At 71.5% G+C, this 57,671-nt stretch carries 50 protein-coding genes and 1 riboswitch (1 of these 51 running past the window's edge); of the genes, 31 read left to right on the top strand and 19 right to left on the bottom strand.

Going from position 1 to position 57,671, the window contains the following annotated elements:
* Positions 1–1,425, bottom strand: the 5' portion of a protein-coding gene (locus PUR53_RS09645; RefSeq protein WP_329907997.1) for a leucyl aminopeptidase. The gene continues 114 nt to the left of window position 1, outside the view; the window shows 1,425 of its 1,539 coding nt (coding positions 1–1,425); it begins with the start codon at positions 1,423–1,425; its stop codon lies off the left edge, out of view.
* Between the two features lie 486 nt (positions 1,426–1,911).
* Here PUR53_RS09645 and PUR53_RS09640 point away from each other — a divergent pair, with 486 nt between their 5' ends.
* The 5 genes from PUR53_RS09640 to PUR53_RS09620 all read left to right on the top strand — a co-directional run bounded on the left by PUR53_RS09640 (position 1,912) and on the right by PUR53_RS09620 (position 8,633).
* Positions 1,912–3,945 (top strand): hypothetical protein, encoded by a 2,034-nt coding sequence (locus tag PUR53_RS09640; protein WP_329907995.1) that lies wholly within the window; start codon positions 1,912–1,914, stop codon positions 3,943–3,945.
* 128 nt (positions 3,946–4,073) lie between these two features.
* Positions 4,074–5,597, top strand: a complete 1,524-nt coding sequence (gene pelF, locus PUR53_RS09635) for a GT4 family glycosyltransferase PelF (protein WP_329907994.1) — start codon at positions 4,074–4,076, stop codon at positions 5,595–5,597.
* Entirely contained in the window at positions 5,594–7,099 is a 1,506-nt protein-coding gene (locus tag PUR53_RS09630; protein WP_329907993.1) for a hypothetical protein, read from the top strand. Before pelF ends, PUR53_RS09630 begins: the two co-directional genes overlap by 4 nt.
* Positions 7,096–7,827 carry a spherulation-specific family 4 protein gene (locus PUR53_RS09625; protein WP_329901232.1) on the top strand — a complete coding sequence of 244 codons (732 nt, stop codon included), beginning with the start codon at positions 7,096–7,098 and terminating at the stop codon, positions 7,825–7,827. The genes PUR53_RS09630 and PUR53_RS09625 overlap by 4 nt, the downstream gene beginning before the upstream one ends.
* Entirely contained in the window at positions 7,824–8,633 is an 810-nt protein-coding gene (locus PUR53_RS09620; protein ID WP_329901233.1) for an endo alpha-1,4 polygalactosaminidase, read from the top strand. The genes PUR53_RS09625 and PUR53_RS09620 overlap by 4 nt, the downstream gene beginning before the upstream one ends.
* Before the next feature lie 15 nt (positions 8,634–8,648).
* Here the strand turns inward: PUR53_RS09620 and PUR53_RS09615 are convergent, their stop codons facing one another.
* Positions 8,649–9,458, bottom strand: coding sequence for an adenosylcobinamide-GDP ribazoletransferase (locus PUR53_RS09615; protein ID WP_329901234.1), 810 nt, complete (start codon positions 9,456–9,458; stop codon positions 8,649–8,651).
* A 70-nt stretch (positions 9,459–9,528) separates the two neighbouring features.
* On the opposite strand from PUR53_RS09615, the gene PUR53_RS09610 reads away from it, so the two are divergent.
* A complete protein-coding gene (locus PUR53_RS09610; RefSeq protein WP_329901235.1) occupies positions 9,529–10,296 on the top strand; it encodes a hypothetical protein in 768 nt (255 codons plus the stop codon).
* Here the strand turns inward: PUR53_RS09610 and PUR53_RS09605 are convergent.
* Together PUR53_RS09605 and cobT are read right to left on the bottom strand one after the other, a co-directional pair.
* Positions 10,194–10,952 carry a hypothetical protein gene (locus PUR53_RS09605; protein ID WP_329901236.1) on the bottom strand — a complete coding sequence of 253 codons (759 nt, stop codon included), beginning with the start codon at positions 10,950–10,952 and terminating at the stop codon, positions 10,194–10,196. The two genes, PUR53_RS09610 and PUR53_RS09605, sit on opposite strands and share 103 nt — an antisense overlap.
* Before the next feature lie 249 nt (positions 10,953–11,201).
* Complete coding sequence (gene cobT, locus PUR53_RS09600) at positions 11,202–12,314, bottom strand: nicotinate-nucleotide--dimethylbenzimidazole phosphoribosyltransferase (RefSeq protein ID WP_329901238.1); 1,113 nt, start codon at positions 12,312–12,314, stop codon at positions 11,202–11,204.
* A gap of 163 nt (positions 12,315–12,477) precedes the next feature.
* Here cobT and PUR53_RS09595 point away from each other — a divergent pair, with 163 nt between their 5' ends.
* Positions 12,478–13,407, top strand: coding sequence for a class I SAM-dependent methyltransferase (locus tag PUR53_RS09595; protein ID WP_329907992.1), 930 nt, complete (start codon positions 12,478–12,480; stop codon positions 13,405–13,407).
* Here the strand turns inward: PUR53_RS09595 and PUR53_RS09590 are convergent.
* On the bottom strand, positions 13,396–14,598 hold the full coding sequence (locus PUR53_RS09590) for a bifunctional adenosylcobinamide kinase/adenosylcobinamide-phosphate guanylyltransferase (RefSeq protein ID WP_329901240.1): 1,203 nt from the start codon (positions 14,596–14,598) through the stop codon (positions 13,396–13,398). The genes PUR53_RS09595 and PUR53_RS09590 overlap by 12 nt on opposite strands.
* Before the next feature lie 123 nt (positions 14,599–14,721).
* Between PUR53_RS09590 and PUR53_RS09585 the strand changes: the two genes are divergently transcribed.
* Positions 14,722–14,934, top strand: a complete 213-nt coding sequence (locus tag PUR53_RS09585) for a hypothetical protein (RefSeq protein WP_319248135.1) — start codon at positions 14,722–14,724, stop codon at positions 14,932–14,934.
* Positions 14,935–15,207: 273 nt separating this feature from the next.
* Here PUR53_RS09585 and PUR53_RS09580 read toward each other — a convergent pair whose 3' ends face one another.
* Both PUR53_RS09580 and PUR53_RS09575 read right to left on the bottom strand, forming a co-directional pair.
* Positions 15,208–15,843 (bottom strand): class I SAM-dependent methyltransferase, encoded by a 636-nt coding sequence (locus PUR53_RS09580; protein WP_443078305.1) that lies wholly within the window; start codon positions 15,841–15,843, stop codon positions 15,208–15,210.
* 158 nt (positions 15,844–16,001) lie between these two features.
* Positions 16,002–16,631: a DUF3043 domain-containing protein gene (locus tag PUR53_RS09575; RefSeq protein ID WP_179202528.1), complete on the bottom strand. Its 630-nt coding sequence runs from the start codon at positions 16,629–16,631 to the stop codon at positions 16,002–16,004.
* A gap of 309 nt (positions 16,632–16,940) precedes the next feature.
* On the opposite strand from PUR53_RS09575, the gene PUR53_RS09570 reads away from it, so the two are divergent.
* The 6 genes from PUR53_RS09570 to PUR53_RS09545 all read left to right on the top strand — a co-directional run bounded on the left by PUR53_RS09570 (position 16,941) and on the right by PUR53_RS09545 (position 25,964).
* Positions 16,941–17,741, top strand: a complete 801-nt coding sequence (locus tag PUR53_RS09570; protein WP_060884980.1) for a PspA/IM30 family protein — start codon at positions 16,941–16,943, stop codon at positions 17,739–17,741.
* 34 nt (positions 17,742–17,775) lie between these two features.
* On the top strand, positions 17,776–18,054 hold the full coding sequence (gene pspAA / locus PUR53_RS09565; protein ID WP_329901241.1) for a PspA-associated protein PspAA: 279 nt from the start codon (positions 17,776–17,778) through the stop codon (positions 18,052–18,054).
* 122 nt (positions 18,055–18,176) lie between these two features.
* Entirely contained in the window at positions 18,177–19,409 is a 1,233-nt protein-coding gene (locus PUR53_RS09560) for a sensor histidine kinase (protein ID WP_329907991.1), read from the top strand.
* A 57-nt stretch (positions 19,410–19,466) separates the two neighbouring features.
* A complete protein-coding gene (locus PUR53_RS09555; protein ID WP_329901243.1) occupies positions 19,467–20,156 on the top strand; it encodes a response regulator transcription factor in 690 nt (229 codons plus the stop codon).
* 214 nt (positions 20,157–20,370) lie between these two features.
* Positions 20,371–23,490 (top strand): efflux RND transporter permease subunit, encoded by a 3,120-nt coding sequence (locus tag PUR53_RS09550; RefSeq protein WP_329907990.1) that lies wholly within the window; start codon positions 20,371–20,373, stop codon positions 23,488–23,490.
* Positions 23,491–23,621: 131 nt separating this feature from the next.
* The gene (locus PUR53_RS09545; protein WP_329907989.1) at positions 23,622–25,964 is read left to right on the top strand and encodes a serine/threonine-protein kinase; all 2,343 of its coding nucleotides are present in this window, start codon (positions 23,622–23,624) and stop codon (positions 25,962–25,964) included.
* Between the two features lie 22 nt (positions 25,965–25,986).
* Here the strand turns inward: PUR53_RS09545 and nadA are convergent, their stop codons facing one another.
* Positions 25,987–27,171 (bottom strand): quinolinate synthase NadA, encoded by a 1,185-nt coding sequence (nadA, locus tag PUR53_RS09540; RefSeq protein WP_239753544.1) that lies wholly within the window; start codon positions 27,169–27,171, stop codon positions 25,987–25,989.
* A gap of 296 nt (positions 27,172–27,467) precedes the next feature.
* Here nadA and PUR53_RS09535 point away from each other — a divergent pair, with 296 nt between their 5' ends.
* A complete protein-coding gene (locus PUR53_RS09535) occupies positions 27,468–27,824 on the top strand; it encodes a HesB/IscA family protein (protein WP_319236288.1) in 357 nt (118 codons plus the stop codon).
* Positions 27,825–27,935: 111 nt separating this feature from the next.
* On the opposite strand, the gene PUR53_RS09530 is transcribed toward PUR53_RS09535, so the two are convergent.
* Positions 27,936–29,768, bottom strand: coding sequence for a hypothetical protein (locus PUR53_RS09530; RefSeq protein ID WP_329907988.1), 1,833 nt, complete (start codon positions 29,766–29,768; stop codon positions 27,936–27,938).
* A gap of 84 nt (positions 29,769–29,852) precedes the next feature.
* Complete coding sequence (locus tag PUR53_RS09525) at positions 29,853–30,062, bottom strand: hypothetical protein (protein WP_329901248.1); 210 nt, start codon at positions 30,060–30,062, stop codon at positions 29,853–29,855.
* Positions 30,063–30,196: 134 nt separating this feature from the next.
* Between PUR53_RS09525 and PUR53_RS09520 the strand changes: the two genes are divergently transcribed.
* On the top strand, positions 30,197–31,174 hold the full coding sequence (locus PUR53_RS09520; protein ID WP_329901249.1) for a carbohydrate kinase family protein: 978 nt from the start codon (positions 30,197–30,199) through the stop codon (positions 31,172–31,174).
* A gap of 125 nt (positions 31,175–31,299) precedes the next feature.
* On the opposite strand, the gene PUR53_RS09515 is transcribed toward PUR53_RS09520, so the two are convergent.
* Positions 31,300–32,682 (bottom strand): cysteine desulfurase/sulfurtransferase TusA family protein, encoded by a 1,383-nt coding sequence (locus tag PUR53_RS09515; RefSeq protein ID WP_329901250.1) that lies wholly within the window; start codon positions 32,680–32,682, stop codon positions 31,300–31,302.
* 314 nt (positions 32,683–32,996) lie between these two features.
* On the opposite strand from PUR53_RS09515, the gene ctaC reads away from it, so the two are divergent.
* The 4 genes from ctaC (at position 32,997) to PUR53_RS09495 (ending at position 37,522) form a co-directional block, all read left to right on the top strand.
* Positions 32,997–33,989 carry an aa3-type cytochrome oxidase subunit II gene (gene ctaC / locus PUR53_RS09510; protein WP_443078303.1) on the top strand — a complete coding sequence of 331 codons (993 nt, stop codon included), beginning with the start codon at positions 32,997–32,999 and terminating at the stop codon, positions 33,987–33,989.
* Positions 33,986–35,725 (top strand): aa3-type cytochrome oxidase subunit I, encoded by a 1,740-nt coding sequence (ctaD, locus tag PUR53_RS09505; protein ID WP_329901252.1) that lies wholly within the window; start codon positions 33,986–33,988, stop codon positions 35,723–35,725. The genes ctaC and ctaD overlap by 4 nt, the downstream gene beginning before the upstream one ends.
* Positions 35,722–36,120, top strand: a complete 399-nt coding sequence (locus tag PUR53_RS09500) for a cytochrome c oxidase subunit 4 (protein WP_033528182.1) — start codon at positions 35,722–35,724, stop codon at positions 36,118–36,120. The genes ctaD and PUR53_RS09500 overlap by 4 nt, the downstream gene beginning before the upstream one ends.
* A gap of 142 nt (positions 36,121–36,262) precedes the next feature.
* The gene (locus tag PUR53_RS09495) at positions 36,263–37,522 is read left to right on the top strand and encodes a L,D-transpeptidase (RefSeq protein WP_329907987.1); all 1,260 of its coding nucleotides are present in this window, start codon (positions 36,263–36,265) and stop codon (positions 37,520–37,522) included.
* On the opposite strand, the gene PUR53_RS09490 is transcribed toward PUR53_RS09495, so the two are convergent.
* Entirely contained in the window at positions 37,519–37,920 is a 402-nt protein-coding gene (locus PUR53_RS09490; protein WP_239753536.1) for a hypothetical protein, read from the bottom strand. The genes PUR53_RS09495 and PUR53_RS09490 overlap by 4 nt on opposite strands.
* A 144-nt stretch (positions 37,921–38,064) precedes the next feature.
* Between PUR53_RS09490 and ctaE the strand changes: the two genes are divergently transcribed.
* The 6 genes from ctaE to PUR53_RS09460 all read left to right on the top strand — a co-directional run bounded on the left by ctaE (position 38,065) and on the right by PUR53_RS09460 (position 45,393).
* Entirely contained in the window at positions 38,065–38,685 is a 621-nt protein-coding gene (gene ctaE / locus PUR53_RS09485) for an aa3-type cytochrome oxidase subunit III (protein WP_033528179.1), read from the top strand.
* A gap of 98 nt (positions 38,686–38,783) precedes the next feature.
* On the top strand, positions 38,784–39,593 hold the full coding sequence (gene qcrC, locus PUR53_RS09480; protein ID WP_329901254.1) for a cytochrome bc1 complex diheme cytochrome c subunit: 810 nt from the start codon (positions 38,784–38,786) through the stop codon (positions 39,591–39,593).
* Positions 39,590–40,645, top strand: a complete 1,056-nt coding sequence (gene qcrA, locus PUR53_RS09475) for a cytochrome bc1 complex Rieske iron-sulfur subunit (protein ID WP_329901255.1) — start codon at positions 39,590–39,592, stop codon at positions 40,643–40,645. The genes qcrC and qcrA overlap by 4 nt, the downstream gene beginning before the upstream one ends.
* Positions 40,642–42,282 (top strand): cytochrome bc1 complex cytochrome b subunit, encoded by a 1,641-nt coding sequence (gene qcrB / locus PUR53_RS09470; protein ID WP_329901256.1) that lies wholly within the window; start codon positions 40,642–40,644, stop codon positions 42,280–42,282. Before qcrA ends, qcrB begins: the two co-directional genes overlap by 4 nt.
* Before the next feature lie 127 nt (positions 42,283–42,409).
* Positions 42,410–43,474: an anthranilate phosphoribosyltransferase gene (gene trpD, locus PUR53_RS09465; protein ID WP_329901257.1), complete on the top strand. Its 1,065-nt coding sequence runs from the start codon at positions 42,410–42,412 to the stop codon at positions 43,472–43,474.
* Between the two features lie 316 nt (positions 43,475–43,790).
* A riboswitch (SAM riboswitch) is annotated at positions 43,791–43,906 on the top strand.
* Positions 43,907–44,031: 125 nt separating this feature from the next.
* Entirely contained in the window at positions 44,032–45,393 is a 1,362-nt protein-coding gene (locus PUR53_RS09460; RefSeq protein WP_329907986.1) for an aminotransferase class V-fold PLP-dependent enzyme, read from the top strand.
* Here the strand turns inward: PUR53_RS09460 and PUR53_RS09455 are convergent.
* The 7 genes from PUR53_RS09455 to PUR53_RS09425 form a co-directional block, all read right to left on the bottom strand.
* Entirely contained in the window at positions 45,354–46,613 is a 1,260-nt protein-coding gene (locus tag PUR53_RS09455; RefSeq protein ID WP_329907985.1) for a glycerate kinase family protein, read from the bottom strand. The two genes, PUR53_RS09460 and PUR53_RS09455, sit on opposite strands and share 40 nt — an antisense overlap.
* 24 nt (positions 46,614–46,637) lie before the next feature.
* Positions 46,638–48,053 carry an SLC13 family permease gene (locus PUR53_RS09450; RefSeq protein ID WP_329907984.1) on the bottom strand — a complete coding sequence of 472 codons (1,416 nt, stop codon included), beginning with the start codon at positions 48,051–48,053 and terminating at the stop codon, positions 46,638–46,640.
* A 146-nt stretch (positions 48,054–48,199) separates the two neighbouring features.
* On the bottom strand, positions 48,200–48,874 hold the full coding sequence (locus PUR53_RS09445) for a response regulator transcription factor (RefSeq protein WP_329907983.1): 675 nt from the start codon (positions 48,872–48,874) through the stop codon (positions 48,200–48,202).
* A 28-nt stretch (positions 48,875–48,902) separates the two neighbouring features.
* On the bottom strand, positions 48,903–50,339 hold the full coding sequence (locus tag PUR53_RS09440) for a sensor histidine kinase (protein WP_329901262.1): 1,437 nt from the start codon (positions 50,337–50,339) through the stop codon (positions 48,903–48,905).
* Complete coding sequence (locus tag PUR53_RS09435; RefSeq protein WP_329907982.1) at positions 50,326–50,619, bottom strand: small secreted hydrophilic protein; 294 nt, start codon at positions 50,617–50,619, stop codon at positions 50,326–50,328. The genes PUR53_RS09440 and PUR53_RS09435 overlap by 14 nt, the downstream gene beginning before the upstream one ends.
* An 83-nt stretch (positions 50,620–50,702) precedes the next feature.
* Positions 50,703–50,984 carry an Lrp/AsnC family transcriptional regulator gene (locus PUR53_RS09430; protein WP_033528170.1) on the bottom strand — a complete coding sequence of 94 codons (282 nt, stop codon included), beginning with the start codon at positions 50,982–50,984 and terminating at the stop codon, positions 50,703–50,705.
* On the bottom strand, positions 50,981–51,736 hold the full coding sequence (locus tag PUR53_RS09425; RefSeq protein ID WP_329901264.1) for a rhomboid family intramembrane serine protease: 756 nt from the start codon (positions 51,734–51,736) through the stop codon (positions 50,981–50,983). The genes PUR53_RS09430 and PUR53_RS09425 overlap by 4 nt, the downstream gene beginning before the upstream one ends.
* A gap of 198 nt (positions 51,737–51,934) precedes the next feature.
* On the opposite strand from PUR53_RS09425, the gene PUR53_RS09420 reads away from it, so the two are divergent.
* The 5 genes from PUR53_RS09420 (at position 51,935) to PUR53_RS09400 (ending at position 57,521) form a co-directional block, all read left to right on the top strand.
* The gene (locus PUR53_RS09420; protein WP_033528168.1) at positions 51,935–52,174 is read left to right on the top strand and encodes a hypothetical protein; all 240 of its coding nucleotides are present in this window, start codon (positions 51,935–51,937) and stop codon (positions 52,172–52,174) included.
* 34 nt (positions 52,175–52,208) lie between these two features.
* Entirely contained in the window at positions 52,209–53,552 is a 1,344-nt protein-coding gene (locus PUR53_RS09415) for an NYN domain-containing protein (RefSeq protein WP_329901265.1), read from the top strand.
* Positions 53,553–53,811: 259 nt separating this feature from the next.
* Positions 53,812–54,849 (top strand): C40 family peptidase, encoded by a 1,038-nt coding sequence (locus PUR53_RS09410; protein ID WP_329901266.1) that lies wholly within the window; start codon positions 53,812–53,814, stop codon positions 54,847–54,849.
* A gap of 311 nt (positions 54,850–55,160) precedes the next feature.
* On the top strand, positions 55,161–56,195 hold the full coding sequence (locus PUR53_RS09405) for a C40 family peptidase (protein ID WP_329907981.1): 1,035 nt from the start codon (positions 55,161–55,163) through the stop codon (positions 56,193–56,195).
* A 153-nt stretch (positions 56,196–56,348) separates the two neighbouring features.
* A complete protein-coding gene (locus PUR53_RS09400) occupies positions 56,349–57,521 on the top strand; it encodes a hypothetical protein (protein ID WP_329908000.1) in 1,173 nt (390 codons plus the stop codon).
* Positions 57,522–57,671: the final 150 nt, after the last annotated feature.

Below are 57,671 nucleotides of genomic sequence, written 5' to 3'. Positions count from 1 at the left end.
CCCCGCGATGTCCAGGTGCGCCCAGGTGATCCCCTCGCCCACGAACTCCTTCAGGAACAGCCCGGCGACCAGGCCACCGCCGTACCGCTCGCCCATGTTCGCGATGTCGGCGGTCGGCGAGTCCATCCCCTTGCGCAGGTGGTCCGGCAGCGGCATCGGCCACGCCGGCTCGCCCGACTCCTCCGCCGCCTCGTGCACCGCGGAGCGGAACGCGTCGTCGTTGGCCATGATCCCGAACGTCCGGTTGCCCAGCGCCAGCATCATCGCCCCGGTCAGCGTCGCCACGTCGACGATCGCGTCCGGCTTGTCCTCGGACGCCTTGGCGAGCGCGTCGGCCAGCACGAGCCGGCCCTCGGCGTCGGTGTTCAGCACCTCCACCGTCTTGCCGCTGTACATGCGCAGCACATCACCCGGGCGGGTGGCGGAGCCGGACGGCATGTTCTCGGCGAGGGCGAGCCAGCCCGTGACGTTGACCTCCAGCTTGAGCCGGGCGGCGGCGACGACCGCGGCGAACACGGCGGCCGCGCCGCTCATGTCGCACTTCATCGTCTCGTTGTGCCCGGCGGGCTTGAGCGAGATGCCGCCCGAGTCGTAGGTGATGCCCTTGCCGACGAACGCCAGGTGCTTCTTCGCCTTGGAGCTGGTGTACGTCAGCTGCACCAGCCGGGGCGTGGCCGCGGAGCCCGCGCCGACGCCGAGGATGCCGCCGTAGCCGCCCTTGGCGAGCGCCTTCTCGTCGAGGACGGTCACCTTGATGCCGTGCTCCTTGGCCGCGGTCTGCGCGACGGCGGCGAAGGCCTCCGGGTCGAGGTCGTTCGGCGGGGTGTTGATGAGGTCGCGGGCGCGGTTCAGCTCCTCGGTCACCGCGACCGCGCGCTCGACGGCCGCCTTGTGGGCCTTGTCGCGGGGCTTCGCGCCGAGCAGGACGACCTCGGCGAGCGGCGCCTTGCCGTTCTTCGCCTTGCTGTCCTTGCCCTGCTCCTTGTAGGCGTCGAAGGAGTACGCGCCGAGCAGCGCGCCCTCGGCGACGGCCGCCACGGCGTCGGCGTCGACGACGGGCAGCGTGAACGCGGCCTTCTTCGTGCCGGTCAGGGCGCGGGCCGCGGCACCGGTCGCGCGGCGCAACGTCTCCGCGGTGAACGTGCCGTCCTTCTCGGGCACCGAGCCCAGGCCCACCGCCACCACGAGCGGCGCCTTGAAGCCGGCCGGCGCGGGCAGCTTCGTCACCTCTCCCTCGGCGCCCGCGGCGCCGAGGGTCTCCAGGAGACCGGCCAGCTTGCCGTCGTACGCCTGGTCCACGGCCTCGGCACCCGGCGCTACGACCAGGTCCCCGGACCGGGATGCAGGGCCCTTCGCGACACCGACCACGATCGCGTCGGCCCGGAGGCCCGACACGGCGGCGGTGCTGAGAGTGAGAGCAGTCACGGTGGTGAAATCTCGCTTCCGATTGAGTTTCGGTGGCCGAACGGATGGGTCGACGTGCCGAGAACGAGCCTAGGCCCTTGTTCGGCCCATCGGACCTGGGGCGTCGGCCGGTTGCGCCGCGCCGTCCGCATGGCGTCCGCTGCGACCAGCCTCCCCGACTTTCCGTCGCCGACGTGCAGGGAGATCCCCATGGATGAGGCATAGGGGGATCCCTTATCGCGGCTTCGGGGGCGCGCGTCCATCGTCTTCGCGCGTAGCGCCGACGGTCTCCGCGCGTAGCGTCCCGCCGTCGATTTCGATCACCCCTGCGGGCATTCACCCCTATGTGGCTTCATGGTCATTTTCCTGCCCACATGTGCCCTGACCTGGGTGACACTCGTCCCGCCGGTGAGTGATCAGCTCATCGGCTTGCATCATTTCCACAGATTCCCCTCGGTGCGGCCGTTCAGTCGGCGCCGGGGGATCTTCTCGGGGGAAGGGGCGAACATGGCGTACAGCGTGCCCGGATGGAGGAGCGCCGCCGCGGTCGTGGCGACGACGAGTCTGCTGGTGGCGGGCCTGGGTATACCGGCAGCGTCGGCCGCCGTCGCACCACGCGTCGATCTGCGGGTGCTGGTGGTGGACAACGGCGACAGCCCCGTCCAGGCCATCGTCGCGGAGCTGGAGAGCACCGGCATCCCGTACACCCGCGTGAACCTGGGCGACGCGAGCCGCCCGACCATCGACGCGGCCTTCCTGAGCGACACGGTCGGCGGCACCCCGCGTGCCAGGTACCAGGGCGTGGTCCTGCCCAACGAGGCCCCCTTCGGGCCGGGTTCGGCCGAGCAGAACGCGCTGGAGACGTACGAGCGGACGTACGGGATCCCGCAGGTCGACGCCTACACCTGGGCGCACCCCGGGGTCGGTCTCGACTACACCAGCGAGGGCGGCTGGGCCGGCTCCCTCGACGGCCGGGAGGCCACGGTGACCGACGCCGGCCGGGCGGGCCGCTTCGGCTATCTCGACGGGCAGTTCACCTTCGAGGACAACTCCGCCTCCACACAGGAGAGTTACGGCTTCGTAGCCCGGCCCCGTCCCGGCTACACCAGTTATGTCGACCTCCCGGTGCCCGGCGGTAGCGGCCGGGGCAGCCTGGTCGGGGAGTACGCCCACGACGGGCGCCGCGAACTGGTCGTCACCTTCGCCCACAACCAGCACCAGCGGCAGTTCCGGGTGCTGGCCCGGGGCATCGTCGAGTGGCTGACGGACGGCGTGCACCTCGGCCGGAACCGGAACTACTTCGGCATCCACATCGACGACGTCTTCGCACCCGACAGCCGCTGGGACACCGAGAACAACTGCACGCCCGGCAGCTTCAACTGCGGCGGCGGGCAGGGCACGGAGACCGAGCCGATCCGGATGACCGCCGCCGACGCCGAGTACGCCGAGCAGTGGCAGCGGTCCAGCGGCCTCACCCTCGACCTGGTCTACAACGGCGGCAGCGGCGAGGAGTGGAAGGAGGCGAACGGCGGCACGGACGCCCTCGCCGACCGACTGGTCGCCGACCGGAACGCGTTCCGCTGGATCAACCACACCTACACCCACCAGTACCTCGGCTGCCTCCAGGACACCTCGACCGTCCCGTGGAGCTGCGCGAAGAACGCGGACGGCACCACCCGCTATCTGAGCCGCGCCGACATCGCCGCGCAGATCCGCGACAACCACGCCTGGGCCGTCGCGCGCGGACTGCCCGTGCGGCGCGACGAACTGGTGACGGGCGAGCACTCGGGCCTGAGGACACTGCCGCAGCAGCCGGACGACAACCCGAACCTCGCGGGCGCCCTCGCCGACAACGCTGTCAAGTGGATCGCCTCCGACAACTCCCGCGAACCGGCCCAGCGTCCGGTGGGCGCCGCGCTGACCGTGCCGCGCCACCCGATGAACGTCTACTACAACGTGGGCACCGCCGCGGAGATGGTCGACGAGTACAACTGGGTCTACACCTCGGCGGCCGACGGCGGCAGCGGCGTCTGCGAGAACAACGCGACCTCCACCTGCCTGGCCGCCCCCCTCGACCCGGGCACCGGGTACACGACGCACATCGTCCCGCAGGAGGTCCGTACGGCCCTGCTGCACGCCGTCGGCAACGACCCGCGACCGCACTACGCGCACCAGTCCAACCTGGCCGAGGAACGGCTGCTCTACCCGGTCCTGGACGGGTTGCTCGTCGAATACCGGGCGCTCTTCGCCTCCGACACCCCGCTGGAGAACCCCCGGCACGGCGCGGTCGGCACCGAGCTGAAGCGCCGGGCCGCCTGGCAGACCGCCGTCGCCAACGGCACGGTCACGGCGTACCGGATCGGTACGGCGGTGACGGTGACGGCGCCCAAGTGGCTGGAGATCCCGGTCACGGCGCCGAAGGGCACCGTCCAGCAACTCCCGCTGGGCACCACCACATTCGGCACTCCGTACGCGGGAGCCCGCTCGGCCTGGACGACGCCCGCGCCACTGCAGTCCGCCGTCAAGCTCAAGCTGCCTTAGAGCGCGCCGGCGCCCCGAAGGGGCACGGGGAACTGCGCGAGAAGCCCCACCGACCCGCACCCGGGGTCCGGACCCGCAGTTCCCCGTACATCATCCGCGTAACAGCAACAGGGGGGAGCGGCGCAGCCATGCGCACCGGCAGTCATGTCACCATGCTCACCGAAGGCACCTACCCGCATGTCCACGGCGGGGTCAGCACCTGGTGCGACCAGCTCGTCAACGGCATGCCCGACGTCGAGTTCCATCTCGTGTCGCTCACCGGAACCGGCCGCGAACCCGTGACCTGGGACCTGCCGCCGAACGTGTACCGGCACACCTCCGTACCGACCTGGGGCCCGCGCCCCGGCCGCGCCCGCGCCCCGTACGGCGCGGCCCGCCGCCGCTTCACCGACGCCTACGAGCGACTGCTGCTCTCCGTCCTCGACCCCGACGCGCCCCGGGGTTTCGAGGAGGCCCTGTACGAGCTGGCCGGACTCGCCCGCGACGGGCGCCTGTCGGCGGCCCTGCGCACCGAGTCCGCGCTCCGTTCGCTGATGTGGATCTGGACGATGCCGCACCTCCCGACGGCCGCCGCGCGCCCCACGGTCCACGACGCGCTCACCGCGACCGATCTGCTGGAACACTCCCTGCGCCCGCTCGGCGCCCGGATCCCCGAGGACTGTGTGGCCCACGCGGTCAGCGGCGGCCTCGCCACCCTGCCCGCGCTCGCCGCCCGCGAGCTGGACGGCGTACCGTTCCTCCTCACCGAGCACGGCATCTATCTGCGCGAGCGCTACCTCGGCCACCGCACCGCCGACCAGCGCTGGCCCGTGAAGGCCTTCATGCTCGGCTTCCACCGCGAGCTGACCAGGCTCGGTTACCGCGCCGCCGACCTCATCACCCCCTGCAACCGGTACAACCGCCGCTGGGAGGAGCGCGGCGGCGCCGACGCCGACAGGATCCGCACGGTCTACAACGGCGTCGACCCGGCCGCCTTCCCGCACGCCGGCCCCGAACCCGAGGTACCCACCCTCACCTGGTGCGGACGCGTCGACCCCATCAAGGACCTGGAGACGCTGCTGCATGCCTACGCCATGGTCCGCGCCGAAATCCCCGGGACGAGGCTCCGGCTGTTCGGGCCCGTGCCACCGGGCGGCGAGGAGTACCGCACCGAGCTGGAGAAGCTCGCGTCCGAACTGGGCGTCACCGACGGGCTCACCTTCGAGGGCCGCATCAGCGAGGTGTGGCGGGCCTACGCCGCCGGGCACGTCGTGATGCTCTCCTCGATCTCGGAGGGCTTCCCGTACTCCCTCATCGAGGCCATGTCCTGCGGCCGTACGACCGTGTCGACCGATGTCGGAGGGGTCCGCGAGGCGGTCGGCGACACCGGGATCGTCGTGCCGCCCCGCGAGCCGGAGGCGATGGCCGACGCCGCGCTCGGCCTCCTGCGCGACGACGAACGCCGCCGCGGCCTAGGGGAGTCGGCACGGCGGCGGGTGATCGACCGGTTCACCCTGCGCCGGTCCGTGGACGCCTTCCGCATGATCTACCAGGAACTCGCGGGCCGGGACGACATCGTGTACGAGCCCGCGCCGGCCACGGTCGCCGACTGGACCGCCGAACTGCGCGACCCCTGGTACCGGACCGGCACGACGGACGGAACCGACCGGTGAGCGGCCACCCGACCCCGCCCCCGGGCGCACGGCCCGCCCCGCTCCCCGCCGTGCCCCGCCCGCGCAGGCCGCGCCGGGCCGACCCCGATCCCATCGACCGACTGGCCGAACAGCACCGGGAGTTCATCGCCGCCGCCGTCCACCCGGACGAGATCGCCGCCCTGCTGGAGTCCGACGGCATCTCCGACGACCGGACCCGCGCACGCTATGGCTGCCGCAACTCCTTCGCCCTCGCCGAGGAGTTGTACGAACGCGTCGAGCGCACCCACCCCGAACCGGCCGGACCCGCGCCCGACCCCTGGCGGATCGGCCTGCTCGGCTGCCTCCTCAGAGGCGTCGTCTTCGCCCTCCCCGGCCTCGCCTACGTCCTCGGCGCACCCCTGCTGGCAGGCCCCCGCGACGGCTCCGGCCTGCCCGCCGGCACGGTCCCGCTGCTGGCCGGCGCCCTGTGCGGCTGGATGTGGAACCAGGGACTCGCCCACCGGGCCTACTCCTGGCTCGCGTTGGGCGACCGCGACGCGTGCCGCCGCTCCCTGGCCCGCGGAGCGCCGGTGGGCGCCCTGCTGTGCACGACGGTCGCCTGTCTGGCGGCCGGTGACGGCGACCCGGGCGCCGTGGCCTTCGCCACCGGCGAGGCCTGCTACCTGGGTGCCGCGACCGTCCTGCTCGTCCTCGGCCGCGAACGGGCCCTGCTGCACTGTCTGACGCCCATGACCGCGGGAGCGCTGTTCGCCCTGGTCCGGCCGGTGCCCGACTGGTCCGGGCTCACCCTGCTGGCCGCCTCCCTGGTGGCGGTCGTGCTCCTCGCCGTCCACGAAGTGGCGCCCGCCCTGCGGGAGTCGGGCGCCCGGGGCCGCCGGCCCGGATCCGTCACCCTCCTCGGCGTGCCCGGCGGCGCCCCGGAGCGGGGCCCAGCTGCGCCCCGGCTCGCCGCCTCCCTCCCGTACGCCGTCTTCGGCCTCGGCACCGGGGTGCTCGTGCTGTACGCGACGCTCGGGGAGGTCATCGCCCACGGGGGCGGCACGGCCGCGGCACCCGCCGCCGTCGCCCTCACCCTCAGCATGGGCCCCGCCGAATGGCTGCTGTACCGCTTCCGCAGCGGAGGCCTCGCCGGACTGCGCTCCACCAGCACGCCGGCCGCCTTCTGGCGGGCCACCTCCGTGACCCTGGTCCAGTGCCTGGCGGGCTACCTCGCCACCCTGCTGGTCCTGGCCCACGCCACCGCCGCGCTGTGGCCCGAGGCCCCGGACCTCGACGGCGTCCATCTCGCCGGCCTGCTCCTGCTGGGCGCGGTGCTCTGGACCGGCCTGCTGCTCCAGTCCTTCGGCGCGGTCCTGGGCGCCGCCGTGGTCTGCTGCGCCACGGCCGCCGCCCAGACCCTGGCCCTGGCGACCCACCCGGGCGACCCGCACGGGATCGGCCTGCTCGTGTACGGCGTCGCCGCCGCCCTCCAAGCGGGCCTGGTCTGCGGCCTGTTGGGGAGGGCGACGGCACACCGATGACCCCACATGGAACAGCGCGCCCGAGGACGGGCCGACCCACCGAGCCCTGCCCTCCCTCTCCTGCCTCGCCTCGGTCCCTCCTGGTTCCCTACTACGAGCACCCCTGCGACCGCCCCGCCGAATGGGACGCCCTCGTCGAGGCCGCGCCCCGCCTCTACGGCGTCGTCCTCAACCCGGCGAACGGGCCGGGCGACGCCCCCGACCCGGCGTTCATCCGGGTCGCGGGCCGACTGCGGACGGCCGGCGTACGGCTTCTCGGGTACGCCGACACCGACTACGGCCGCAGACCCGTCACCGACGTCGTACGAGAGCTGACCCGCCACCACGCCTGGTACGGCACCGACGGCGCCTTCCTCGACCAAGTGGCCGCGGAACCCGGCGCGTTCGACCACTACCGACGGCTCGCCGCGGCCGTCTGGGGCGCCGGCCCCGCCACCCTCGCCCTCAACCCCGGCACCCCGCCGCACCCCGCGTACGCCCGGATCGCCGACCTCGTCGTCACGTTCGAGGGCGCCTGGGAGACGTACCGGGACCAGCCGCCCGAGCCCTGGCCCGGCGGCAGCGGCGGCCTCGGGGCGCGGGTGTGCCATCTGGTGCACGGAGTGCCGCCGGGCACCGACGTCGAAGGTGTCGCCCGTGCCCGGGGCGCCTCCGTGCACTGCGCGGTGCCCGGAGTGGGGGATCATCCCTGGGGTACGTTGCCGCACGCCTTGGAGCCCCGACGATGAGCCGCGTCCTCGCCCGCAGCGCCCTGCTGCCCCTGCTCCTGCTGATGGCCGGGTGCACGGGCGCCCCCGACGACGAGCCGGGCACCGGACGCGGGACGGCCGAGGCCGCCCGCTGGCGACCGGAGCCGGGCACCGAATGGCAGTGGCAGCTCAGCGGGCGCCTGGACACCTCCGTCGACGTCCCCGTCTACGACATCGACGGCTTCGACCAGTCGGCCGACACGGTCGCCGGGCTGCACGACGACGGCCGCAAGGTCATCTGCTATCTCTCCACCGGCGCCTGGGAGGACTGGCGCCCGGACGCCGACGACTTCCCGAAGGCGGTGATAGGCAGGAGCAACGGCTGGGAGGGCGAGTACTGGCTCGACATCCGTGCGACCGACGTCCTCGAACCGCTGATGGCCGCCCGCATCGACATGTGCGCGGAGAAGGGCTTCGACGCGGTCGAGCCCGACAACATGGACGGCTACCGCAACAAGACGGGCTTCGCCCTCACGGCCGCCGACCAGCTCCGCTACAACCGCCTCGTCGCCCGCCTCGCCCACGAACGAGGCCTGGCGGTCGGTCTGAAGAACGACCTCGACCAGATACCCGAACTCGTCGACGACTTCGACTTCGCGGTCAACGAACAGTGCGCCCAGTACGAGGAGTGCGAGGACCTCACGCCGTTCATCGAGGCCGGCAAGGCCGTCTTCCACGTCGAGTACGAGATGCAGACGGGCGACTTCTGCCCCGAGGCCCGCCGTCTGGAGCTCAGCTCCCTGCTGAAGAAGTGGGAGCTGGGGGTGTGGCGAAAGGCCTGCTGACCCCGGGGGAGGGGCTCAGCCGAAGGTGAACACCACCAGCGCCGCCGTCGCCGCCGTCTCCGCGAGACCACCGAACACATCCCCGGTGACGCCCCCGAACCGCCGTACACAGTGACGCAGGAGCAACTCGGCGGCCCCACAGGCGAGGACGACCGCGAGGACCGTACGGCCGATGTCGTACGGCCCGAACAACGCCCCGGCACCCGCCGCCGCGCACCCGGTCAGGGCGGCCACCAGCAGCGCGCCGCGCACGGGCACGACCCCGGCCACCGCCGCCCCCAGTCCCTCCGGCCGGGCGGCGGGCACACCGGCCCGCGCGGCCAGGGTCAGGGCCAGCCGGGCGGCGGTCGCGCCGACGGCCGCCGCCAGCGCGCCCACCGCCCAGGACTCGCCGTACGCCTCGGTGAGCGCGGCGACCTGGGCCAGCAGGACGAGGACGAGGGTGACGACCCCGAACGGCCCGATGTCCGACTGCTTCATGATCCGCAGGGCGTCCTCGGCGGGCCTGCCGCTGCCCAGGCCGTCGGCGGTGTCGGCGAGCCCGTCCAGGTGGAGACCCCGGGTGAGGGCGGCCGGTACGGCGACGGAGGCCACGGCGGCGAGCAGCGGCCCGGCGCCCAGGAGCAGCAGGAGACCGCCGAGCAGGGCCGCGCCCAGGCCGACGACCAGCCCGGCGACGGGCGCGCAGAGCATCCCGACGCGCGCCGCCTCACGGTCCCAGCGGCGCACGGTCACCGGCAGCACGGTCAGGGTGCCGAAGGCGAAACGCAGGCCGTCGGCGAGCGTCGGGCCGGACGGGACGGGGGGCTCGGGGGTCGTGGACACCGGCGCAGGCTATCCGCCGGGGCGGACCGGCTCGGCGGCGGCCGGGAGCAGTCATGGATAAAGTTCGCATATGGGTCACTGGTGGGAGCGGAACGTCATCGAGCCGGGCAAACTGCCGCTGCTGCTCGCCCTCGCCGCGTTCGTCCTTACGTTCCTGATCACCCGCGTCGTCACCCGTCTCATCCGCGCGGGCAAGGGTCCGTTCCGCAACATCAGCGGCAGCGGCGGCGTCCACATCCACCACGTCGTCCCTGGTGTCGTGCTCACCGTCGCTGGGGGCTTCGGCGCCGTGGCCAGTGACGGGCACGGCTTCGGCGCGCTGATCTCCGCCGTGCTGTTCGGCATGGGCGCGGGTCTGGTGCTGGACGAGTTCGCGCTGATCCTGCACCTCGATGACGTGTACTGGAGCGAGGCCGGCCGCAAGAGCGTCGAGATGGTCGTGCTGACGGCCGCCCTGGTGGGGCTGATGCTGGTCGGCTTCCTGCCCTTCGGCGTCAACGACCTCGACGAGGAGGAACTCCAGGACAGGGGAGCTGTCCTGGCCACCATGGGGACGAACTTCCTCATCGCCCTGGTCGCCCTCGCCAAGGGCAAGGCCCGCACCGCGATCTTCGGCGTGATCATCCCGGTCGTCGCCGTCGTGGGCGCCATCCGGCTGGCCCGGCCCACCTCCGCCTGGGCGCGCCGCTTCTACCGCCGCAGACCGCGCGCCCGCGCCCGGGCCTGGAAGCGTTCCTACCGCCACGACCGCCGCTGGGCGGGCCCCAGCCGACGCCTCCAGGACTGGATCGGCGGCACGCCCGACCCGACCCCGGACGCGACCCCGGAGCGCCACTGACGTACGGCCGTCGCCGCGCACACCACCAGCACCGCCGTGATGGCCGCCAGATGCTCCTTGCCCGCGAGGTTCTCCTTCACCAGCACCTCGACGACCATCGCCACGACCACCGCGCCCGCCGTGACGTAGGCCCGGAACCGCCATCCGACGTACACGGCGAGCCCGACCACAGCCGCCGACGGTCCGGTGTCCACGACCCGCGCGTCCGACGCGGGCAGCCCCAGGAGGGGGACGTCCGGGCCGAGAGCGACACCCACGCGCGCGTACAGCGTGCCGGTCAGCGTGGCCAGGTACGCGATCGCCAGGGTCCGCCGCCGGCCCAGGCAGATCTCCGCGACGCCGAACACGATCAGGATCTGCGCCAGCGCGCCCCACACCGGCAGGTCCAGAGCCGGCACGAAGAGGGAGAGCGGCGTGCGCGCCAACGCCGTCCAGAGCGGGTCCTCCGCCCGTACGGCACCGGCGTGCTCGACGAACCGGTAGCCCCAGGACTGGTGGTGCACGACGTGGACGACGGCCGCGAGGCAGACGGCGGCGACGGTCATCGGCACCGCCCTCAGCCGACGGCGGACGAGGGGTGGGCGCACGGTGGCGTACAGCAGCCCCCACTCGGCGCGGGCCCATCCGAGGGCCCGGCCCGTCTGCGTCTGGTTCATCCCCACGCCGTGCTCCGTGCGACTCCGGTACGCGCGGTGAGGCCACCGCCACGTCCGAAGACCGCCCGAGCAGTAAAGAAGTTGAGCGCCGCCCGAGTGATCCCGATTACTCCGGGTTCGGCGTCGGGTGAGGGTGGGTGGGGGCGACGAGAAGCACGGGGCGCAGCCCCTGCTTTTCAGGGGCGCGGGGAACTGCGCGAGCAACCCCCACCCACCGGCACCCGACAACGCACCTTCCGGCCCCCGAACCTAGGTCGCGTCGTACTCCTCCCCGAGGTTCTTCTCCTCGGCGCCCGACTGCGCCGTTTCCCCCGCGCCTTCCCCCTCGGGGAGCTCCGCCGCCAACGCCGCCGCGGCCCGCACCAGCGGCAGCGCCAGCAGCGCGCCCGCCCCTTCGCCCACCTTCACCCCATGGTCGAGCAGCGGCTCGATCGCCATCCGGTCCAGCGCCTTGGCCTGCGCCGGCTCCCCGCTGCCCTGCCCGGCCAGCCACCAGTCCGGCGCCCGGAACGCGACCCGCTGGGCGACCAGCGCACACGCCGCCGACACCACACCGTCCAGGATCACCGGCGTCTTCCGCACCGCGCTCTGCAGCAGGAACCCGGTCATGGCGGCGAGGTCCGCCCCACCCACGGTCGCCAGCAACTGCAACTGGTCCCCGAGCACCGGCCGGGCCCGCCGCAGGGAGTCCCGTACGGCCGCGCACTTGCGCATCCACGCCAGGTCGTCGATCGCCCGCCCGCCCCGCCCGGTCACCACGGACGCGTCGGTCCCGCACAGGGCGGCGACCAGCACCGCCGCCGCGGTGGTCCCCCCGACACTCACATCACCGAGGACGACGAGGTCGGTCCCGGAGTCCGCCTCCTCGTCCGCGAGGGCGACGCCCACCCGGAACGCCTCCTCCGCCTCCTCCGCCGTCAACGCGTCCTCGACGTCGATACGGCCCGACCCGCGCCGCACCCGATGCCGTACGACCTCGGCGGGCAACGCCTCCGGGTCGCAGTCGAGCGCGAGGTCCACCACGCGGACGGGGACACCGAGCTGCCGGGCCAGCACCGCCACCGGGCTGCTGCCGTCCAGAACGCCCCGCACCAGCTGGTCCGCGGTGCCCGCGGCCCGTGCGGAGACACCGAGTTCGGCGATCCCGTGGTCACCAGCGAACAGCAGCGCCCGGGGCCGTTCGATCGGCCGCACCGGCACGGCCGACTGCGCCGCCGCCAGCCACTCACCCAGTTCGTCGAGGCGGCCCAGCGCCCCGGGCGGCACGATCTGCCTCTCCCGCCGCGCCTCGGCGTCGCGGCGCACCCCGCCGTCGGGGCGCTCGATCAGATCGGTGAAGTCGTCGAGATTAAGCGAGCTCATTCGCCGAACAGTACCGGCAGGGATCGAACACGACCGCGCCACACCATGACCCCGCGACGCACGTACGTCCCACCGCGCCACCGGCACGTCATTGCACCGAGGACCAGGCTCACGTACGTACCTTTTTGGGGCGAATGTCCCTACGTCGCCCCCAGGAGCCGCCATGTCCCCCACCCCGCGGCCGGAGCCCGGCCCACTCGCGCCGGGAGTCGACCCCTTCCACGAACCGCGCCGGGACGACTGTCCGTGGTGCGGCTCGCGGCAGTTGCGTACGCGGGTGCGCGCGCCGGAGGGGCGGCGGCGCATGCCGGGCACGTTCGTGGTGGACGAATGCCGGGACTGCGCGCACGCCTTCCAGAACCCCCGGCCCACGGCGGACGGGCTGCTCCTCCGGTACCACCGGCACGCCGTCGAGGACGACCTCGGCGCGGACCCCGTCGGGAGACGGCGCCGTCGGCATCTGCGAGGCGCCGCCCGAGCGCTGCTGCCGTACCCCGAACCGGAGAGCTGGCTCGACGTCGGCACCGGACACGGCCACTTCCCGGAGGCCGCGCGCGCGATCCACCCGTACACCTCCTTCGACGGCCTCGACCCGACCCCGCGCGTCGACCGGGCCTGGGAGGCCGGGCGCGTGGAGGAGGCGTACCGGGGCCTGCTCACCGACCCCGGGATCACCGCGCGGCTGCGCGCCCGCTACGACGTGGTGAGCATGCTCCACCACCTCGAACACACCGCCGACCCGCGCGAGGAACTGCGTGCCGTCCGCGCGGTGCTGCGCCCCGGCGGCCATCTCCTCCTCGAAGTCCCGGACCCGGCACGCCCGTTCGGCGCGCTGCCCGGCAGGAACCGACGTCTGTGGAAGCCGCACGACCGCCCCCGCCCCCTGCACCTCGTGCCCCTGCGCAACCTGCTCGCCGAACTGCGCTCGCTGGGCTTCGAGATCCTCACGGCCCGCCCGTGCACCCCTCTCCCGCCCCGCGCGCACCGCATCCTCGCGCGCCGCACCACGCCACCGACCGCCCCCGCGACACCCCGAGCGCCGAAGGCGGAACGGGCCGAACGGGCCGAGCCGGCCGACCCCTCAACCCCGTAGCGCCAGGGCCTGCCCCGCCACCACCAACAGCACGTGCTCGCACTCGTTCGCGAAGGCCGCGTTCAGGCGCCCGAGTTCATCGCGGTAGCGGCGCCCGGACGCGGTGGCGGGGACGATGCCGGAGCCGACCTCGTTGGAGACGGCGACCAGGGTGCGGCGCGTGTGCCGTACGGCGTCGGTGAGTTCGGTGACCCGCGCCCGGAGCGCGCGCTCCCCGCCCCCGGCCCACTCCGCGTCGTCCCACGCCCCCACCGCGTCCATGGCGTCCGTCAGCCACAGCGAGAGACAGTCGATGAGGAGCGGTGCCCCGTCGTCCTCCTTCAGCAGCGGGACGAGGTCGCAGGTCTCGACGGTGCGCCACGACCCGGGCCGCCGCTCACGGTGGGCGGCGACCCGCTCGGCCCACTCCCCGTCGCCGCCCCGCAGCCCGCCGGTCGCCACGTACAGGACGTCCGGGAACGCCTCCAGCCGCCGCTCGGCCTCCACCGACTTCCCGGACCGCGCCCCGCCGAGCACCAGCGTGCGGCGCGGCACATCGGGTACGTCCTCGTAGGCGCCGACCGCCAGCGTCGTCCCGTCCGGCACGGTGCGCGCGCCCGCCGCCGCGAGCCGCCGCGGCAACTCGCCGTCCGGCGGCACGTCGTGGTCGATGTGCACCGCCAGGACATCGGTCGTCGGGCCGACGGCCCCCGCCGCGCGCAGCCGCGCCAGCGCGTCGGGCCGCCCCAGCACATCGAGGAGGACCATGTCGTACGGCTCCGACCGCTCCTCCAGACCGGCGGGCGCGCCCCCCGGCGGCAGGTACAGCAACCGCCGGCCGCCCGGACCGGTCACCGCGTACCCGGTGCCGGGCGCGTCCAGGGCCTGCGCCCGCACCCGGTGCCCGGTCAGCAGCGACAGCTCCCGCCCGTCCGGCACCCGCGCCGGCTGCGGCAGCCCCGTCGGCACCTCCACGGCGGGTCCGTCGTGCGGGTGCGACAGCATCACCTGCCGCACCCCGGTGAGCGTGCGCCCGGCGCGCGCGGCGGCGAAGGCGGCGCCCGGAGTGAGGTCGAGCAGCAGTGCGCCGTCCACGAGCAGCGCGGTCGCCCCGCGCGCGGCCTCACCGAGCGCGGTCGCGCACACCGCGCACGGACAGTCGGGGCGGGGGAGTCCCGCGGGGGCGCCGGTGCCGAGCAATGTCAGTTCCACAGCGACCATTTTCCCGCGTCCGGATGAACACCCGCAGATCTTGCGCGTCCGACTAGGCTCAGGGGGAACCGGATCTTGCTCGGTGCCGTGTGCGGTGCCGGGCCGGTACTTACGGAGGCTCACATGGCGGCATGGACGTGGCGTTTCGAGAAGGCCGACGGGACGGAGGTCCAGCCCGCGGTCCAGCCCGAGGAGTTCACGACCCAGGGGGATGCCGAGTCGTGGATCGGCGAACACTGGAAAGCGCTTCTCGAGGGCGGCGCCGATCAGGTTCGCCTCTTCGAGGACGCGACGGAGATCTACGGCCCGATGAGCCTGCACGCGCAGGACGCGTAGCGCTCCGCGACGGGGCGGGGCCTCTACTCGGGACTCCGCCCCGACCCCGCGGAAGAGCTCGGGGGTTCGGGGTTCGTCGGCGGGTGCGGGTCCGGTGGGGCTTCTCGCGCAGTTCCCCGCGCCCCTAAAAGCAAAAAGCACGGGGCGCAGCCCCTGCTTTTTGTGGGGCGGGGGTAACTGCGCGACCAGCCCCCACCGGACGGACGTCTGGGGGTCGAAGGGGCGCAGCCCCTTCAGGATGGGACGGGTAGGGGCGGCGGGGGCGAGAAAGACTCAGCCGCGCACACCACACAGGTGCAACAACGCCGCCACCTGCCGATAGGGATCCGTCCGCCCAGCCCGCTCCTCCGCCGCGAGCAACACATCAAGATCCCCCACCCCCTCCGGCACCCCCGCGTCATCCGCCGCCAGATCCGTGAACACCCGCACCCCGTACCACGCGTGCAACGGCGCCCCGATCCCCGCCAGCGCATCCGTCAGGACGTCCAGCCGATCCGCCCGCACATCCAACCCGAGCCGATTCCGGTACGCGGTGGTGTCGAACGCGGCCAGCGCCCCGGCCCAGTCCCCGGCGAGCCCCGCCCGCATCGCGAGCGCGTCACCGTTGCGCACGAGCAGGGACAACAACCCGCCCGGCGCCAGCATCCGCGCCAGCCCGGCCAGCAGGGCGTCGGGCTCCTCGACGTACATCAGGACCCCATGACAGAGCACCACGTCGAAACTTCCCGGCAGGAAGTGCACCCCGGTGTCCCGGCCGTCGCCCTCGACGATCCGCATCCGCCCGCGAATGCCCTCGGGCTCGGCGGCGACTGCCTCCCGGGCCACGGCGATCAGCTTCGACTCGCGCTCGATCCCGGTCACCGCGTGCCCGGCCCGGGCCAGCCGCAGCGCCTGCGTGCCCTGCCCCATGCCCACGTCGAGCACCCGGAGCCGCTGCCCCACGGGGAAGCGCCCGGCTATCTGCTCGTCGACCTGGCGGGAGACCAGCTCCTGTCGTACGACCTCACGCAGGGTGCCCAGTCGGTCCAGCCATGCCTGCGCGGCACCTTCGGAGAAAGGGGTCGTGCTCAGGGCCGCTCTCCGCGCTTGACCTGCGGCTTCGGCAGCCGGAGGCGACGCATCTGGAGCGTGCGCATCAGGGCGTAGGCCACGGCGCCCTTCTTGTTCGCGTCAGGGAAGCGCTCGTTCAGCTGCTTCTTCAGACGGAACCCGAGGCTGATCGAGTCGACCACGATCAATACGATCACGAAGAGCCACAGCAGGAGCGCGACGTTCTGCAGGGAGGCCACCTGCACCATGCTCAGCACGAGGATGATCACGGCCAGCGGCAGGAAGAACTCCGCGATGTGGAAGCGCGAGTCCACGTAGTCACGGGCGAACCTGCGGACCGGACCCTTGTCCCGCGCCGGCAGATACCGCTCGTCACCGGTGGCCAGCGCCTGGCGCTGCTTCTCCATCGCGGAACGGCGCTCGTCGCGGGAGCGCTTGGCGGCCTCCTTGCGCGTCGTCGGCGTATTGGCGACGCTTCGGCGCTGCCCCTGGGCCACACTCCGCTTCGGAGTGGGGCGACCCTTGGGGGCCTGCGGGTGACGGGTCTGCTGGGAGTCGGTCACCGGCGCCTTGTCGGCGGCCGATTCCTTCTCGTTCTTGGCGCGGCTACGGAACACAAAACCCAAGGGTACGGGGTGCCGGGGCATGGACCCCAGCCAAGTGGGGAACGATCCGGCAACACCCGGCGTCCGTACTGGAGACAGAGCTGGGGCGACATGGGAAAGGGGGGCGCGGTGACGTCTCGACCGTAGCGGTGCTGAGGTATTCCGGGGAGCGGCCCGTACATAACCCCGGGAGACACCTACTCCCTACGCCGGAGCGGCGCCGTACACAGTCGTCCTTGGGGATGACCGCATCCGTCCCCGAACAGTGCGGTAATGGATGCAGGGCCCGTACTGTGGGTTCTGTTGCAGACCTGTGAGCTGGAGTCCGTCAGAAGGGGGCGCGCGAAGCCCATGAGCGGTGTCATGAAGCGTATGGGGATGATCTTCCGCGCGAAGGCGAACAAGGCCCTTGACCGGGCCGAGGACCCTCGCGAAACCCTCGATTACTCGTATCAGAAGCAGCTGGAGCTGCTCCAGAAGGTGCGACGGGGTGTGGCCGACGTCGCCACGTCCCGCAAGCGCCTGGAGCTTCAGCTCAACCAGCTCCAGTCCCAGTCCTCGAAGCTGGAGGACCAGGGCCGCAAGGCGCTCGCGCTCGGCCGCGAGGACCTGGCCCGCGAGGCCCTCTCGCGCCGTGCCGCGCTCCAGCAGCAGGTGACGGACCTGGAGACGCAGCACTCCACCCTCCAGGGCGAGGAGGAGAAGCTCACCCTCGCCGCGCAGCGCCTGCAGGCCAAGGTCGACGCCTTCCGTACGAAGAAGGAGACGATCAAGGCCACGTACACCGCCGCCCAGGCCCAGACCAGGATCGGCGAGGCGTTCTCCGGCATCTCCGAGGAGATGGGCGACGTCGGTCTCGCCATCCAGCGCGCCGAGGACAAGACCGCCCAGCTCCAGGCCCGCGCCGGCGCCATCGACGAGTTGCTCGCCTCCGGTGCCCTCGACGACCCGTCCGGGATGCACAAGGACGACATCCAGGCCGAGCTTGACCGCCTCTCCGGCGGTACGGACGTCGAGCTGGAGCTCCAGCGCATGAAGGCGGAGCTGGCGGGCGGCCCGTCCGCGCAGCAGCAGGCCATCGAGGGCGGCACCGGCCAGTCGGCGCCGCAGCAGCAGTCCCAGCGCCAGGACACCCCGCGCTTCGACAAGTAGCCGAGAGGCGTCTCTCGTCCCCGAGGAGGGCGACATGATCGTACGGATCATGGGGGAGGGGCAGGTGAGGCTGGACGACGTCCACTTCGCCGAACTGAACAAGCTGGACGACGTCCTCCTGGCGGAAATGGAGGTCGGCGACGGCCCTGGCTTCCGCCACACCCTCCACGCCCTCCTGGACAAGGTCCGCGAACTGGGCACCCCCCTGCCCGACGACTCCCTGGAACCCTCCGAACTCATCCTCCCGTCGCCGGACGCGACACTGCAGGAGGTCAAACAGATGCTGAGTGACGACGGCCTGATCCCGGGGTGACCATGCGTGTTGGGGGCGAGAAGCACGGGGCGCAGCCCCTGCTTCTCAGGGGCGCGGGGAACTGCGCGACCAGCCCCCACCGGCCCGCACCCGACCGACGACCCCTCACCCGGTAGACCATCGTGAGCACCTTCCAGAGGGCCAGGACCTGGCTGACCGCGCACCCCCTCGCGCTGGACGCCGCCCTCGCCGCCGGCGTCCTCCTCGCGATGGTCGCCGGTTCCTTCGTCGATCCCCACGCCGACCACGGTGACAAATGGGGCGCCCGCACCCCCGGCGCCCTCAGCATCGCGCTGATGGTGCCGGCCGCCGCCGTCCTCGTCGCCCGCCGCCGTGCCCCCATGGCCGTGCTGGCCGCGACCTGCGCCCTCACCGTCGCCGAACTGGTCACCGGCGACCCGCGCGCGCCCGTCGCGATGTCCGCCGTCATCGCCCTCTACACCGTCGCGTCCACCACCGACCGCCCCACCACCTGGCGTGTCGGCCTGCTCACGATGACCGTGCTGACGGGCACGGCCATGCTCGCCGGTCCGCTCCCCTGGTACGCCCAGGAGAACATCGGCATCTTCGCCTGGACCGGCATGGCTGCCACGGCGGGGGACGCGGTCCGCAGCCGCCGCGCCTTCGTGCACGCCATCAGGGAGCGCGCCGAACGGGCCGAGCGGACGCGTGAGGAGGAGGCCCGCCGCCGGGTCGCCGAGGAACGCCTGCGCATCGCCCGTGACCTGCACGACGTCGTCGCCCACCACATCGCCCTCGTCAATGTGCAGGCCGGGGTCGCCGCGCACGTCATGGACAAGCGGCCCGACCAGGCCAAGGAGGCCCTCGCCCACGTCCGCGAGGCCAGCCGCTCCGCGCTGGGCGAACTCCGCGCCACGGTCGGTCTGCTGCGCCAGTCCGGCGACCCCGAGGCGCCCACCGAACCGGCCCCGGGCCTGGTCCGGCTCGACGAACTCGTCGGCACCTTCCACAGCGCGGGCCTCGCCGTCGAGGTGGTCCGCGCCGACGAGGGCGTGAGCCTCCCCGCCGCCGTCGACCTCGTCGCGTACCGCGTCATCCAGGAAGCCCTCACCAATGTGCACAAGCACGCGGGCGAGGCGGCGAAGGCCGAGGTCAGCGTCGTACGCGTCGGCCCGAACGTGGAGATCACCGTCCTCGACAACGGCACCGGACAGCCGGCGACGCACGACGAGAACGAGGCGGGCGGCGGGCACGGTCTCCTCGGTATGCGCGAACGCGTCGCCGCGCTCGGCGGCACCCTCACCACCGGCCCCCGCTACGGCGGCGGCTTCCGGGTCCATGCGATCCTGCCGCTCAAGACCCGAACCGACGCCGCGGAAACCGTACGACCGTGAGCCGCACGGTCGCCGCGGCGGCCGTACGACCATGACCAGTGCCCCGGGGGAGCCCGTATGACGATCCGTGTCCTGCTCGCCGACGACCAGGCGCTGCTGCGCAGCGCGTTCCGGGTGCTCGTCGACTCGGAGGCGGACATGGAGGTGGTGGGGGAGGCCTCGGACGGGGCGGAGGCGGTGCGGCTCGCGAAGGAGGAGCGGGCGGACGTCGTGCTGATGGACATCCGGATGCCCGGCACGGACGGACTGGCCGCCACCCGCATGATCAGCGCCGACCCGACGCTGGCCCAGGTCCGCGTCGTCATCCTCACCACCTTCGAGGTCGACGACTACGTCGTGCAGTCGCTGCGGGCCGGTGCCTCCGGCTTCCTCGGCAAGGGCTCCGAGCCGGACGAACTGCTGAACGCGATCCGGGTCGCCGCAGGCGGGGAGGCACTGCTGTCGCCCACCGCCACCAAGGGCCTGATCGCCCGCTTCCTCGCCCAGCCGGACGGCTCGGCCGACGGCGAGGGCGGAGCCGCCGCCCGCTCGGAGCGGCTCGCCACCCTGACCGGTCGCGAGCGGGAGGTGCTCGTCCAGGTCGCCGGCGGGCTCTCCAACGACGAGATCGCCGAGCGGCTGGAGGTGAGCCCGCTGACCGTGAAGACCCACGTCAACCGGGCCATGGCGAAGCTCGGCGCCCGCGACCGGGCCCAGCTGGTCGTCTTCGCGTACGAGTCGGGCCTGGTACGACCGAGGGTGGACTGAGAGCCGTCGGGGACTACTCCACTCGGAGTATGCGCGGCATAAGGAAATGGCCCTGGGGAGCGAGGGAACAGGGGCCCCTGATGGCCCAGGGTATGAGGTGAGCGCTCACATCCGCTTCACACGGGCGACATGGGGGATCCACGCCGACAGCGGCGGCCCCATGTGGCATGGGCGTTCGTCACCCGCTCACGCCACAGAAGAGAGACCCTGACCCATGTCCTGGCTGTCCCGGTTCAGCCTCGCACAACGGGCCCTTGTCGGTCTGATGTCGATCATCGCGCTCGTCTTCGGGGCGATCGCGATACCCCAGCTCAAACAGCAGCTGCTGCCCACCATCGAACTGCCCATGGTGTCCGTGCTCGCCCCCTACCAGGGCGCGTCCCCGGACGTGGTCGAGAAGCAGGTCGTCGAGCCCATCGAGGACAGCCTCGAAGGCGTCGACGGCATCACGGGCGTCACCTCCACCGCCAGCGAGGGCAACGCCCTGATCATGGCGTCCTTCGACTACGGCCCCGGCACCGACCAGCTCGTCGCCGACGTCCAGCAGGCCGTCAACCGGGTCCGGGCGCAGCTGCCGGACGACGTGGACCCGCAGGTGATCGCCGGCTCGACGGACGACATGCCGACCGTCGTCCTCGCCGTCTCCGCGGACCGGGACCAGCAGGCCCTCGCGGACCAGCTCGACCGGACCGTCGTGCCCACACTGGAGGGCATCGACGGCGTCGGCCAGGTCACCGTCGACGGCGTTCGGGACCTCCAGGTCACCGTCACCCCCGACGACGCGAAGCTCGCGAAGGCGGGCCTGACCACGATGGCCCTCTCGCAGGCGCTCCAGGCCGGCGGCGTCACCGTCCCCGCGGGCTCCTTCGACGAGGACGGCGCCAACCGCACCGTCCAGGTCGGCGGCGGCTACACCTCGCTGGAGCAGATCGAGAACCTGATGGTGCGCGGCGAGGGCGCCAAGAAGCCCGTACGGCTCGCCGATGTCGCCGCCGTCGAGGAGGAGCAGGCCAAGGCCGACTCCATCACCCGCACCAATGGCGAGCCGAGCCTCGCGGTCATGGTCACCATGGACCGCAACGGCAGCGCGGTCGCCATCTCCGACGCCGTCGAGGACAAGCTCGCGGACATGCGCCGCGACCTGGGCGCCGGCGCCACCGTCACCGTGGTCAGCGACCAGGGCCCGGCGGTCGCCAAGTCCATCGACGGGCTGACCACCGAGGGCGCCCTCGGCCTGGTCTTCGCGGTCCTGGTCATCCTGGTCTTCCTGGCGTCGATCCGCTCCACCCTCGTCACCGCGGTCTCCATCCCGCTGTCGGTGGTCCTGGCGCTGATCGTGCTGTGGACCCGTGACCTCTCCCTCAACATGCTCACCCTCGGCGCGCTGACCATCGCCATCGGCCGGGTCGTCGACGACTCGATCGTGGTGCTGGAGAACATCAAGCGCCACCTCGGCTACGGCGAGGAGCGCGAGGAGGCCATCCTCAAGGCGGTCCGCGAGGTCGCCGGCGCGGTCACCTCCTCCACCCTGACGACGGTCGCCGTGTTCCTCCCGATCGGCCTCACCGGCGGCATGGTCGGCGAGCTGTTCGGCAGCTTCTCGCTGACCGTGACGGCGGCCCTGCTGGCCTCCCTCCTGGTCTCGCTGACCGTGGTCCCGGTGCTGTCGTACTGGTTCCTGCGCGCCCCGAAGGGCACCCCCGAGGACGCCGACGAGGCGCGCCGCAAGGCCGAGGAGAAGGAGGCGAAGAGCCGTCTCCAGCGCTTCTACGTCCCGGTCCTGCGCTTCGCCACCCGCCGCCGGCTGACCAGCCTGGCCATCGCCGCCGTCGTTCTGATCGGCACGTTCGGCATGGCTCCGCTGCTGAAGACCAACTTCTTCGACCCCGGCGACCAGGAAGTCCTCAGCCTCAAGCAGGAGTTGAAGCCCGGCACCAGCCTCGCGGCGACCGACGAGCAGACGAAGAAGGTCGAGAAGCTGCTCGCCGGCACGAAGGGCGTCAAGGACTACCAGGTCACTGTCGGCTCCTCCGGTTTCATGGCCGCGTTCGGCGGGGGCACCGACACCAACCAGGCCTCGTACAGCGTGATGCTGGACGACTCGGCCGACGCCGCCGGTGTGCAGGAGACGATCGAGAAGGGCCTCACCGGGCTCTCCGGGATCGGTACGACGACGGTCGCGGTCGGCGACGCCTTCGGCAGCCAGGACCTCAGCGTGGTCGTGAAGGCCGCCGACGCCGACGTTCTGCGCAAGGCCGCCGAGCAGGTCCGTGACGCGGTCTCCACGATGGACAACGTCACCGACGTCACCAGCGACCTCTCCCAGAGCGTGCCCCGCATCTCGGTGCGGGCCACCGACAAGGCGGCCGCGGCCGGCTTCGACGACCAGACCCTCGGCGCGGCCGTCACCCAGGCCGTGCGCGGTACGACCAGCGGACGGGCGATCCTCGACGACACCGAGCGGGACGTCGTCATCAAGTCGGCGAAGCCCGCCGAGACCATCGAGGAACTGCGGAAACTGCCGCTGGGCGCGGTGAAGCTGGGCGACATCGCGGACGTCGAGCTGGTGGACGGCCCGGTCTCCATGACCCGGATCGACGGCCAGCGGGCCGCGACGATCACGGCGAAGCCCAAGGGCGACAACACCGGCGCGGTCAGCACCGACCTCACCGCCAAGCTGGACGCCCTGAAGCTTCCCGAGGGCGCCACCGCCTCCATCGGCGGTGTCTCCGAGGACCAGGACGAGGCCTTCGCCTCCCTCGGCCTCGCGATGCTCGCGGCGATCGCGATCGTCTTCATGTTGCTGGTCGCGACCTTCCGGTCCCTGGTCCAGCCGCTGATCCTGCTGGTCTCCATCCCGTTCGCGGCCACCGGCGCGATCGGTCTGCTGATCATCACCGGTACGCCCATGGGTGTCCCCGCGATGATCGGCATGCTGATGCTGATCGGCATCGTGGTGACCAACGCGATCGTGCTGATCGACCTGATCAACCAGTACCGCCGCCAGGGCTACGGCACCGTCGAGGCGGTCATCGAGGGTGGCCGGCACCGGCTCCGCCCGATCCTGATGACGGCACTGGCGACGATCTTCGCGCTGCTGCCCATGGCCCTCGGCATCACCGGCGAGGGCGGCTTCATCGCCCAGCCGCTGGCCGTGGTCGTCATCGGCGGCCTGATCACGTCGACGCTGCTGACGCTCCTGCTGGTCCCGACCCTCTACACGATGATCGAGATCCGCAAGGAGCGCCGGGCGAAGAAGAAGGCCCTGAAGCGCGACGGCGCGGCACCCGCCCCCACCGAGCAGTCGGAGGAGCCGGAGCCCGCCGGGGTCTGACACCACAGAAGGTCCAGGGCGGCCGGGTCGCGGAACCGAGAGGTTCCGCGACCCGGCCGCCCTGCGTCGCCTTACGTATCCTGTGCCTCGAACTGCTTGTCGGGCTGCTTGTCGGGGGGAGGGACCAGGGCGTGCCGCTGCGCAGCGACGACCCGAGATCGGTCGGCGGGTACAAGGTGGTCGACCGGCTCGGCAACGGCGGCATGGGCGTCGTCTACCGGGCGAGATCCCGCTCCGGCCGCGAGGTCGCCGTGAAGGTGGTGCACGCCCAGTACGCCCAGGACGCCGTGTTCCGCAGCCGGTTCCGCCAGGAGATCGACGCCGTCCGCAAGGTCAGCGGCGCCTTCACCGCGGCGGTGGTGGACGCCGACCCGGAGGCGGAGCGCCCCTGGATGGCGACCCAGTACGTGCCCGGCCGCTCGCTCGCCCAGCGGATCCGCGACCAGGGCCCCCTCCTCCTCACCGAGTTGCGCCCCCTGGCCCTCGGGCTGGTGGAGGCGCTGCGGGAGATCCACCGGGCCGGTGTGGTGCACCGGGACCTCAAGCCGGCCAACGTCCTGATCGCGGACGACGGCCCCCGCGTCATCGACTTCGGCATCTCCCGCGCGGCGGAGAACCTCGCCCTGACCGAGACCGGCCAGATGATCGGCACCCCGCCGTTCATGTCCCCGGAACAGCTCACCGACGCCCGCACGGCGGGCCCCGCCTCGGACGTGTTCTCGCTGGGGACCCTGCTGGTGTTCGCCCTCACCGGGCGTGGCCCCTTCGACGCGGACAGCCCCTATCTGACGGCCTACCGGGTGATCCACGACGAACCCGTACTGGACGGGGTGGACGCGCCGCTGCGCACCGTACTGGGGCGCTGCCTGGCCAAGGAGGCCACCGACCGCCCCGGACTCGACGAACTGGCACAGGAGTTCGAGGCCGCCCTGCCGGAACCGGAGCCCGGAGGCCTGCCGCCGGCGCCCCGGCGCGAGGAAGCCGCGGCCGCCGCCACGGAGGTTCACCTGGACACCGGGCCGGGCGAGGAGATCCGCCTGGGCGCCGAGCCGGGCGAGGAGATCCGCCTGGGGACGAAGCCGGGCGGTGAGGTCCGGCTGGGGACGGGGCCGGACGCGGATCCGAGTCCGCGGCCCGCCCGCCGACGCCGTCTGAGGCCCCTGCTCGCAGCGACCGGCACCGTCGGCGCGCTGGTCCTCGGCCTGACCGCCTATCTGCTGGGGCCGGGCGGCGCGGACACGACCGACACGGCGGCCCCCGCGCCGACCCCGACCTCCCGCTGGACGGCACCGCCCACCGGCTGGAAGCCCTGGCAGACGACGCTGTTCGCGACGGCGGCGGCGGGCACACGCCGGGCACTGCCCGCGAAGGACGGCCACAACGGCGGCGCCCCCTCCTGTCAGGTGCACGGGAAGGACGTCTACTGCGGGGGCTCGGGAGTCCTCCCGGTCCGCGTCGACGGCCGTACCGGCAGGACGGTCTGGCGCGCGGGCATCGCGCCGACGACCACCGAGCGGGACCGGTACTACGCCGGTGTCCTCGGTGTCCGGGACGGCACCGTCCTCGTGCAGCAGACCGTCTTCAGCGGCGAACCCGTGGTGGACCCCGTCGATCTCATCGCCCTCGACGCGGACACCGGTGAGCGGCTGTGGACCCGTCGGGTGGGCAGCACCGACATCGCCCCGGCCGTGACCGGCGACCTCGTCCTCACCGCCGAACCCGACGGCGTGACGGTCACGGCCCGTTCGCCGCGCACGGGCGCCGAGCGCTGGTCCCTGCCGATGCCCGCCGGCCACCACTGCGTGTTCACCACGGCCGGAGCGGGCACCTACGCGCACTGCCGGCCGGTGACCCGGGACGCCAAGGCGGCGAACGCGGAGTCCCGGGTCCTGGTCGTGGACCGCGCCGACGGTTCGGCCAGGACCGTCGAGGTGCCGCTGGACAGCGTCCTCGTCGGTGTGAAGCAGGGAGCCCTCGTCCTGGTCGTGGACAACACCGAGTACACCGACGCGACCCGCGGCAGCGACCCGACGTACGACACGGTCCTGCTCCTGGACCCGGAGGCCGGCACCCGGGTGACGACGAAGCCGGGCGAGAACGGGCGGGGCCGGGCGGCCCTGATGGGCAGTGTGCTGGTGTTCACCCGGTCCAACGGCCAGGTGACCGCCGTGTCACCGCACACGGGCGAGTTGCTGTGGCGGAGCAGGACCAGTCTGGAACGGCCGGGCGAGCCCGGGTACGACGCCGCGACGGACACGTTCTACCTGGCCAGCGCCACCGGCAGGGTCGCGGCGCTCGACCGGCTCAAGGGCACCCTGCTGTGGGAGACGCTCCCGCGGACCACGCCGACCTGGTCCGTGCAGGGTGCTTCCTGGGTGGCACCCCACGAGGGAGCGTTGGTCGCGGCCGCCCCCGACGGCACCCTCTTCTCCCTCGACCCCGCCCACCCCGACCGGGAGCCCGTGTCGGGGTGAGCGGGACGAAGCGGTACGGGGGTTACGGCAGCGCCAGCATCCGCTCCAGTGCCAGCTTCGCGAACGCCTCGGTCTCCTTGTCGACCTCGATGCGGTTGACGAGGGTGCCCTCCGCGAGGGACTCCAGGGTCCACACCAGGTGGGGCAGGTCGATGCGGTTCATCGTCGAGCAGAAGCAGACCGTGCGGTCGAGGAACACGATCTCCTTGCCCTCGGGAGCGAAACGGTTCGCCAGTCGCCGCACGAGGTTCAGCTCGGTGCCGATGGCCCACTTCGAACCGGCGGGCGCGGCCTCCAGTGCCTTGATGATGTACTCGGTCGACCCGACGTAGTCCGCCGCCGCCACGACCTCGTGCTTGCACTCGGGGTGGACCAGCACGTTGACGCCGGGGATGCGCTCCCGTACGTCGTTCACGGACTGCAGGCTGAAGCGGCCGTGGACCGAGCAGTGGCCCCGCCACAGGATCATCTTCGCCGCCCGCAGCTGTTCGACGGTCAGGCCGCCGTTCGGCTTGTGCGGGTTGTAGAGGACACAGTCGTCGAGCGACATGCCCATGTCCCGCACGGCGGTGTTGCGCCCCAGGTGCTGGTCCGGCAGGAACAGGACCTTCTCGCCCTGCTCGAAGGCCCAGTCCAGGGCCCGCTTCGCGTTCGAGGAGGTGCAGATCGTGCCGCCGTGCTTGCCGGTGAAGGCCTTGATGTCGGCGGAGGAGTTCATGTACGAGACGGGCACGACCTGCTCGGCTATGCCGGCCTCGGTCAGCACGTCCCAGCACTCGGCGACCTGCTCGGCGGTGGCCATGTCGGCCATGGAGCACCCGGCGGCCAGGTCGGGCAGGACGACCTTCTGGTCGTCGCCGGTGAGGATGTCGGCCGACTCGGCCATGAAGTGCACACCGCAGAACACGATGTACTCGGCCTCGGGGCGGGCCGCCGCGTCGCGGGCCAGCTTGAAGGAGTCGCCTGTGACGTCCGCGAACTGGATGACCTCGTCGCGCTGGTAGTGGTGGCCGAGCACGAAGACCTTGTCCCCGAGCTTCTCCTTGGCCGCGCGGGCGCGCTCCACGAGATCGGGGTCGGACGGGGAGGGGAGGTCACCCGGGCACTCGACACCCCGCTCGCTCCTCGGGTCGGCCTCGCGGCCGAGCAGCAGCAGGGCGAGGGGCGTCGGCTGTACGTCGAGCTCCTGGGTCTGGGCGGTGGTCACGACACGCACCCTTTCTGTTCTGCGGCTCGCCGCCCGGGGGAGGGTCGGCGGGACATTCGGGCTATCCTTTTCGTCGAATTGACGTTATCTATCATAACCGCTTCACGTCACGTTGACGATGCCCATAGCGTCGATGTGACATGAATCCCGGCGCGGAGTTCGGGGCGGGTTCCACCGGCCATGTGCGAGCATGAAGAGAGACGCGCACGAAATTCCGCGCGGCCCGGAATGAATCCGGGGCCCCGGCGGTTGCAATCGTCGGCAAGCAGTCTCCGTACAACCCGGGAGAGATGTAGATGTCCGTATCGGACGAGACCGGCACCGTCACCGACGGCATCATCGTGACCGACGCCGCCGCGGCCAAGGTCAAGGCCCTGCTCGACCAGGAAGGCCGTGACGATCTGGCGCTGCGCGTCGCCGTTCAGCCCGGCGGCTGCTCCGGCCTGCGCTACCAGCTCTTCTTCGACGAGCGCTCGCTCGACGGCGACGTCCAGAAGGACTTCGACGGTGTGAAGGTCGTCACCGACCGCATGAGCGCTCCGTACCTCGGCGGCGCCACCATCGACTTCGTCGACACCATCGAGAAGCAGGGCTTCACCATCGACAACCCGAACGCGACGGGTTCCTGCGCCTGCGGCGACTCCTTCAGCTGAGCCCCGCCCGCGCGGTGGCGCCACGCGCGCCAGTGGTACGACGAAGGCGGCGACCCCCTCCGAGGGGGTCGCCGCCTTCGTCGTACCACTGGCGTCCTCGTACCGGGGCGGCTACCGGGGCTCCATCTCCCCGATCCCACCCTCCGGGATCGTCGCGCCGTCCGAGCCGACCACCTTCCGGTCGCCCAGCGGCTCGTCCAGCGACACCGTCCGCTCCACCACCTTGGCGATCATGATGCAGACCTTGCCCTCCCTCGGGGTCTCGGTCACGGTGACCTTCACCTCGCCCGGCTCCTCGCTCACCGAGGCCGCGTAGTCGCTGCACACGCCGCCCCAGAAGGACACGGTCAGCTCGTCGCCGTCGACGGTGTAGCCCTGCACCTTCACCTTGTGCGAGGACGAGTCGGTCGGCGGTGTGTCACCCGGCTCGCCGGGCCGCTCGGTCGGCTCCGAACGGGACTCGGGAGCGGCCAGGTACGCGGGGTCGACCGCCGGATGCGTCACCGTGTAGCTGTCCCCGGCCCCCGCCGGCCGCACCTCGAACATCCACGACGGCACCAGCGCCGGGCGACCGTCCACCGCGTGCGACGCGAGCCCGAACACCGCGTTCTCGACGGTGACCGGCTCCGGCTTCGGCAGCGCGGTCGTCCGCTCGCACGGCGTCTCGTCCGCCACGACGGTCCCGCTCTCCCCGGCCGCCCCGTTCTCGCCCGCCAGCGGTACGGGACCGGTGCAGCCGCCGATGCCGCCGCGCTCGGTGTCGACGCCCTGGCCCGAGCCGTTCAGCAGCTCCAGTGCCCGTTCCGCGTCGACGACGGGGTACGTGTCGCTCTTCACCGGCGACTTCAGGTTGCCGCTGCCGCCGACCACCTGGCCGTCGGCGCCGACCTGGACTCCGGTCGACCAGCCGTACGTGGGCAGTCCACCCACCTCGGGATCGGCGTTCACCACGCGTACGGCGCCCATGAGCTGACCGGCGTCGAGCTTGGCGTCGTCCTGGCCGACGGCCTTGAGGACGGGGGCCGCCGCCTTCCTGGCGACCGCCTCGCTCACCGGGTCCCCGCCCTCGGCGGTGCCCGACGTGCAGACGTCGACCTTCTGGCAGTTGTCGGTGCCGGGCGTGTACCGGTTGAACGTCCAGGTCCCGGGCGCCTGCTTGTTCACCCGCAGCACCGGCCCCGAACCGTCCCCGGCCGCACCCACCCGCCAGGCCTCGCCCTCGGCCGTCGGTTTGCCCTCCACCCCGAGGGCCTTCGCCAGCCGCGCGACCTCCGCGGCCGTCACCTCGCCCTTGACCAGGTGCACCGCGGCGGAGCCGGGCCCGTCGGGCAGATCGCCGGCCGCGCGGTAGGTCACCCCGTTGGGGTCCGGTTCACCGGGCGCGATGCCGTTCGAACCACCACCGGCGTACCCGTCGAGCGCGAGCGGCGGGGGAGTGCCGTCACCCCCGGGCGAGCCGGACCCACCACCGGACCCACCGGACGAGGTCGACGCGAGGAGCGCCCCGCCCCCGCCGACCACCAACACGGCGGCGACCACGGACGCCACGACCAGCCGCGACCGCGAACGCTGCGAACGCCCCGGGCGCGCGGCGGGGTCGCTCTGTGGGGAGGGGGAGGGAGCGGAAGCCGAATCGGAAGCGGTAGCCGGAGCCGGAGCCGCATCGGCAGCCGGAGCCGGAGCCGGAGCCGCATCGGCAGGTTCCTCCGCCTTCTCCGGCTTCTCCACCTCTTCGGCCTTTTCGGCGCCCTCAGCCTCCGCTGCGGCGTCGGCCTTCCCGGCGCCCTCAGTCTCCCCTGCGGCCTCGGCCTTACCGGCACCCTCGGCCGCCCCAGTCGCCTCGGCCTCGGGGGCCTCGTCCCCGGCAGCCCCGAGTCCCTCCGTGGCGTCGGGCTCCGGGCCCTCGGCCGGGTTCTCGGGGGTGTCGGGTCGTTCGGAGTTCACCGCATCGCTCCTTCGGCAGGTCGTACGCCGCCTCCCCTATACGGGGGACAGCGATGGGACGCGGCGGAGGAGCCGACGGTTCCCTCAGTCGCCGTACTCCGGCATCGCGTCCACCAGCCGCGCGGACGTCACCGGCACCGTCACCCCGTGAATGAGCGAAGGAGACACCGGAGCCGTAATGACCTTCGCGGGGGCCGCCCAGTGCGGAACCATCCGGGCGCAGTCGCCACGCAGCGCCGCGAGGCCGCCGTCCGGGTCGAACGGGACGGTGCCGTGGATCTTGGGGTTCGTCATAACGGCACCGTACGCACCGGAAACCCCACGAAGAAAGACCTACTATCGGGTAGTTTCGCCTGCTTCAGCGCACGCGGACGACCCGGTAGCGTGAACTGTCAATCCCCCTCCCTTCGCAGGAGTGTGTCCTCGCCGTGCGTATCGCAGTCTCCGGCTCCATCGCCACCGACCATCTGATGACCTTCCCGGGCCGCTTCGCCGACCAACTCGTCGCGGACCAGCTGCACACGGTCTCCCTCTCCTTCCTCGTCGACCAGCTCGACGTACGCCGAGGCGGTGTCGGCGCCAACATCGCGTTCGGCATGGGACAGCTCGGCACACGGCCGATCCTGGTCGGCGCGGCGGGCGCCGACTTCGACGAGTACCGCGCGTGGCTCGACCGGCACGGGGTGGACACCTCCTCCGTGCGCATCTCCGAGACGCTGCACACGGCCCGCTTCGTGTGCACCACGGACGCCGACCACAACCAGATCGGCTCCTTCTACACCGGCGCGATGAGCGAGGCCCGCCTCATCGAGCTGAAGACCGTCGCCGACCGGGTCGGCGGCCTCGACCTCGTCCTCATCGGCGCGGACGACCCGGAGGCGATGCTCCGCCACACCGAGGAGTGCCGCTCCCGGAACATCCCGTTCGCGGCGGACTTCTCCCAGCAGATCGCCCGCATGGACGGCGACGAGATCCGGATACTGCTGGACGGCGCCACGTACCTCTTCTCCAACGAGTACGAGAAGGGCCTCATCGAGTCCAAGACCGGCTGGTCGGACGCGGAGATCCTCGCGAAGGTCGGCCACCGGGTGACCACGCTCGGCGCGCGCGGTGTCCGTGTCGAGCGGGCCGGTGAGGACCCCATCGAGGTCGGCTGCCCCGAGGAGGAGCGCAAGGCCGAGCCCACGGGGGTCGGAGACGCGTTCCGCGCGGGCTTCCTCTCCGGGCTGGCCTGGGGTGTCTCGCTGGAGCGGGCGGCGCAGGTCGGCTGCATGCTCGCCACGCTCGTGATCGAGACGGTGGGGACGCAGGAGTACGCATTGCGCCGGGCGCACTTCATGGACCGGTTCGAGAAGGCGTACGGGGACGAGGCGGCGGCGGAAGTGAAGAAGCACCTCGGCAGTTGACGGGCCGCGACCACTCGTCTGCCGGGTTCGGTGCGTTGTCGGATGCGGGTTCGATGTGGCTGGTCGCGCAGTTCCCCGCGCCCCTGAGAGAGGCCTTCGGCCTCACCTCAGGGGCGCGTCGTCCCCTAGCTCACCCTGCGCACCACATACGCCGAACCCCGCTCCGCCGGCTCTTCCCCCACGTACTCCTGGCCCCGCATCTCGCACCACGCCGGGATGTCCAGGCGGGCCGCCTCGTCGTCGGAGAGGACGCGGACGGTGCCGCCGACCGGGACGTCCCCGATCACCTTGGCCAGCTCGATGACAGGGATCGGGCACCGCTTGCCGAGGGCGTCCACGACGAGGGCGTCCTGTTGTACGGCCGTCACAGCGGCGGTCACCGGCGCCCCCAGCTTCTCCCGTACCGCCGCGACCGCCCCCGGCAGCACGGACAGGAACCGCTCGACGTCCTCGGCCGCCGCCCCCGGCGGCAACGACACCCGGACGTTCCCCTCGCTCAGCACCCCCATGGCCCGCAGCACATGGCTGGGCGTCAGCGTGCTGCTCGTACAGGAGGACCCGGAGGAGACGGAGAAACCCTCGCGGTCCAGCTCGTGCAGCAAGGTCTCCCCGTCGACATAGAGACAGGAGAAGGTGACCACTCCGGGCAGCCGCCGCTCCGGGTCGCCCACCACCTCCACGTCCGGCACCAGCGCCGGCACCCGCGCCCGGATCCGCTCCGTCAACTCCCGCAGCCGTACGGCTTCCTCGGCGGCCTCCGCCCGTACGGCCCGCAGCGAGGCGGCGGCCGCCACGATCGCCGGGATGTTCTCGAAGCCGGCCGCCCGCCCCGACTCCCGCTCGTCGGCGGGCCCTTGCGCCGCGAACCGCACCCCCTTGCGGACGACGAGCAGTCCGACCCCGGACGGCCCGCCCCATTTGTGGGCGCTGCCGGTCAACACCGACCAGTCCCCGTTCACCCGCCCCCAGCCGAGCGACTGCGCCGCGTCCACCAGCAGTGGTACGCCCGCCGCCCGGCACACCTCGGCGACCTCGGCCACCGGCTGCTCGGTGCCCACCTCGTGGTTGGCGGACTGGAGGCAGGCGAGCGCGGTGTCCGGCCGCAGCGCCTCGGCGTAGGAGGACACGGCGACCGACCCCGCACGGTCCACCGCCACCCGGGTGACCGGCCCGCCATCGGCCTCGTGCACCTCCGCCGCGTGCAGCACCGAAGAGTGTTCGACGGACGACACGATCAGGTGGCGCCCCACCCGCCGCCGCCCGGCCAGCACCCCCGCGACCCCGGAGTGCACGGCCCGCGTCCCCGACGAGGTGAAGACCAGTTCGTCCACCCGGCACCCGACCGCCTCGGCGGCGGCCTCCCGGGCCGCGTCGAGCAACAGCCGGGCCCGCCGCCCCTCCCGGTACAACCGCGCGGGATCGGCCCACCCTTCGTCCAGCGAAGCCATCAGCGCCTGCCGCGCGACGGGATGAAGGGGAGCGGAGGAAGCGGAGTCGAAGTAGGCCACAACCCCACGCTATAAGCAGGGGCTGAGGGGAGCCCCCCCCGTCAGGGGCACGGGGAACTGCGCGAGCAACCACAAACAACCCGCACCCGCCAAACCGCCAGAACTCCCGAGCTATTAGGCGCACCCGACACCCCGAGTAGCCGCTACAAGTGACCCCCGGCGAGTTGGCCCCCCCTCCCCGCGCACCCCCAAAACGCGTCCAGTAGGGTTTGGTCCGCATAAACATCCAAACCCCTGCCCGACGCAGGGCGGCGACCGACCAGCGAGAAGGCCGCAGCCATACCGCGCGGGCGAGACTCTCGGGAAGGCGCTACGTGAGTCCCAACGGCTCCGACCTCCCCCACCGCCTTAAGGGCGTGGGCGGTACCCCCATGCCGCGGCGCCCGATGCGGCGGAAGCTGCTGCAGGCAATGACCGCAGGCCTGGTCCTGGCGACCGCCACCGGTTGCACATGGGAGGACTTCCCCCGCCTGGGTATGCCCACCCCGACCACGGAAGAGGCTCCGCGGATCCTCTCCCTGTGGCAGGGGTCGTGGGCGGCCGCGCTCGCCACGGGCGTGCTGGTGTGGGGCCTGATCCTGTGGAGTGCCTTTTTCCACCGGCGCAGCCGCACCAAGGTCGAGGTTCCCCCACAGACCCGGTACAACATGCCCATCGAGGCGCTGTACACGGTCGTCCCGCTGATCATCGTCTCGGTGCTCTTCTACTTCACCGCCCGCGACGAGTCGAAGCTGCTCGACACGTCGAAGAAGCCCGACCTCACGGTCAACGTGGTCGGCTTCCAGTGGAGCTGGTGCTTCAACTACATCGAGAACGTCGACGGCTCCACGGGCGACGCGAAGACCGACGAGAACCTGGCCGCCATCCCGGACCGGTTCAAGAAGGACTTCCCGGCGAACGCCGGCGGTGCCTACACCTGCGGCATCCCTGGCGACAAGAACCCGCAGACCGGCAACCCCGGCCCGACCCTCTGGCTCCCCGAGGGCAAGACGGTCCGCTTCGTCCTCACCTCGCGTGACGTCATCCACTCCTTCTGGGTGGTGCCGTTCCTGATGAAGCAGGACGTCATCCCGGGCCACACCAATGCCTTCCAGGTGACCCCCAACCAGGAGGGCACCTTCCTGGGCAAGTGCGCCGAACTCTGCGGCGTGGACCACTCGCGGATGCTCTTCAACGTGAAGGTCGTCTCCCAGGAGCGTTACGAGGAGCACCTCAAGTCGCTCGTGGAGAAGGGACAGACCGGTTACGTCCCGGCCGGTATCGAGCAGACGCAGCACGAGAAGAACCGGGAGTCGAACGTACTGTGAGCATCCTCAACGAACCTCAGGGTGCCGAGGCAGCTGGGTCCCACTACCAGGACGAGCTGCCCGTCCGGCGCCAGCGGCGTGGTGAGGTGATCGTCAAGTGGCTGACGACCACCGACCACAAGACGATCGGCACGCTGTACCTGGTCACGTCGTTCGCGTTCTTCTGCATCGGCGGCGTCATGGCGCTCTTCATGCGCGCCGAGCTCGCCCGCCCGGGTACGCAGATCATGTCGAACGAGCAGTTCAACCAGGCGTTCACGATGCACGGCACGATCATGCTGCTGATGTTCGCGACGCCGCTGTTCGCCGGATTCGCCAACTGGATCATGCCGCTGCAGATCGGCGCGCCCGACGTGGCGTTCCCGCGGCTGAACATGTTCGCGTACTGGCTGTACCTCTTCGGCTCGCTCATCGCGGTCGGTGGCTTCCTCACCCCGCAGGGCGCGGCCGACTTCGGCTGGTTCGCCTACAGCCCGCTGTCGGACGCGGTCCGCAGCCCGGGCATCGGCGCCGACATGTGGATCATGGGTCTGGCCTTCTCCGGCTTCGGCACGATCCTCGGCTCGGTCAACTTCATCACCACGATCATCTGCATGCGCGCCCCCGGCATGACGATGTTCCGCATGCCGATCTTCACCTGGAACGTGCTGCTGACCGGTGTCCTGGTCCTGCTCGCCTTCCCGGTCCTCGCGGCCGCGCTGTTCGCCCTGGAGGCGGACCGCAAGTTCGGTGCCCATGTCTTCGACGCGGCCAACGGCGGCGCGTTGCTCTGGCAACACCTCTTCTGGTTCTTCGGCCATCCAGAGGTGTACATCATCGCCCTGCCGTTCTTCGGCATCATCTCCGAGGTCATCCCGGTCTTCTCCCGCAAGCCGATGTTCGGCTACATGGGCCTGATCGGCGCGACCATCGCGATCGCCGGCCTCTCGGTCACGGTGTGGGCGCACCACATGTACGTCACCGGCGGCGTGCTCCTGCCGTTCTTCTCCTTCATGACGTTCCTCATCGCCGTACCGACGGGCGTGAAGTTCTTCAACTGGATCGGAACGATGTGGAAGGGCTCGCTGTCCTTCGAGACACCGATGCTCTGGGCCACCGGCTTCCTGATCACCTTCACCTTCGGTGGTCTGACCGGCGTCATCCTGGCCTCGCCCCCGATGGACTTCCACGTCTCCGACTCGTACTTCGTGGTGGCGCACTTCCACTACGTCGTCTTCGGCACCGTGGTGTTCGCGATGTTCTCCGGCTTCCACTTCTGGTGGCCGAAGATGACGGGCAAGATGCTCGACGAGCGCCTCGGCAAGATCACCTTCTGGACGCTGTTCATCGGCTTCCACGGCACCTTCCTCGTCCAGCACTGGCTGGGCGCCGAGGGCATGCCGCGCCGGTACGCGGACTACCTCGCGGCCGACGGGTTCACCGCGCTGAACACGATCTCCACGATCGCCTCGTTCGTGCTCGGCCTGTCGATCCTGCCGTTCCTCTACAACGTGTGGAAGACCGCCAAGTACGGCAAGCCCGTCGGCGTCGACGACCCGTGGGGCTACGGCCGCTCCCTGGAGTGGGCGACCTCCTGCCCGCCGCCGCGGCACAACTTCCTCACCCTGCCGCGGATCCGCAGTGAATCCCCGGCGTTCGACCTGCACCACCCGGAGATCGCCGCGCTCGAACAGCTCGCGCACGGTGGCCCGGCGGCCAACGAGCTCGCGACCAGCGGCAAGGAGGCCGGCAAGTGAAGGTCCAAGGCAAGATGTTCATCTGGCTGAGCGTCTTCGTCCTCGCCATGGCGATCGTCTACGGCGTGTGGTCGAAGGAGCCGGCCGGCACCACGGCGCTCTTCCTGGCCTTCGGCCTGTGCATCATGGTCGGCTACTACCTGGCCTTCACGGCCCGGCGGGTCGACGTGGGCGCGCAGGACGACAAGGAGGCCGACGTCGCGGACGACGCCGGTGAGCTGGGCTTCTTCAGCCCGCACAGCTGGCAGCCCCTCGCCCTTGGCGTGGGTGGCGCGCTCGCCTTCATGGGCGTCGTCTTCGGCTGGTGGCTGCTGTACTTCTCCACCCCGATCATCCTGATCGGCCTGTGGGGCTGGGTCTTCGAGTACTACCGCGGCGAGAACCAGAACCAGTAGCGGCGCCCCTAGCACGCACCGCGCGCACGGAAGCCCGGACACTCCGACAGGAGGTCCGGGCTTCCCCCTTTCGCCACGCGGTGCGTAGCCCACACGGCTCACCCGACGCGCCGCACCCGACGGCCGTTCCTACGTTGAACCCATGAGCACTCCAGAACTTCGCAAGGGCGCCAACCGAACGGTCATAGGCTGCGCCCTGCTGGTGGTCTCCCTGGGAGTGGGCGTCGCCGCCTGCGGTTCCGGTGGCCACCCCCTCTCCGGCACGCCCTACGACGCGGCCGACCACGTCTCCTTCAACACCCCCACCGGCGACGGCAAGAAGGCCGACCCGGACAAGCCGCTGGAAGTCACCGCCGAGGACGACGGACGCATCACCGACGTCACCGCCGTGGACGCCGCAGGACGCTATGTGGCGGGCGAACTCTCCGCCGACGGGCATCGCTGGCACTCCACCTCACCGCTCGCCGCCAACGCCCGCTACACGGTCCATGTGAGCACCGAGGACGAGGACGGAGCGCCCGGCCGCGAGACCGTCGCCTTCGACACCGGCCGCCCGCTCACCAAGAAGCGCCTGAACGTCACCTTCGGACCGAAGGAGGGCAGGTACGGCGTCGGCCAGCCCGTCACCGCCGAGCTCAGCCGACCGGTCAAGGACAAGGCCGCCCGGTCCGTCGTCGAACGGGCGCTCAAGGTGGACTCCACCCCCGCCGCGGAGGGCGCCTGGCACTGGGTGGACGACAAGAAGCTGCACTACCGGCCCAAGGAGTACTGGCCCGCCGAGGCCACCATCCGGGTGCACAGCAACCTGGAGGGCCTGAAGATAGGCGACCGGCTCTGGGGCGGGAAGGCCGAGCCCCTCGAGCTGACCACCGGCGCGAAGATAGTCGCCGTCACGGACGCGGCCTCGCACCAGATGACCGTCTACAAGAACGACGAGGTCATCAAGCAGATACCGGTGACCACCGGCATGCCCGGCTACGACACCCGCAACGGGGTCAAAGTGGTGCTGGCCAAGGAAGGTACCGTTCGTATGACCAGCGCCAGCATAGGTGCGTCGGACTTCTACGACCTGACCGTGCACCACTCCGTCAGGGTCACCAACAGCGGCGAGTACGTCCACGCCGCCCCCTGGTCCACCGGCTCCCAGGGGTACGCCAACGTCAGCCACGGCTGCACCGGCATGAGCATGGCCAACGCCCAGTGGTTCTACGACACCATCAACGAGGGCGACATCGTCGAGGTCGTCAACTCCGCCGGCGACACCATGGCCCCCTTCGGCAACGGCTACGGCGACTGGAACCTCGACTGGAAGAACTGGCGCGAGGGCAGCGCCCTGGTGGGCGGCACGAAGGAAGTCCCCGGGCCCCAGGTACAGGCTCGCCTGAGGCCGGAGTCCGTCTAGGCGCTCAGCGCCTGCCTGCTGCGGAGCAGGGAGGCCAGGGCCGCCGCGAACTCCACCGGCTCCACCGGCAGGGTCACCGCCGCGTCCGCCCGGCTCCATGTCGCGAGCCACGCGTCCTGCGGCCGCCCGATCAGCACCAGCGCGGGCGGGCACTCAAAGATCTCGTCCTTGATCTGCCGGCACACCCCCATGCCCCCCATGGGCACGGCCTCGCCGTCGAGGACACAGACGTCGATCCCGCCCTTGTCCAGCTCCTTGATGACGGCGGCGGGGGTCGCGCACTCCACGAACTCCACCTGGGGAACGTCCGGTGCCGGACGGCGTCCCGTCGCCAGCCGGACTTGTTCGCGGGTGTTGGAGTCGTCGCTGTAGACCAGCACCGTGGCGGTCGGCTGCATTGTTCCTCCGTGACGTCAGCGTCTTAAGGACAGGCCCGATGCGCGGATGCTACTCCCTCGAACCCCACGTCAGCACCGGTACCGAAGGGAGCAACACTCCGAACGGCACCCCCCGGAGTGAGGGCTGGATAAGCGACCGACATAATGTCGGTCGTGGCGACAGCAACGACAGTAGAAACCGGGCACGCGCACCCGTCGGTCAACCGGCCGAACCTCACCAGCGTCGGAACCATCATCTGGTTGAGTTCCGAGCTGATGTTCTTCGCGGCCCTCTTCGCGATGTACTTCACCCTGCGATCGGTGACCGGTCCGGAGTTCTGGTCGGAGAAGGCCGACACCCTGAACTTCCCGTTCTCGGCGACGAACACCACGATCCTGGTGCTCTCCTCCCTCACCTGCCAGCTCGGCGTGTTCGCCGCCGAGCGCGGGGACGTGAAGAAGCTCCGGATGTGGTTCATCGTCACGTTCGTGATGGGTGCGATCTTCATCGGCGGTCAGGTCTTCGAGTACACCGAGCTGGTCAAGCACGAGGGCCTGTCGCTCTCGTCCGACCCGTACGGCTCGGTCTTCTACCTGACCACCGGCTTCCACGGCCTGCACGTGACGGGCGGTCTCATCGCCTTCCTGCTGGTCCTCGGACGCACCTACGCGGCCAAGAGGTTCACCCACGAGCAGGCGACCGCGGCCATCGTCGTGTCCTACTACTGGCACTTCGTCGATGTCGTCTGGATCGGCCTCTTCGCCACGATCTACATGATCAAGTAGATCGGTCGGCCGAGCCGGGCGGACCGTACGCCCGCCTCGCACCGAGAACGACCCTTCCAGAAGCACCGACGCAGAAGATCCTGACACCGGGGTAATCCGTGAAAAAGCTCTCCGCACGACGACGCCATCCGCTGGCGGCGCTCGTCGTCCTAACCATCGCGCTGGCGGCCTGCGCGGGGCTGTACACCGCCTTCGCGCCCGCGGACAAGGCGGTGGCCGAAGAAACCGCGCAGACCCTCACCATCGAGGAGGGCAAGAAGCTCTACGCCGTCGGCTGCGCGAGTTGCCACGGCACCGGCGGTCAGGGCACGTCCGACGGTCCGTCCCTGGTGGGTGTGGGCGCGGCGGCCGTCGACTTCCAGGTCGGCACCGGCCGTATGCCGGCCCAGCAGCCGGGCGCGCAGATCCCGAAGAAGCCGGTCGTCTACTCGCAGGCCGAGATCGACCAGCTCGCGGCGTACATCGCCTCCCTGGGCGCCGGCCCGGAGATCCCGACCGAGACCGAGTACAACCCCGAGGGCGCGGACATCGCCGAGGGCGGCGAACTGTTCCGGACCAACTGCGCTCAGTGCCACAACTTCACCGGCAAGGGTGGTGCGCTGTCCGAGGGCAAGTACGCGCCGTCCCTTGAGGGTGTCGACCCGAAGCACATCTACGAGGCCATGCAGACGGGCCCGCAGAACATGCCGTCCTTCCCCGACACCACGCTGTCGGAGGAGAACAAGAAGGACATCATCGCGTACCTCGACGCGGTCAACAGCGACGACACCGTGGAGCCCGGTGGCCTCAGCCTCGGCGGGCTCGGCCCGGTCAGCGAAGGCCTCTTCGGCTGGGTGTTCGGGCTCGGCGCGCTGATCGCCGTCGCCGTCTGGGTCGCCGCTCGGACCGCAAAGGCCAAGAAGTCATGAGTAGCCAAGAGATTCCAGAAGAGAACCTGCCCACCGAGCAGGACGCGCATGGCGCGGTGAAGGTCGCGGACGAGGAGAACCCCTTCGCGGACCCCGGCCTGCCGCCCCACGAGCACCGGGTCCAGGACATCGACGAGCGGGCCGCCAAGCGGTCCGAGCGCACGGTCGCCCTGCTGTTCACGGTGTCGATGCTGGCCACCGTCGCCTTCATCGCCTCGTACCTGGTGATCGACGTCGACAAGTCGATCTACGTCTGGCCGATCGGTCACATCAGCGCGCTGAACTTCGCGCTGGGCATGACGCTGGGCCTGTCGCTGTTCTGCATCGGCGCCGGCGCGGTCCACTGGGCCCGCACGCTGATGTCGGACGTGGAGGTCGCCGACGAGCGTCACCCGATCGAGGCCTCGCCCGAGGTCAAGGCGAAGGTCCTTGCCGACTTCGCGCAGGGTGCCAAGGAGTCCGCGCTCGGCCGCCGCAAGCTGATCCGCAACACGATGTTCGGCGCGCTGACCCTGTTCCCGCTCTCCGGTGTCTTCCTGCTCGGCGGCCTCGGCCCCGCGCCCGGCACCAAGCTGCGGCACACCACGTGGGCCAAGGGCAAGAAGCTCGTCAACATGAACACCAACGAGCCGCTGCGCCCCTCGGACGTCGCGGTCGGGTCGCTGACCTTCGCCATGCCGGAAGGCCTGGACGAGCACGACCACGACTTCCAGAAGAACATCGCCAAGGACGCCCTGATGATCGTCCGGATCCAGCCGGACGACATCAAGGACAAGCGCGAGCTGGAGTGGGCCCACGAGGGCATCGTGGCGTTCTCGAAGATCTGCACCCACGTGGGCTGCCCGATCTCCCTGTACGAGCAGCAGACGCACCACGTGCTCTGCCCCTGCCACCAGTCCACCTTCGACCTCGCCGACGGCGGGCGGGTCATCTTCGGCCCCGCGGGTCACGCCCTTCCGCAGCTGAGGATCACCGTCGGCGAAGACGGCTACCTCCAAGCGGTCGGCGACTTCGAAGAGCCCGTCGGTCCTGCCTTCTGGGAGCGCGGATGAGTACTGCAACCACCACCGGTTCGCGCGACAAGCGCGAGAAGGCACCGGCCGGCGAGCGCGTCGCCGACTGGGCCGACGGCCGGCTGGGGATCTACTCCCTGGCCAAGGCCAACATGCGCAAGATCTTCCCCGACCACTGGTCGTTCATGTTGGGCGAGATCTGCCTGTACAGCTTCATCATCATCATCCTCACGGGTGTGTACCTGACGCTGTTCTTCCACCCGTCGATGAACGAGGTGGAGTACCACGGCAGCTACGTCCCGCTGCAGGGCCAGCTGATGTCCGAGGCGTTCAACTCGACCATGCACATCTCCTTCGAGGTGCGCGGTGGTCTGCTGATCCGGCAGATCCACCACTGGGCCGCGTTGGTCTTCCTCGCCGGCATGTTCGTGCACATGATGCGCGTGTTCTTCACCGGCGCGTTCCGCAAGCCGCGTGAGGTCAACTGGCTGTTCGGCTTCCTGCTGTTCGTCCTCGGCATGTTCACCGGCTTCACCGGTTACTCGCTCCCGGACGACCTGCTCTCCGGCACCGGTGTCCGCTTCATGGAGGGCGCGGTCCTGTCCGTGCCGATCGTCGGCACGTACCTGTCGTTCTTCCTCTTCGGCGGGGAGTTCCCGGGCGGCGACTTCGTGGCCCGCTTCTACTCGGTCCACATCCTGCTGCTGCCGGGCATCATGCTCGGCCTGGTGGTTGCCCACCTGATCCTGGTCTTCTACCACAAGCACACGCAGTACGCGGGCCCCGGCAAGACGAACAACAACGTCGTCGGCATGCCGCTGCTCCCCGTGTACATGGCGAAGGCCGGCGGCTTCTTCTTCCTGGTCTTCGGCGTCATCGCGATCATCTCGGCGGTCGCCACGATCAACCCGATCTGGACCATGGGCCCCTACCGGCCCGACCAGGTCTCCACCGGCGCCCAGCCCGACTGGTACATGGGCTTCTCCGAGGGTCTGATCCGTGTCATGCCGGGCTGGGAGATCAACTTCTGGGGTCACACGCTCGTCCTGGGTGTGTTCATCCCGCTGGTGATCTTCCCGCTGGTCCTGGTCGCGATCGCGGTCTACCCGTTCATCGAGTCCTGGGTCACCGGCGACAAGCGCGAGCACCACATCCTGGACCGCCCGCGCAACGCCCCGACCCGTACGGCCTTTGGTGTCGCGTGGATCACCTGGTACATGGTCCTGCTGATCGGTGGTGGAAACGACCTCTGGGCGACCCACTTCCACCTGTCGATCAACGCCATCACCTGGTTCGTCCGGATCGCGTTCTTCGTGGCCCCGGTCCTCGCGTTCATCGTCACCAAGCGCATCTGCCTCGGCCTGCAGCGCCGGGACAAGGACAAGATCCTGCACGGTCGCGAGACCGGCATCATCAAGCGCCTGCCGCACGGTGAGTTCATCGAGGTCCACGAGCCGCTCAGCCAGGAGCAGCTGCACACGCTCACGGCGCACGAGCAGTACAAGCCGGCCGAGATCGGCCCCGCGGTCGACGAGAACGGTGTCGCCCGCAAGGTGTCGCGCCTGCAGAAGGTCCGCGTCAAGCTGAGCAAGGGCTACTACGGCGAGGACAGCCAGATCGCCAAGCCCACCGTCGAGGAGTACAAGGAGATCACGAGCGGCCACGGCCACCACTGATCGCTTCGCTTCGCCACACCACGGTCGAAGGGCCCCCGTCCGATCTTCGGACGGGGGCCCTTCGCCGTGCTCCGACCTGGATAGGGTGGGGTTCTGTTCTTCTCTGCTACGACACCCAGGAGCGGCTATGAGCGCTGTGACCCCCGCTGGAGGCGACACCGCGGCGGGCCGTTCCTGGCCCGCCGTGCTGAACGCGCTGCTGTCCGGGCAGGACCAGGACGCCGGCGCCACCTTCTGGGCGATGGACCAGATCATGCGCGGGGAGGCGACGGACGCGCAGATCGCCGGGTTCGTGGTGGCCCTGCGGGCCAAGGGGGAGACCGTCGAGGAGATCACCGGTCTCGTCGAGGCGCTGTACGAGCACGCCAAGGTGATCGAGGTGTCCGGGAAGACCGTCGACATCGTCGGGACGGGCGGGGACGGCGCCAAGACGGTCAACATCTCCACGATGTCGTCGATCGTCGTCGCCGGCACCGGCGCGAAGGTCGTCAAGCACGGCAACCGGGCCGCGTCGTCGGCGTCCGGGGCGTCGGACGTGCTGGAGAAGCTGGGCGTCAATCTGGAGCTGACGCCGCAGCGGGTGGCCGAGGTCGCCGAGGAGGCCGGGATCACCTTCTGCTTCGCGGTGAAGTTCCATCCGGCGCTGCGCCATGTGGCGGCCGCGCGTGGGCAGTTGGGCATCAGGACCGTCTTCAACGCGCTCGGGCCGCTGGCCAACCCGGCGAGGGTGCGGGCCCAGGCGGTCGGTGTGGCCGACCCCCGCATGGCGCCGATCATGGCCGGTGTCTTCGCCGAGCGCGGCAACTCCTCCCTGGTCTTCCGCGGCGACGACGGGCTGGACGAGCTGACGACCACGGCGACGTCGCGGGTGTGGGTCGTGCGGGACGGCAAGGTGACCGAGGAGAGCTTCGACCCGCGTGACGTGGGGTTGGAGCTGGTGCCGGTGGAGGCCCTGCGGGGCGCCGACGCGTCCTACAACGCGGATGTCGCGCGGCGGCTGCTGGGCGGGGAGACCGGTCCTGTGCGGGACGCGGTGCTGCTCAACTCGGCGGCGGCGCTGGTGGCGTTGGAGCCGACGTCCGCCTCGCTGGCGGAGCAGCTGCGGGGCGGGATGGAGCGCGCGGCCGAGTCGATCGACTCCGGGGCGGCGCGGGGAGTTCTCGAGCGGTGGGTCGCGGCGACGAACCGGTAGTTCGTCGGGTGGGCGCGGGTGAGGTGTCGGGTGCGGCTCCGGTGGGGCTTCTCGCGCAGTTCCCCGCGCCCCTGAAAAGCCGGGGCTGCGCCCCGCGCCTTTCATCCCGCAGCCCCCTCGCCTTTCAGGCCTACAGCCCCCTCGTCTTTCAGGCCCGCAGGGGCCTGGTCTTTTAGGGGCGCGGGGAACTGCGCGAGAAGCCCCACCGGACCCGCCCCCGCCGACGAAACACGCACCCCCAACCCCTCACGCGTCTCATCCCGCAATCCGGACACGAGTTGCGGCACGCCGATCACTTCACGTACGTTCCTGCTCAGGTCATGAGTGACAGCCCATAGCCCCGGCTGGCTGTCCGGCAACCCTCCTTCCGTGGCGGGGTGCCCCGGGTGAAGACCGGGCCGTAGGCAGCGAGGTCTACGGCAAGCGCGGCTTCGAGGGAGTCTTCCGTGAGCAAGCGAATGCGATAGGGCCGCCGAGCCCCGCCTCCGCGCACCCCTTTCTCTTCTTTTCCTCCTCCGCATGCCTCCTTTCCGCATGCCTCCTCACGGGAGTTCCCCATGTCTGTCTCCACCCTTGCCGCCGACCAGTCCGTTTGTGCCCCGCTGCCCGTTCTGGGCCGGGATGTCACCGTCCCGCTCGTCACCGGCGGCGAAGTCACCTACGCCGCACTCGACTACGCGGCCAGCGCCCCCGCGCTGCAGCGGGTGTGGGACGACGTGGCGGCGTACGCGCCCTACTACGGCAGCGTCCACCGCGGCGCCGGCTACCTCTCCCAGCTGTCGACCGACCTCTTCGAGAACGCCCGCAGGACCGTCGCGGAGTTCCTCGACTGCCGGGCCGAGGACCAGGTCGTGTTCACCCGGTCGACCACCGACTCGCTGAACCTCCTGGCCGCCGCCCTCCCCGCCGACTGCCAGGTCTTCGTCTTCGAGACCGAGCACCACGCCTCGCTGCTGCCCTGGCGGAACGCGCGGGTGACGTACCTGGACGCGCCCCGGACGCCGGAGCAGGCCGTCACCACGCTGGAGACCGCGCTCGCGGGACGCGACCCGCACGGGCCGGCGCTGGTCTGCGTCACCGGCGCCTCCAACGTCACCGGCGAGATCTGGCCGGTGCGTGAGCTGGCCGCCGCCGCGCACGCGCACGGCGCGCGGATCGTGCTCGACGCCGCCCAGCTGGCGCCCCACCACCCGCTGTCCGTACAGGAGTTGGACGTCGACTGGGTCGCGTTCTCCGGCCACAAGCTGTACGCGCCCTTCGGTTCGGGCGTCCTGGCCGGCCGCGCCGACTGGCTCGCCACGGCCGAGCCGTACCTCGCCGGCGGCGGTGCCTCCCGCAAGGTGACCCGGCGCACCGACGGCGGCGTGGACGTCGAGTGGCACGAGACCGCCGCCCGGCACGAAGCCGGCTCGCCCAACGTCATCGGCGCCTACTCCATCGCCTCCGCCTGCAAGGCCCTCACCGAGGCGGGGTTCGACACGCTGGTCGCCCGGGAGCGGCACCTGATCGACACCGTGCGCGCCGGGCTCGCCGAGGTGGCCGAGGTGCGGATCCTCTCGCTCTTCGGGGACGACGCCCCGCGCGTCGGCGTCATCTCCTTCGTCGTCGAGGGCTGGAACAGCTCCCACTTCGCCGCCGCCCTCTCCGCCGAGTACGGCATCGGCGTACGCGACGGCTTGTTCTGCGCCCACCCCCTCGTCCGTACTCTCCTCGGCAGCGACCCGCAGACGCAGGGCGAGTGCGGAGCCCCCGAGGCCGCGCCCGGCGAGCGGTCCCTCAACGCGATCCGGGTGAGCTTCGGCGCGGGCACGCCCGACGAGCACGTGGAGCGGTTCGTGAGCGCGGTCAAGGAACTCGTACGGGACGGCGCGAAGTGGAACTACCGCACGGAGGACGGGCGTTGCGTCCCGGCCGTCTGAGGACCGACAGCCGGTCGGTCCGCCGTTCGGTGGCCGGCCGTCGGGCCGCCCGCCGTCACCCGCGCGCCCAGCACGATCATCCGCAGGGCCCGTTCCGTGGCGTCCGTGAGGAGTTCGCTCGCGCGGACCATGGCCTCGGCGAGGGCCATCGGCGCGGGCAGGATGCCGGTGTACGCGTCCACGCCGGGCACCTCGTGCGCGCCCTCGCCGAGGGTGCCCGCGAGGGCGAGGACCGGGCGGGCGTGCAGCTTGGCGCGGCGGGCCACCTCGGCGGGGACCTTGCCGCGCGGTGTCTGGTGGTCGAGGGCGCCCTCGGCGGTGATGACCAGGTCGGCGCGGGCGAGCCGGGCGTCGAGGTCCAGGTGGCCCAGCAGCACCTCGAAGCGGGGGAGCAGCCGGGCCCCCAGGGCGGCCAGCCCGGCCCCGAGACCACCGGAGGCGCCGGTGCCGGGGCCGTGCCGGAGGTCGATGCCGGCCGGGCTGCCGGGCAGGTCGCGGGTGAGGACGTACGCCCAGTTCTCCAGGGCCGTGGACAACTCCTCGACCTGCGCCGGTGTGGCCCCCTTCTGCGGGCCGAAGACCCTGGCGACTCCCCGTTCACCGCACAGCACGTTGAACGGGTTGCAGGCGACGAGCAGCTCCACGTCCTCGAGGCGGGGGTCGAGCCCGGTCGGGTCGAGCCGGTCCAGGCGGCTCAACTCCCGTCCGCCCGGCGGTAGTTCGGCGCCGTTCGCGTCCAGGAGTCGTGCGCCCAGCGCCTGGAGGGCGCCGGCCCCGCCGTCCGACGTACCGGAATCGCCGCAACCGACCAGGATCCGCCGGGCGCCCGTGTCGAGCGCGGCGCGGATCAGCTCGCCGACGCCGTACGTGGTCGTCGCGCCGGGGTCGCGCAGCGCGGACGGGACGAGGGAGAGGCCCGCGACGGCGGCCATCTCCACCACGGCCGTCCCCGTGGTCGCCGGGTCGTGGTCACCGATCAGGGCGAAGTGGGTCTCGACCGGTTCGCCGACCGGGCCCGTGGCGTGCAGGGGGATCAGACGGCCCCCGGTGGCGGCGGCCAGCGCGGCGGCCGTGCCCTCGCCGCCGTCCACCAGGGGGATGAGGTCCACCTCCGCGTCGGGCAGCACCCGGCGGACACCTTCCGCGATGGCCTCGGCGGCGGCCTCGGCGGACAGGGACTCCTTGAAGCCACTGGGGGCCACGGCTACTCGGTTCAACATGTTCTCAGGGCTCCTCGGGAGTGGTTACGGGACGAGCGGGACGCCCACCAGCGGCCACACGGCGACCGCGAAGAGCACGACCAGGGCGGCGGTCAGCGGCGCCAGGACGGCGGAGAGGCGGAGCAGGTCACGAGGGGTGTAGGTGGGCGTGCCGGGGAGGTCGGCGAAGAGGGCGACCGGTTTCGCGGAGGCCGGGAGGGTGTGGCAGAAGCCGGCCGCGGCGGTGGAGGCGAGCGCGGCGGCGACCGGGTTGACCCCGGCACCCACGGCCGCCGCGACCACCAGCGGGACCAGCACCGACGACCGTGCGGACCGCGACTGCAGCACCAGATGGGCGGCCGTGCTCAGCGCCACGACCACGACCAGGAAGAGCGGCGGTGCGAGCCCCGGGGGCAGCCCCGACACCAGCCACTTCGCCGCTCCCGAGTCGCTGAGCGCGACGCCCATCGCCATGGTCGCGGCCATGAAGAGCAGCATCGACCAGGGCACGGTCCTGAGCGCGTCCTTCAGCCGTACGGTGCCGAGGGCCGGGGAGGACGCGACGACCGCCCCGATCAGCGCGACCACGGCCGGGGACACCCGGTGCAGCGGCTCGCTGCACCACAGGACCACGACCGTGGCCAGCAGCAGGGCGCAGCGCGACTCGGCGGGGGACCAGGGGCCCGTCACCGGCTGCTCGCTGTGGCGCTGGATCTCCTCGGCCGTGATCCGCACGGGGCCGCGGCGGTCCTCGCGGCGGGTCGTCGTCAACAGGACGGCCTCGGCCGCCAGATGGGACGACACGATCGCCAGCGGCAGGCCCAGCAGCAGCCACTCGGTGAAACCGATCCGGTCGCCCGTCGCCTCCCACAGCACCGACACGGTGATCAGATGCGCTCCCGCGCCGATCAGGGTCGCCACCGCGGACAGCAGGATCACGGTCGGGAACAGCAGCGCGAGCATCACCACCAGTCGTCTCCGGTCGGCCAGCGCCTTGGCGAGGGCCAGGAACACGGGCAGCGCGAGTGCGGCGCGACCCGAGGTGGCGGGCACGGCGAACGCGGTCACGACGAGCGCCGCCGTCGTCAGGTGCGTCAGCTGCCGTACGGTGCGCGCGCCGCTGACGAGGAAGGCCGCGGCCCTTCCCGCGAGCCCCGTCCGGGTCACCGCCGCCGCCAGGACGAACGCGCAGATCAGCAGCCATACGGTGTCGTCGCCGAGGGTGCGGAAGAGGGTGTCGTCGCTGATGACCCCGGTGACGGTGAGGGCGAGCCCCGCGCCGAGAGCGATGTAGGTGTCGTCGATGGGGGTGCCGATCCAGGCGGCCGTCGCCAGTGCGAACACCGCGAGGGTGAGGCGGGCCTCTCCGCCGAGGCCGGGGAAGTTGCCGGGGACGGCCAGCAGGGCGCAGAGGGAGAGGGCTACGCAGAGGGTGGTGGCCAGGCGGAGGTTCAGGGTCACATAGGGAAGGGTTCAGCCTGGCGGTGAGCCCTTGATGAGCCGTATATGAAGGAAGCTTCACGTGGGGGTTGTTCGGTCGTACGGCGACTGCGGGCCCGTGGGGGCTTGTCGCGCAGTTCCCCGCGCCCCTTGAGCGGCCTGCGGCCTCAAGGGGCGGCGGCTGCGGGCAGCCGGTAGCCCATGCCTCTCACCGTCTCCAGTTGCCCTGCCCCGAGCTTCTTGCGCAGGGCCCGTACGTACACGTCCACGATGTTCGAGCCCGGGTCGAAGTCGTAGCCCCATACGTGGGACAGGATCTGCTCCCGGGACAGGACCTGGCCGGGGTGGCGCAGGAACAGTTCCAGCAGGACGAACTCCCTCGCGGTCAGGTCCACCAGACGGTCCCCGGCCCTCGCCCGCCGTGTCCGCAGGTCCAGGGTCAGTGCGCCGCTGCGCAGCATCGTCACCTCGGGCGCCCGCGCCGCCGTGCGCAGCCGGAGGCGGACCCGGGCGAGCAGTTCCTCGAAGCGGAACGGCTTGGTCATCCAGTCGTCGGCGCCGCCCTCAAGGCCGGCCACGGTGTCGCGTACGGAGTCGCGGGCGGTCAGCACGATCACCGGGACGGTCACCCGGGCCTCGCGCAGCTCGCGCAGGACGGTGAAGCCGTCGCGGCCGGGGAGCCCGATGTCGAGGACGATCAGGTCGAAGCCGCCGGTGAGGGCGTACTCGTAGGCCGTGTCGCCGTCGCCGACCACGGTCGTGGTGAAGCCGCCCGCGCGCAGGCCCTTCTCCACGAACGAGGCGATGCGTTCCTCGTCCTCGACGATGAGGATGCGGTTCACGGGAGAGCCCCTTCGGTGTCCGTCGGTTTCATGCGCGTGCCTCCTCCAGGGCCAGGACGAAGGTCGCGCCGCCGCCCTCGGTCGGGTGCAGCCGGACCCGGCCGCCGTGGGCCTCGGCGATCGCGCGGACGATCGACAGACCGAGTCCGGCGCCGGAGCCGCGGGCCCCGCGCCGGGCCGTGCCCCGCCGGAACCGCTCGAAGATCACCTCGGTGTCCTGCGGCTGCACCCCGGGCCCGGAGTCGACGACGTACAGCTCGATCGTCGTGTCCTCGGCGCGGGAGCCGATGCGGATGGTCTGGCCGGCGGTGGTGTGCTGCACGGCGTTCTGGGCGAGCTGGACCATCGCCTGGGTGATCCGCTGGGGGTCCAACTCGGCCTCCCGGTCGGCCACTTCGGCGAGCTGCCAGTCGCGGTCGCCCAGGGTGCGGGCCTTGACGTAGACGTCGGCGGTGAGTTCGGCGAGCTGGACCGGTTCGGGGCTGACGAAGTCGGGCCGTTCGGCCTTGGCGAGCAGCAGCAGGTCCTCGACGATGCGGCTCATCCGGTCGAGTTCGTCGGTGACCAGCCGGACCGTCTCCTCGCGCTCGGCGGGATCGTCGCCCATCAGCTCCAGATGGCCGCGCACGATGGTGATGGGGGTGCGCAGCTCGTGGCCCGCGTCGTCGACGAACTCCCGTTGCGCGGCGAACGCCCGTTCCAGCCGGTCGAGCATCGCGTTGAAGGTCTCGGCGAGCGCGGCCACGTCGTCCCGGCCGTGCACCGGGATGCGGCGGGTGAGGTCCTGCTCGGTGAGCTGGGCGGCGGCGGACCGCACCAGCCGTACGGGTTTGAGGATCCGGCCCGCGACCACCCAGGCGATACCGGTCGTCATCAGCAGGGCGACCCCGGAGATGGCGAGGAGCACCCGGAACACCTCGTCGGCGCGTTCCTTCTCGCCCGCCGGGTGGAAGGCGACCACGAACGCCGCGTCCGGCGCGGCCCCGTGTCGGGCCACCTCCACCTTCGCCCAGCGGATGTCCCCGGCGGCCCGTTCCAGGGTTCCGGAGGAGCCGGGTGAGTCGAAGATCCTGCGCTGGGCGTCGGCGTCCTTGTACAGCGGCAGCGCGACGGCGATCTCCCGCTGCTGTCGGAGAAATCGGGGGGAGTCGCCGGGCCGGCCGACGAGCCCGATCAGTTCCTCGTCGACGTCGGCGTTCTGCCGTTGCAGGAAGACGGTCAGCAGCCGGGCCGGTTCGGTGAAGGGCCGCCCGGTCTCCGGATCGACGCCCTCCTCCTGGAGGTTGGTGAACTCCCCGGCCTCCTGCACCAGCAGGTCGTTGACGCGCTGGTCCACGTCCCGCAGGAGGATCGACCGCGTGGTCGTCGCCACCGAGGCGAGCGCCACGGTCATCACGAGCAGCAGCCACAGCAGGATCCGGACCCGGGCCGAGACCCGCCCGCGGGGTCGGTCAGCCGTCGTCACCGAGGCCGTCGTCGGCGTCGTCCCGGCCGTCCTGCTCGGAGGCATCGTCATCGTCGTCACTCGCGGAGCTGTCGGTCACCGGGGGCCGCGACACGACCTCGTCACTGGGCGTCGCCTTCGGCCGTGAGGGCGAGGGGCTCGGCGACCCGCTCTCCAACTCCACCTTCGACGGCACCTTCGGCGCCTCGGGGCTGTCGGTCAGGGCGAAACTGGTCGCGGCGATCCCGAGCGGAATCGCCACGACGGCGGCGAGAGCCGCGATCCGGCGGGAGAAGACCATGGGGACGATCCTGCGGAGCGGACCCGTCGGCGCGGATGAGGGCGAGATGAGGACTTCTTCATCTCGGGACGGCCTGTGGGCGCTCAGCCGTCCAGTCCGATGGCGAACGCGGCCTCCAGATCGTGCTGCGAGTACGTCCGGAACGCCACATGCGTGTCCGTGCCCAGCACGCCGGGGATCTTGCTGATGGAGCCGGGGATCACATCGGCCAGGTCGTCGTGGGCCTTCACCCGGACCATGGCGACCAGGTCGTAGGTACCGGTCACCGAGAACACCTCGCTCACGGATTCGAGCGCGGCGATCGACTCCGCGATCTCCGGGATCCGGTCCACGCTGGTCTTGATGAGCACGATCGCGGTGATCACGGCTGTTTCTCTCCCTCGGGGGCCGGAGCGGGGACGTCCGACGGAACATCCACGGGCGCTTTCACTCTAGCCCCACGCCCGTAACGCCCCCACGCGTAGACGAACCCCAGTCCGAACCCCACCAGATGCGCGAGATAGGCGACGCCCGGCCCCGAGGTCTGCCGCCCCGCGGCCAGCCACTGCAGGCTCACCCAGAACGGCAGGGTCACCCACGCCGGGAACCGCAACGGAAGAAAGAAGAGGAAGGGCAGCAGGCTCGTCACCCGCGCCCTGGGGAACAGGAAGAGGAACGCGCCGAGGACCGCGGAGATCGCCCCCGACGCGCCGACCAGCGACTGCGGCGACCCGGCGTGCGCCGCCGCGTACGCCACCAGCGCGAGATAGCCGCAGCCGACGTAGAAGAGGGCGAACTCCACATGGCCCATGCGTTCCTCGGCCATCGCCCCGAAGACGAAGAGGAAGAGCATGTTGCCGAGCAGATGCAGCCAGCTGCCGTGGACGAAGAGCGCCGTGAGGGGGGTGAGCGCCGCGCCCGGGGTGCCGTGGAACAGCTCCGCCGGGACGACGCCCCAGCGCCGGAAGTACGCCCGCTGCGCGGCGAGCAGCTCGTCCCCGGCGCCGTACGCGGGGTTGAGGCCCGCCGCCGGTCCGATCAGGAAGATCGCACAGCAGACGGCGATCAGCCCGTACGTCACCGGCGCCGACTCGTTTCGTACGGCCCGGGCGGCCGAGGTGCTCCACTTGCCGATCATGAGCAGAGCATGACGTAACGGGACCCACCCGCACAGACCGCCTCGCCGCCGACGGCGGTCGACCCCGCCCTCGCGGGCAATCCGCACCGCCACCGCAGGCGAACAGGCGTCCAGGACCGGTCAGGCCGTAGGGTTACGAGCCACACGCACCGGGACGCCGGTGCTTCGCGGAGACTGGAAGAAGGAAGAGCAGCCACGATGACGGTTCCCCTGCCGACGGACACCACCCGCTGGCGCTGCACGCTCTGTGGCAACCTCACGCGGTTCGACGTGACCCGCTCGTCGAAGGTCGTCGAGTACGTTCACCTCGACCTCGCCGGGAAGCCCGAGGTCGAGGAGCGCAACGTGGTCAGTGAGACCATCGAGTCGGTCCGTTGCCGCTGGTGCAACGCCGTGGACCAGGTGGAACTCGTGGACAGGCCCGGCGCCGGCTCCTGAGGGAGCGGGTACCGCACAGACAGTGGGGTGACGGATGGTGGAGAGCGCGAGCGGGGGGCCGGGCGACGGCGCCGCTGAGGTGCTCGACCGTCCGCTGCCCGAGGGCGTCCGCAAGCGCGTCGTGCAGATCGTCTCCGACGGCTTCGGCGGACTGACGGTCGCCGAACTGCCCGCCCAGCTCAGGCAGTACGCCCGGTTCGCCCCGAACCGGCGGGTGAAGTTCGCCGGGAACGCGATGGCCGCCGCCGTGGAGAGCGACACGCTCTTCAGACAGCGGATCGGGGAGCGGTTCCGCGAGGCCCACCCGGAGCTGGCCGGCGCCCTCGACACGGGCGCGCCGCCACCGGCCGCGGATCCGCTGGACGTGGCGGCCGCGGCCTACGTACTGCGTCCCACGGGCTGGGTGAAGCTGGTCGCCGCCGCGGGTGAGGAGGCCCTGCGCGCGGACGCCGAGCGTGCCGACGAGGAGAGCCGGGCCGAGCTGGAGCGGCTGCGCGAGCAGCTCGCCGAGGCCCGTGGCCAGACGAAGACCGAGACGGAACGGCTGCGCGCGGAGCTGGAAGCGGCCAAGAAGGACGCCGACTCGCTGCACCGCAAGCTCCGGGCCGCCCTCAGTGACGTCAAGCGCGGCGAGGCCGCCCTGCGCAAGCTGCACGCCGAGATGGAGACCCTGCGCGCCGAGAGCCACGCCCATGTGTCCGCCGCCGAGAGCGAGACCCGGCGGCTCAAGGCCCGCCTCGGCGAGGCGGAGGCCGCCCTGGAGGCCACCCGGCGGGCCGCCCGCGAGGGCCGCAGCGTCGAGGACATGCGGGTACGGCTGCTCCTCGACACCGTGCTGGACGCGGCCCAGGGCCTCAGACGGGAGCTGGCGCTGCCGCCGGTCTCCGTGCGGCCCGCCGAGACCGTCGACGCGGTCGAGCCGGGCCGGATGACCCCGAAGGACATCGCCGCCCGCGCGCTGTCGGAGAACGACCCGGCGATCCTGGACCAGTTGCTGGCGCTGCCGCAGGCGCATCTCGTCGTCGACGGCTACAACGTCACCAAGACCGGCTATCCGCAGATGCCGCTGGAGAAGCAGCGGCTCCGGCTCCTGGGCCAGCTCTCGCAGCTCGCCGCGCAGACCGGCGCCGAGGTCACCTGTGTCTTCGACGGGGCGGAGCTGGCCGCGCCGGTGCTGCTCGCGCCGCCGCGCGGGGTGCGGGTGCTGTTCTCCAAACCGGGTGTCACCGCCGACGAGTTGATCCGCCAGCTGGTGCGCGCCGAACCTCCCGGCCGGCCGGTCATCGTCGTCTCCACCGACCGTGAGGTGGCCGACGGGATCGCCAAGGCGGGGGCCCGCCCGGTCGCCTCCGCGGTGCTCCTCAAGCGCCTTTCCTGACCCTTCGACCCCGTGCGCACCAAGGGCAACGTACAGGAGCTTTGCCCGAATTGACCGAAGTGTTGCGCAACGTAGCGTCAACCGAGCGCTACTGCATGTGTGTTGAGTGTAAATTGTGCGCCCTGGGGCGGGATTTTTCCTGTGGGGGATTTGAAGTGATCACCGTTGGGTCACTAGGGTCTGGGCTCAAACCTCTGAACGGGTGATCGTCGCCGGAGTCCCCGCCGGTCGGTCGCTCACAAGAAGGAGTTCACCTACCGTGGCGTCCCACCGTCGACCCAAGCAGCCGAGCCGAGCGCGTGTGACCGTGCTCACCTCTGCCGCCGCCGCTGCCGTGGCCCTCACCTCGCAGGCCGCCAACGCCGCGCCCGCCGAGAAGCCGAGCAAGGACGACGTCCAGGCCAAGGTGCACAAGCTCTACGAGGACGCCGGGCGGGCCACCGACAAGCTCAACGGGGCCGAGGAGAAGCAGGAGAAGCTCGAGAAGGAGATCTCCACGATCCAGGACAACGTCGCCAAGGGCCAGGAGGAGCTCAACGAGCTCCGTGAGGGCATAGGTCTGGCGGCCAGCGCCCAGTACCGCTCGGGCGGCATCGACTCCTCGATCCAGCTCTTCCTCTCCGCCGATCCGGACGACTACCTGGACAAGGCCGCCACGCTCGACCAGCTGACCAGCCAGCAGGTCGAGGCGCTCAAGAAGATCCAGGAGAAGCAGCGCACGCTCGCGCAGCAGCGCCAGGAGGCCACCGAGAAGCTGGAGGACCTCGCGGACACCCGCGAGACCCTGGCGGACAAGAAGAAGGAAGTCCAGGGCAAGCTGGCCGCCGCGCAGCGGCTCCTCAACACCCTGACGGCCGAGGAGAAGGCCGCCCTGGACGAGCAGGAGACCCGCGCCAGCCGCGACGCCGGGGAACGCGTCGAGCTCGGCAACGAGGCGCCCGCCTCCAGCTACGGCGCCGCCGCCCTCGCCGCCGCCGACACCCAGGTCGGCAAGCCGTACGTCTCCGGCGGCAGTGGTCCCAACTCCTACGACTGCTCCGGGCTGACCCAGTGGGCCTACGCGCAGGCCGGTGTCTCGATCACCCGGACCACGTACACGCAGCAGAACGACGGCACGAAGATCGGGCGCGACCAGCTCAAGCCCGGCGACCTGGTGTTCTTCAACGACCTCGGCCACGTCGGCCTCTACGCGGGCAACGGCATGGTCCTGCACGCCCCGTACCCGGGCAAGGTCGTCCGCTACGAGTCGATGAGCACCATCGGCAGCTTCCAGTTCGGTGTCCGCGTCGTCGGCTGACACCTGCTCCGCCTCGAACAGGGCCGATCGTCACCCAGTGTGACGGTCGGCCCTGTTTTCTTTCAAGATCAGGACACAGGGCCGCCCGAACGGGCGAATTCCCGCACCTCGTGCTGACCCCTTCACCCGCTGGTGACCTGGGTCCCAGGCCGGACGTCACGCTCTGTGGCCGCGGAGGTCTTTGGCTGGGACACCGTCACGCGGCTACTGTCGGCCGCGCTTCCCTCACTTGCCGTGAGTGCACCCCACCCCGGGGCGTCCTCCGGCCCGGGGGAGCGTTCTGTCCACCGTCGAAGGGAGTGCGGCTTCCCGTGGTGTCCCACAGTCGCCTTGTACCGTCCGGGTTCGACCGGGGCGCGGCCGCCGCCCTCGGTGTGCTGTCCGCCGCTGCCGCCGCCCTCGGCGCCATCCCCGTCCAGCCGGCCGCCGCCGCGCCGCACGACAACACCCGCGCCGAGGTGGACCGGTTGTACGAGGAGGCCGAGAAAGCCACCGAGGCGTACAACAAGGCCGACGAGCGCGCCGACGAGCTGCGGGAGCAGGTCGGCACCGCACAGGACTCGATCGCCCGGCAGCAGGACCGCATCAACACCATGCGGGAGTCGCTGGGTTCGCTCGCGGGCGCCCAGTACCGCTCCGGCGCCCTCGACCCGTCGATCGCCCTGCTGTTCTCCGAGAACCCCGACGACTACCTCGACCGGGCGTCCGCCCTGGACCGCATCAGCGCCCAGCAGGCGGGCGAACTCCACGACCTCCAGCAGGCCATGCGCGACCTGAACCAGAACCGCGCGGAGGCCGGCGCCAAGCTGACCGAGCTGGAGAAGAGCCGCAAGGCCGTCGCCCGGCACAAGCGCACCGTCGAGGGCAAGCTCGCGGCCGCCCGGCAGCTGCTCAACTCCCTCCCGGACGAGGAGCGCGCCGAGTACGACCGAGCCACCCGCTCCACCGCGCCGGGCGGCCGTACCGACATGCCCGAACCCTCCGGCGCCGTCGCCCCCAACGGCCGCGCGGCCGCCGCCGTCGCCGCGGCCCGCTCCGCCCTCGGCAAGCCGTACGTGTGGGGCTCCACCGGCCCCGACGGCTTCGACTGCTCCGGCCTCATGGTCTGGTCGTACGGGCAGGCCGGCGTCGGCCTGCCCCGCACCTCGCAGGCCCAGCGGTACGCCGGCACACAGGTCCCGCTCTCCCAGGCGCAACCCGGCGACCTGGTCACCTACCGGCCCGACGCCAGCCATGTCGGCATGTACGTCGGCAACGGACAGGTCATCCACGCCCCTTACCCGGGCGCCCCGGTCCGCTACGACCCCGTCGGCATGATGCCGATCGCCTCGGTCACCCGCCCCTGACCGTCGTCGGCTCCCGGCCGCCGCAGGGCGGCCGGGCCCCGTACGATCGGGAACGTGGCTGGTCGAAGGCGCACGACGCGTTCCCGGCCCGGGTCGGGGGACCGGCGCGGGCTCCCGGGACGCGCGGGCGTCCCCTGCGCGGTCACCCTCGCCCTGACCCTCCTCGCCGGCTGCGGCGCCGACGCGGCCCCCGACGCCGCCCGCACCGACGTCCTACGGATGCTCGACCGGCGGGCCACGGCGGTCCTGGAACGGGACGGGGCGGCCTACCGTGCCACCGAGGCGCGGACCTCCTTTGTCGCCGGTCAACTGGCGACCGGGGCGGCCGAGTTCGCCAACCTCCGCGGTCTGCCGCTGTCCTCCTGGTCGTACGACCTCAACTCCTTCGACCGCTCCGGCGACCGGGCCACCGCCGAGGCGGCCCTGCGCTACCGGATCCGCGGCTACGACACGGCGCCCGTCACCGCCGTACGGACCCTGACGCTCGTGCGGGAAGACGACGGGGCGTGGCGGGTCGCCGCCGACGAGCCCTCGAAGAAGGGCACCGAACAGCTCTGGGAGCAGGGGCGGATCGTCGCCGTGCGGGGGGAGCGGAGCCTCGTGCTGGGGGTCGGGCGGTCCGCGGAGGCCCTGCGGGCGTACGCGGCGCTGGCGGACCGGGCCGTGCCCGCCGTGACGGAGGCGTGGGGCGAGGACTGGGCGCGGCGGGTCGTGGTCGTCGTACCGGAGTCACTGGACGAGATGGCGGGGCTGCTGGGGGCGCCCGCGTCCGGGTACCGGGGGATAGCTGCGGTCACCACCGGGGAGGCGGGGGGCTCGGCGCGGGCGCCGGCGGACCGGATCGTGGTCAACCCCGACGCGTACGCCGTCCTCGGCGACTTCGGCAAGCAGGTCGTCCTCACCCACGAGACGACCCATGTCGCCACGCGTGCGCACACCAACGCCGCGACCCCGCTGTGGCTCTCCGAGGGCTACGCGGACTGGGTCGGCTACCGGGGCACCGGCCGCGCGGCCCGTGAGGTGGCCCCCGAGCTGCAGCGGGCGGTGGCGGAGGGGCGGCTCCCGGCGGCGCTCCCCGCCGACGCGGACTTCGGCTTCGCCGACGACTCCGGCGAGCTCGCGCGGGCGTACGAGGCCGGTTGGCTGGCGTGCCGTCTGATCGCCGACCGCTGGGGTGAGGTGCGGCTGGACGAGTTCTACCGGGCGGTCGGGGCGCACGGGGAGCGGGAGGGGGCGGTGGAGGGGGCGTTGGAGGAGGTGCTGGGGACGACGGTGGAGGAGTTCACGGGGGAGTGGAGGGAGTACGTGCGGGCTCAGCTGGGGTGAGGGTGGGGTGGGGCCGGGTGCGTTGTCGGCTGCGGGTGCGTGGGGCTTCTCGCGCAGTTCCCCGCGCCCCTGAAAAGCAGGGGCTGCGCCCCATGCTTTTCATCCCGCAGCCCCGTCGCCCTCACCCCCCAACCCCACCGCTTTTCAGGC

The organism is Streptomyces sp. SP18BB07 (genome assembly GCF_036322545.1).
Lineage (GTDB): Bacteria > Actinomycetota > Actinomycetes > Streptomycetales > Streptomycetaceae > Streptomyces > Streptomyces deccanensis.
Note: the sequence above shows the minus strand (reverse complement) of the source record. Positions and strands in the feature narration are given on the sequence as shown.

Excerpts from the sequence above, each read along its gene's own strand:
- PUR53_RS09640 (WP_329907995.1), top strand. The coding sequence starts at position 1,912 with ATGGCGTACAGCGTGCCCGGATGGAGGAGCGCCGCCGCGGTCGTGGCG.
- pelF (WP_329907994.1), top strand. The coding sequence starts at position 4,074 with ATGCGCACCGGCAGTCATGTCACCATGCTCACCGAAGGCACCTACCCG.
- PUR53_RS09625 (WP_329901232.1), top strand. The coding sequence starts at position 7,096 with ATGACCCCACATGGAACAGCGCGCCCGAGGACGGGCCGACCCACCGAG.
- PUR53_RS09620 (WP_329901233.1), top strand. The coding sequence starts at position 7,824 with ATGAGCCGCGTCCTCGCCCGCAGCGCCCTGCTGCCCCTGCTCCTGCTG.
- PUR53_RS09610 (WP_329901235.1), top strand. The coding sequence starts at position 9,529 with ATGGGTCACTGGTGGGAGCGGAACGTCATCGAGCCGGGCAAACTGCCG.
- PUR53_RS09605 (WP_329901236.1), bottom strand. The coding sequence starts at position 10,952 with ATGAACCAGACGCAGACGGGCCGGGCCCTCGGATGGGCCCGCGCCGAG.
- cobT (WP_329901238.1), bottom strand. The coding sequence starts at position 12,314 with ATGAGCTCGCTTAATCTCGACGACTTCACCGATCTGATCGAGCGCCCC.
- PUR53_RS09595 (WP_329907992.1), top strand. The coding sequence starts at position 12,478 with ATGTCCCCCACCCCGCGGCCGGAGCCCGGCCCACTCGCGCCGGGAGTC.
- PUR53_RS09585 (WP_319248135.1), top strand. The coding sequence starts at position 14,722 with ATGGCGGCATGGACGTGGCGTTTCGAGAAGGCCGACGGGACGGAGGTC.
- PUR53_RS09580 (WP_443078305.1), bottom strand. The coding sequence starts at position 15,843 with ATGGGGCAGGGCACGCAGGCGCTGCGGCTGGCCCGGGCCGGGCACGCG.
- PUR53_RS09575 (WP_179202528.1), bottom strand. The coding sequence starts at position 16,631 with ATGCCCCGGCACCCCGTACCCTTGGGTTTTGTGTTCCGTAGCCGCGCC.
- PUR53_RS09570 (WP_060884980.1), top strand. The coding sequence starts at position 16,941 with ATGAGCGGTGTCATGAAGCGTATGGGGATGATCTTCCGCGCGAAGGCG.
- pspAA (WP_329901241.1), top strand. The coding sequence starts at position 17,776 with ATGATCGTACGGATCATGGGGGAGGGGCAGGTGAGGCTGGACGACGTC.
- PUR53_RS09555 (WP_329901243.1), top strand. The coding sequence starts at position 19,467 with ATGACGATCCGTGTCCTGCTCGCCGACGACCAGGCGCTGCTGCGCAGC.
- PUR53_RS09550 (WP_329907990.1), top strand. The coding sequence starts at position 20,371 with ATGTCCTGGCTGTCCCGGTTCAGCCTCGCACAACGGGCCCTTGTCGGT.
- PUR53_RS09535 (WP_319236288.1), top strand. The coding sequence starts at position 27,468 with ATGTCCGTATCGGACGAGACCGGCACCGTCACCGACGGCATCATCGTG.
- PUR53_RS09525 (WP_329901248.1), bottom strand. The coding sequence starts at position 30,062 with ATGACGAACCCCAAGATCCACGGCACCGTCCCGTTCGACCCGGACGGC.
- PUR53_RS09495 (WP_329907987.1), top strand. The coding sequence starts at position 36,263 with ATGAGCACTCCAGAACTTCGCAAGGGCGCCAACCGAACGGTCATAGGC.
- PUR53_RS09490 (WP_239753536.1), bottom strand. The coding sequence starts at position 37,920 with ATGCAGCCGACCGCCACGGTGCTGGTCTACAGCGACGACTCCAACACC.
- ctaE (WP_033528179.1), top strand. The coding sequence starts at position 38,065 with ATGTCGGTCGTGGCGACAGCAACGACAGTAGAAACCGGGCACGCGCAC.
- qcrA (WP_329901255.1), top strand. The coding sequence starts at position 39,590 with ATGAGTAGCCAAGAGATTCCAGAAGAGAACCTGCCCACCGAGCAGGAC.
- qcrB (WP_329901256.1), top strand. The coding sequence starts at position 40,642 with ATGAGTACTGCAACCACCACCGGTTCGCGCGACAAGCGCGAGAAGGCA.
- trpD (WP_329901257.1), top strand. The coding sequence starts at position 42,410 with ATGAGCGCTGTGACCCCCGCTGGAGGCGACACCGCGGCGGGCCGTTCC.
- PUR53_RS09460 (WP_329907986.1), top strand. The coding sequence starts at position 44,032 with ATGTCTGTCTCCACCCTTGCCGCCGACCAGTCCGTTTGTGCCCCGCTG.
- PUR53_RS09455 (WP_329907985.1), bottom strand. The coding sequence starts at position 46,613 with ATGTTGAACCGAGTAGCCGTGGCCCCCAGTGGCTTCAAGGAGTCCCTG.
- PUR53_RS09435 (WP_329907982.1), bottom strand. The coding sequence starts at position 50,619 with ATGGTCTTCTCCCGCCGGATCGCGGCTCTCGCCGCCGTCGTGGCGATT.
- PUR53_RS09425 (WP_329901264.1), bottom strand. The coding sequence starts at position 51,736 with ATGATCGGCAAGTGGAGCACCTCGGCCGCCCGGGCCGTACGAAACGAG.
- PUR53_RS09420 (WP_033528168.1), top strand. The coding sequence starts at position 51,935 with ATGACGGTTCCCCTGCCGACGGACACCACCCGCTGGCGCTGCACGCTC.
- PUR53_RS09415 (WP_329901265.1), top strand. The coding sequence starts at position 52,209 with ATGGTGGAGAGCGCGAGCGGGGGGCCGGGCGACGGCGCCGCTGAGGTG.